Here is a 55068-nt window from a genome sequence, read left to right as displayed (position 1 = left end):
AGGCCGGGCAGCGCCCGTCCCGCCCCCCACGGGGCGGGCGCTTCGCTTCCCACCCCGCCGGGCCGGGCGCCGCCCTCGGTGGTGGACGCGGGGTTTCAAACTCTATGCGATTTGGTGTCCGGTTCAATTAAGGCCGTAGACTGGATTGAAATGGAAGGTGCCAGGGACGTTTTGGCGCCTTCCCGGCACCGCTCTGCGCAGGCTGTGCAGGGGGGCTCGGAGCAACCGGATCAGAACACCGACCAGTCCATCTCGCGGGCCAGCAGCTCCATCGCTTCGGTGCCAAGTTTGGAGTTGCCGTTGTGGTCCAGCCCTGGCGACCAGACCGCGATGCTGGCTTTGCCCGGCACGATGGCCAGAATGCCGCCGCCGACCCCGCTCTTGGCGGGCAGGCCGACGCGGTAGGCGAACTCTCCCGACCCGTCGTAATGGCCGCAGGTCAGCATCAGCGCATTGAGCCGCCGCACCCTGCCTTGCGACACCAGTGCCGGTTTCGCACCGCCGCCAATCAGGAAGCGGCCTGCCTTGGCCAGCTGCACCGTGGTCACTTCGGTGGCACATTGGTGGAAATAGGTGCCCAGTGTTTTCTCCGGCGTGTTCTTCAGGTTGCCGAAGGAGGCAAGGAAATTGGCAAGGGCAAAGTTGCGGTGCCCGTGGCGGGTTTCCGAGCTGGCCACCGCCTTGTTGATGTGGATGTCCTCGTCCCCTGCGGCGGCGCGGAAGAAGGCCAGGATTTCCGCCAGTGCCTCTTTGGGGGCGCGGCCGGCCAGCAGCTCATCCGTGGTGACGATAGCGCCTGCGTTGACGAAGGGGTTGCGGGGGCGGCCGCGCTCATGCTCCAGCTGGACGATGGAGTTGAAGGCGGTGCCCGAGGGCTCGCGCCCGACACGGCTCCACAGCTGGTCGCCAGAGCGGCCAAGCGCGATGGCGAGCGTGAACACCTTGGTGATGCTTTGGGCGGAAAACCGGGTCAGCGCATCGCCCGCGTGGAACAGGCCGCCTTCGGCAGTGGCCACCGCGATGGCGAACTGGTTGGGATCAACCTGCCCCAGCTCGGGTATGTAGCTGGCGACGGCGCCGCGGTCGGTGCGGCCCTGCATCTCAGCACTGATCCGGTCGAGCAAAACCTGCATATCCGCAGCCACGGGGCGATCCTTCCTTCTTGATTTGCGCGGAATCTCCGGCATGGGCCGGGGCTTGTCAATCTGACGGCTCTGGCAAAGGCTGAGCGGATCGGATAGCGGTTCTGGCAATAGGTCTATGGGAGGGCAGGCGATGATCCCGGTCAAAGGATATGAGGGCGCAAAGGTTGCTGTGCTGGGGCTGGGGCGCTCAGGCCTGACAACCGCACGGGCCCTGCGGGCAGGCGATGCAGTGCCGCTGTGCTGGGACGACAATCCGGCTGCGCGCGAGGCGGCGGAGGCGGAAGGTTTTGACTGCCGCGATCTGCACAAAGCCGGTGCCTTTGATGATGTGGCGGCGCTGATCACGTCGCCCGGCATACCGCATCTCTATCCCAAGCCGAACCCTGTGATCCGTGCCGCGATCAAGAACGGCGTGCCGGTGGACAATGACATCGGGCTGTTCTTCCGCTCCTTTGCCGATGCCGAATGGCAGATGTTTGAGCAGCCGCCCAAGGTGGTGGCGGTGACCGGTTCCAACGGCAAATCGACCACGGTGGCGCTGCTGCACCACATCTTGCAAGAGGCGGGGCGAGAGAGCCAGCTGGCGGGCAATATCGGCCGCGGTGTGCTGGACATTGATCCGCCCGGTGAGGGCGGCGTGGTTGTGCTGGAGCTGTCGAGCTACCAGACAGAGCTGGCCCGCGCGCTGACGCCGGATGTGGCGGTGTTCACCAACCTCAGCCCCGATCATCTGGACCGGCACGGCGGCATGGGTGGCTACTTTGCTGCCAAACGCCGCCTGTTTGCCGAGGGCGGGCCGGACCGCGCCGTTATTGGCATCGACGAGGATGAGGGGCTGTTCCTGGCAGGCCAGCTGTCGGAAGGAATGGGCGACGACCGGGTGATCCGCATTTCCGCCGCGCGCAAGCTGACCGGGCCGGGCTGGCAGGTCTTTGCCCGCAAAGGCTTCCTGAGCGAATACCGCAAGGGGCGGCAGGCGGCCTCGATCGACCTGCGGGAGATGATGGGCCTGCCGGGCGCGCATAACCACCAGAACGCCTGCGCGGCCTATGCGGCGGCGCGCACCCTGGGGCTGGCGCCGCAGCTGATCGGCGAGGCGATGGCCAGCTTCCCCGGCCTGCCGCACCGCAGCCAGACCATCGCTGAGGCAGATGGCGTGCGCTATGTGAATGACAGCAAGGCCACCAACCTGGACAGCGCGCTGAAGGCGCTGAGCGCCTTCAGGAACATTCGCTGGATCTGCGGCGGGCTGGAGAAGGACGGCGGGCTGGACGCCCTGAAGGGGCAGACCGGCAATGTTCAAAAGGCCTATGTGATTGGCCGCGAGGCGGCAGGGTTCGCGCTGCAGCTGGATGTGGAGGCCGAAGTCTGCACCACCATGGCCGCAGCGGTGGAGCGCGCCATGGCGGAGGCGCAGGCTGGCGATACGGTGCTGCTGGCGCCGGCCGCCGCAAGCTTTGACCAGTACGACAACTTCGAGCAGCGCGGCGATGATTTCGTGGCCGAGGTGAAGAAACGGCTGGGATGAGCCGCAGGAGGAGACAGGCATGACTGCAGGCGCTGCGACCGGCAATACCGTGATGCTGGCCTTTCAGGTCATTCCGCGGCTGCGAGAGGGTAACAATTTCGAGGCGGTGGACGCGGCGATTGCCGTGGTGAAATCCGCAGGCGTGCCGTTTCAGGTGGGGGCGATGGAAACCACCATGAAGGGGGAGCTGGATCACCTGCTGGAGATCGTCAAAGCTGCGGAGAAAGCCTGCCTGGAGTTCGGTGCGGTGGAGGTGATCACCAATATCAAGATCCACACCACCACGCCCGAGGCGCATGACACCTTCTGCACCTACACCCGTGGAGTGACCCCGAACAACAAGGTGTTCATCGAGGAATGAGCGAAGCGGCCGGCGGCAGGACGGCCTGGCTGATTTCCAGGGCCAGTCTCACAGGCCGGCTCATAGGCCGATGTCCCGCAGCAGATGCTCTGGCAGGTGGTTAAGCCGCCTGCGGGCCAGCTGCTGGCCGGCAGCCTGGCTGGCGGAGGCGTCCTCGCGCGGGTGCGAGACAAAAACTCTGCTGATAACGTGCCAGAGGCTCATCTGTGAAAGCATTTCAGACATGGGGTCAATCCTTGTTCTGTGTGAACAAGATGTGGCTGCTTGCCGCTTCAATGACCAATTGAATCTCAGCGGTTCTGGTATAAGCTGTCTTGATGGATCGACCTGTAAATCCCCTGCCGCCGCTGCCGGCGGTGCGCGTCTTTGAAGCCGCGGCCCGGCTGGGCAGTTTCAGCCGCGCGGCGGAGGAGCTTGCGATGACGCAGGCAGCGGTCAGCTATCAGATCAAGCTGCTGGAAGACCGGGCGGGCCAGCCCCTGTTCCGGCGCTTGCCGCGCGGGGTGGCGCCAACCGCGGCGGGAGAGGCCCTGCAGCGCCACGCCAGTGAGGCGCTGGACCTGTTGCGCCAAGGATGGGCGGATCTGCGCGGCGGGGGCGAGGAGCTGGTGATCAGCACCCTCACCAGTTTTGCCGCCTTCATTCTGGCGCCGCGGCTGGGGCAGTTTCAGGTCGCGCACCCTGGTATCACCACCCGGGTCGACGTCAACCCGCGCGTCGCGGACCTGCTGGCAGGGGAGGCCACCGTGGCGATCCGCGCCGGGCGCGGCAGCTGGCCGGGGCTGGCGGCGGATCTCTTGATCCGCGGCAGCTATACGCCGCTGCTGACGCCTGCGCTGATGGAGGCCTATGGCCCCATAGTGCAGCCAGCTGACTTGCTGCGGGTGCCGCGGGTGGATGCCGGGGACCCGGCCTGGGCCCTGTGGTTCCGCGCTGCCGGCGTGGCGCCGCCAAAGCCGGCCGAACAGCACAGCCTGGGAACCCAGATGCTGGAAGTGCAGGCGGCCCTTGCGGGACAGGGCGCCTGTCTGCTGACACCGGCCTATGCCCGCGGCCTGATTGCCAGCGGCGCGCTGGTGCAGCCGTTCGATCTGGTGACGGAGGATGATATCTCTGTCTGGCTGGTCTACCCGGAGGCACGCCGCGACGCGCCGGCCATTTCCGCTTTCCGCAGCTGGCTGCTGGCGGAGGTGGCGGAGCTGGCCGGGTAAAGTCTGGCAGGTGAGGGCGGAGGGCTTCAGGCCCACCCAAGCGGAAAATCCCCAAACAGCAGGCCGGAGGCTCAATCCCCGGCGGCGGGCGGGTGGGCCATTTCCTCCGACAGAATCCTGAAATAGCCGGGCAGGGCATCTTGCAGCTGCTGCCGCCCTGCCGCTGTCAGCGCGGCTTCTTTGGACCTCTTGTCGGTCTGGCTGGCCGCAAGGCTGATCAGCCCGTCGTGCTGCAGGGATTGCAGGGTGCGTGTCATGACCGGTTTTGACACATCTATGCGGCTGGCAATCTCATTCGGCGCCAGCGACTGGCGTTCAGGTTCCCGGTCAATAACGATCAGCACCAGAAAGCGCAGCTGCGACAGGCCATGCGCGGCAAAATAGGCATCGAGCCTGCGGATCAGCAGGCTGGCGCGGCGCATCATCAAGAGCGCGCTGGTGATATGAGCAGGATCGGCGCCGTAGGTTTCGGCGTAAGTGGCGACCATCTGCTGCGATGGCAGTTCCTTGAGGAAGAACATGAGGGTCAGGCCAAGGCAGTCATCTTGTGGATTTCCACCGGCTTGGCCAGCCAGGCTTCGTATTTTGCGAAGACCGGGGTGATGTAATCCGCCGCGTAATGCGCTGCCAGGGCGTCGTCGCTGGCCCATTCTTCGTCAAGGTAAAAGCAAGTGCCATCGCGGCCTTCGAGCAAGCGGAACTTCAGGCAGCCGGCTTCAGCGCGGGTCGGCTCCAGAACATCCAGCAGGCTTTGCCGGACATCCTGCATGTGCTCGGGTTTCGGGGTGATCTTGGCGACGAGTTGAAAGGGGCTGGTCATCATAGGCTCCATTTATGTTATCATGGTAACTAAATGAGCGGTCCCGCGCCCAAAGTCAAGCCGGCGTCATCTGCCGGCGGCGATGGCAGTGCCCGCGGCATGGCCCGACGCCCAGGCCCATTGGAAGTTGTAGCCGCCGAGCCAGCCGGTCACATCCACTGCTTCGCCGATCGCATAAAGGCCGGGGGCGGCTTTGGCTTCCATGGTCTTGGAGGACAGGCCGTCGGTGCAGATGCCGCCCAAGGTGACTTCGGCGGTGCGGTAGCCCTCGGTGCCCGCGGGCAGCAGGCGCCAGCTTTGCAGCGCCTCGCAAAGGGCGGATAGCGCGGCGTCGGACTGGTCGGCGAGGCGGCCCTTGAGGTCCAGTTGCGGCTTCAGGAAATCCACCAGTTTGCCGGGCAGGTGGCGGGACAGCTCGGTGGTCAGGTCGCGGCGGCCCTCGGCCTGGCGCTGTTCGCGCAAAAGGTCATAGAGCGGAGTTTCCGGGATCAGGTTCACGGTGATCTCCTCGCCCTCGCGCCAGTAGGAGGAGAGCTGCAGGACGGAAGGGCCGGAGAGGCCGCGGTGGGTGAACAGCAGGGCCTCGTCAAAGCTGGTGCGCGCATTGCTGAGGCGAGCGGAAAGGGAGACGCCGGCCAGCGGCTGGAAACGGCCGTCGGGGAAGGTGAAGGGCACCAGGCCAGCGCGGGTCTCGGTGACCTCGAGCCCGAACTGGCGGGCGAGGTCATAGGCAAGGCCGGTGGCGCCCATCTTGGGGATCGACTTGCCGCCGGTGGCCAGCACCAGGTTGCGGCAGATGACGGTATGGGGTTTGCCCTCGCGCAGGAGCTGGACACGGTAGCCGTCCGCGGTCTGCTCCACCGTCTCGACGGAAGTGTGAAGCCACAGGTCCGCGCCAGCCTGCGCCATCTCCTGCGTTAGCATGGCGATGATCTGTTTGGAGGAGCCGTCGCAGAACAGCTGGCCCAGGGTCTTCTCGTGCCAGGCGATGCCATGGCGGTCCACCAGTTCGATGAAATCCCACTGGGTATAGCGCGCCAGCGCTGACTTGCAGAAATGCGGGTTGGCGGAGAGGTAGTTCTTGGCCTCCGCATACATGTTGGTGAAGTTGCAGCGGCCGCCGCCGGAGATGCGGATCTTCTCGCCCGGCGCCTTGGCGTGGTCGATCACCAAAGTGCTGCCGCCGGCGTGGGCCGCGCACATCATGCCAGCCGCGCCGGCGCCGAGAATCAGGGTGTTTATCCGCATGGCGCGCATCCACCACGGAACCGGCAGCGGCGCAAGAGGCAGGCCGGCGGGCGCGGTCCGGCGGATTGGCGCTGGCGCGCGGGCAGCTTCCTGCCTGTCAAGATGGCCCGCCGTGCGGGCGGTGGATTCTTGCCGAACTGTGTTCTTTTTCTGGCGCCGCGGCTCACGTTTCGTTACAGTTTCTGTGAGACCCCGAAAAATGGGGCGGAACGAGGCATATAGTGGCGGTATTCCCATGACTGAGATGGTCTATGGCGCGGTTCCCGTGCAGGCTGGTGAGCCGATTCTTCCCAAGTGGTGGCGGACGCTGGATAAATGGACGATGTCCTGCATCCTGATGCTGTTCGTGATCGGACTGCTGCTGGGGCTTGCCGCCTCAGTGCCGCTGGCAGAAAGGAACGGGTTCAGCAATTTCCACTATGTGCAGCGGCAGGCGGTTTTCGGCCTGACGGCGCTGATGGCGATGCTGATGACCTCAGTGATGTCGCCGGTGCTGGTGCGGCGGCTGGCGGTGGTCGGCTTTGCCGTGGCCTTTGTGGCGTTGGCCTTCCTGCCCATCTTTGGCACCGATTTCGGCAAGGGCGCGGTGCGCTGGTACTCGCTTGGCTTTGCCTCGCTGCAGCCGTCGGAGTTCCTGAAGCCCGGTTTCATCGTGGTCGCCGCCTGGATGATCGCCGCCAGCCAGCAGATCAACGGCCCGCCGGGCACGCTGATGTCCTTCGCGCTGTGCATGATGGTGGTGATGATGCTGGTTCTGCAGCCCGATTTCGGCCAGGCGAGCCTGATCCTGTTCGGCTGGGGGGTGATGTATTTCGTGGCGGGCGCGCCGATGCTGCTGCTTGTGTGCATGGCCGCCGTGGTCGTGATGGGCGGTGTCTTTGCCTACAACAGCTCTGAGCATTTTGCCCGCCGCATCGACGGCTTCCTGAACCCGGATGTCGATCCCACCACCCAGCTGGGCTATGCCACCAACGCCATCCGCGAGGGCGGGCTGTTCGGGGTCGGCGTCGGCGAGGGGCAGGTGAAATGGTCGCTGCCCGATGCCCATACCGACTTCATCGTCGCGGTCGCGGCAGAGGAATACGGGCTGGTGCTGGTGGCGGTGCTGATCGCGCTTTACGCCTCCATCGTGGTGCGGTCGCTGTTCCGGCTGATGCGCGAGCGCGATACTTTCATCCGCCTCGCGGGCACCGGCCTGGTGTGCATGTTCGGCGTTCAGGCGATGATCAACATGGGGGTTGCAGTGCGGCTCTTGCCCGCCAAAGGCATGACCTTGCCGTTTGTCAGCTATGGCGGATCTTCGCTGATTGCCACCGGGATCGCGGTGGGTATGCTCCTGGCCTTTACCCGGACACGCCCGCAGGGCGGGATTGCCGACTACCTGAACGGCCGCGGCCGCTGACGAGATAAGAAAAGAGACCAGCTGCGATGGCACAGAAAATGCTCTTGATGGCTGCCGGGGGAACCGGCGGCCATATGTTTCCTGCACAGGCGCTGGCCGAGATGATGCTGGCGCGCGGCTGGCGGGTGAAGCTGTCGACCGATGCGCGCGGCGCGCGCTACACCGCGTCCTTCCCCAGCGCGGTTGAAATCTCCCAGGTGTCCTCTGCCACCTTTGCCCGCGGCGGGCTGCTGGCCAAGGCGCTGGTGGCGCCGAAGATTGCCGGCGGCGTGCTGTCGATGGCGATGCAGATGCGCAGTGACCGCCCCGATGCGGTGATCGGCTTTGGCGGCTACCCGTCAATCCCGGCGCTGGGCGCGGCAACGCTGCTGAAGCTGCCGCGGATGATCCATGAGCAGAACGGCGTGCTGGGCCGCGTCAACCAGATCTTTGCGACCCGCGTTGCGGGCGTCGCCTGCGGCACCTGGCCGACCACGCTGCCCGACGGCGTCGCGCATGAGCATGTGGGCAACCCGGTGCGCAGTGCGGTGAAGGAACGGGCAGGCGCGGGCTATATTCCACCGGGGGATTACCCGATGTCGCTTTTGGTGATGGGTGGCAGTCAGGGCGCGCGCATCCTCTCTGACGTGGTGCCTGCTGCCGTCGCGGCGCTGCCGGAGGGCATCCGCCAGCATCTGCGGGTGTCGCATCAGGCGCGCGAGGAGGACCTGGAACGGGTCAATGCGTTTTATGCAGAGCACGGCATAAATGCCGATGTGCAGACCTTTTTCACCGATGTGCCCGCCCGCATGTCGGAGGCGCAGCTGGTGATCTCGCGCTCCGGCGCGTCTTCGGTTGCCGATATCTCGATCATCGGGCGGCCCTCAATCTTGATCCCCTTTGCCGCCGCCGCAGGCGACCATCAGAGCGCCAACGCCCGCGGGCTGGTTGATGCCAATGCTGCCGTGATGATTCCCGAAAGCGCCCTTGATATCCCGGTGCTGGCAGAGCATATGGGCGCGATTCTGAGTAACCCGCAGGCTGCCACCCAGATGGCAACCGCTGCACTGAGCGCCGGGGTTCCCGATGCCGCCGAACGTCTGGCGGCACTGGTGGAGCAACTGGCCGAGGAAGGATAAACGTTATGAACCCTGCAACCAAACTGCCTGGTGATGTCGGCCCGATCCATTTCGTGGGTATCGGAGGCATCGGCATGTCGGGCATCGCCGAGGTGCTCTTGAACCTCGGCTACATGGTGCAGGGCTCGGACCTGAAATCCTCCAAAATCACTCAGCGGCTGGAGAAGCTGGGCGCGCGGATCTTCGTGGGCCAGCAGGCAGAGAACCTGGAAGAGGCCGCGGTTGTGGTGATCTCCTCCGCGATCAAGCCAGGCAACCCGGAACTGGACGAGGCCCGCCTGCGCGGCCTGCCGGTGGTGCGCCGGGCCGACATGCTGGCGGAGTTGATGCGGCTCAAGTCCAACGTCGCCATTGCTGGCACCCATGGCAAGACCACCACCACCACCATGATGGCAGAGCTGATGGTGGCCGGCGGCTTCGACCCGACCATCGTCAACGGCGGCATCATTCACGCCTATGGCTCCAACGCGCGGATGGGGCAGGGCGAATGGATGGTGGTTGAGGCGGATGAGAGCGACGGCTCCTTCAACCGGCTGCCCGCAACCATTGCGGTCGTCACCAACATCGACCCTGAGCATATGGAGCATTGGGGCGACTTCGACACGCTGCGCGACGGCTTCCTGGAGTTTGTCTCCAACATCCCGTTCTACGGCGTTGCCGTCTGCTGCACCGACCACGCGGAGGTGCAGGCGCTGGTCGGCCGGATTTCCGACCGCCGGGTGGTGACTTATGGCTTCAATGCGCAAGCGGACGTGCGCGCCGTCAATCTGACCTACAAGGCGGGCGTTGCGCATTTCGACGTGGTGCTGCAGGCCGAGGAGCGGGTGATCGAGGGCTGCACCCTGCCGATGCCGGGGGACCACAATGTCTCCAACGCGCTGTCCGCGGTTGCCGTCGCCCGCCATCTGGGCATGAACAGCACCGAGATCCGCGAGGCGCTGGCAGCCTTTGGCGGGGTGAATCGCCGCTTTACCAAGGTCGGCGAAGTGAACGGCGTCACCATCATCGACGACTACGGCCACCACCCGGTGGAGATCGCCGCGGTGCTGAAAGCGGCGCGCCAGGCCAGCGAGGGCCGGGTGATCGCGGTGCACCAGCCGCACCGCTACTCGCGCCTGTCCAACCTGTTCGACGATTTCTGCGCCTGCTTCAATGAGGCTGACGTGGTGGCAATTGCCGAAGTGTTCTCTGCCGGGGAGGACCCGATCGAGGGCGCCAGCCGCGATGACCTGGTGGCAGGCCTGATCCGCCACGGCCACCGCCACGCCCGCGCCATCCTGAACGAGGAAGACCTGGAGCGCCTGGTGCGCGAGCAGGCGCGGCCCGGCGACATGGTTGTCTGCCTCGGCGCCGGCACCATCAGCACCTGGGCCAATGGCCTGCCGGAACGGCTGGGGCGCTAGGGGTATGACGCTGTCGCTGACCCTGGCCGCCGTCTGGGCGCTGGCTGCCAATGTGCTGGCGATGATCCCCAGCCGCGACAACCATTGGCGGCGCGCCTATGTGCTGATTGCGCTGGGCATTCCGCTGCTGGGCTATGTCACCTATGAGAACGGTCCCTGGTGGGGGCTGGTTGTTCTCTTGGCCGGGATGTCGGTGCTGCGCTGGCCGGTGCTGTATTTCGGGCGCTGGGTCAGGCGCACGCTGGGAATGTAAACCTCCGCAAAAAGGCCGCCGTTGGGGAAAGCTTAACCTTTTCTTCCGGATGGCCTGATAATCAGACGGGAATACCCAGTGTACCCTGTTTGACGCCAGCGCGTTTCCGCTGGCGGTGGAGGCCTCTTTTGGCTGCTGTTACTGTAATCTGGCTGCTGTTCGGTGCCGTATGGCTGGCGGCGTTTTATAATCTTGCCCGGGCCAGGCAGGCGGCTGCGGCCATTGTTGCCTCAGTAATCTGGCTTATGGTGCTGGTCCTGCTGGCTGGCCTGCTGTTGTTTGCGGCGGAGACTGGCCGCCAAACCGTGTTATCCCTTTATTTCATCGGCCACCTGGTCTACGGACTGTGCTCGCTTGCAGGATGGAATTTGGGACGGAAACGGCGATGGCGGCGCAAGGTGAAATCATTCTTCCGGCGGTGCGTGGCCGCCTTACCGGACAGAAACCGCTTGCGGAGCTGACCTGGCTGCGGGTCGGCGGACCGGCGGAGCATCTGTTTCAGCCCGCGGATATTGACGATCTGGCAGATTTCCTGCGCCAGCTGGAGCCGGGCGTGCCGGTGTTTCCGATGGGGGTCGGCTCCAACCTGATCGTGCGCGACGGCGGCATGCGGGCGGTGGTGATCCGGCTGGGCCGCGGCTTCAACAGCATCGAAACTGAGGGTGATACGGTGACCGCGGGCGCTGCGGCGCTGGACGCGCATGTGGCGAAGAAAGCCGCGGATGCGGGAACCGACCTCACCTTCCTGCGCACCATTCCCGGTTCCATCGGCGGTGCGGTGCGGATGAACGCGGGCTGCTATGGCAGCTACACCGCAGATGTGTTTGTGTCGGCCACCATCGTCACCCGCCAGGGCGAGGTCCGCGAGATCAGCGCGGAAGAGCTGGCTTTCCAATACCGCCAGACGGCGTTCCCGGAGGGGGCAGTGCTGGTTTCCGCTACCCTGCGCGGCCCCAAGGGCGACCCGGAGGAGCTGCACGCCCGGATGGCGGCGCAATTGCAAAAGCGGGACGAAACCCAGCCGACAAGGGACCGTTCGGCCGGCTCCACCTTCCGCAATCCGGCGGGGTTCTCCTCTACTGGCCGCGCCGATGATGTGCATGACCTGAAGGCCTGGAAAGTGATCGACAACGCAGGCATGCGCGGCGCGCGGCGCGGCGGCGCGCAGATGAGCGAGAAGCATTCCAACTTCCTGATCAACACCGGTGGCGCAACTGCCGCAGATTTGGAAGGGCTGGGCGAAGATGTGCGGAAAAAGGTTTACGAAGATTCCGGCATCACGCTAGAGTGGGAAATCATGCGGATAGGTGATCCGCTTCCCGAATAACCGGAAATCTTGAGCGCCGGCAAAGGCTTCTGCAATGGCAGCTTGAGCAGGAACAGGGTCTGACACAGATCCGGGGAGCGGAAATCTTAACCGTGGTAAAGGCACTGTTAACACGCCGGTAAGATTTTGGGCGTTACGGTGCCGCTAAGGCGGCAAAGCACCGCCGGTTTCAGGGGCGCCGAGCCCCGCAATAATCAGCCGGGATCAGCCCGGCGCAAAATGATAAGGCGGGCCTGCAAGGGGTCCCAAGAAACAGGGGCAAAAAGCCCCGCGTATATTGAGGCGTTTTGTGGTGAGTAAGTCGAGCAGGGCACTCCCGAAAGTCGCGGTGCTGATGGGCGGACCGTCAGCCGAACGCGAGGTATCGCTGTCCAGCGGCCGTGAATGCGCGGCCGCTTTGCGCGGTGAGGGGTTCGAGGTTGTTGAGGTGGATGCGGGCGCTGACCTGCACGCGCGCCTGTTGGACATCAAACCGGATGTGGTATTCAACGCCCTGCACGGGCGCTGGGGCGAGGATGGCTGCGTCCAGGGCGTGCTGGAATGGCTGCAGATCCCCTATACCCACTCCGGTGTGCTTGCCTCGGCGCTGGCGATGGACAAGCAGCGCTCCAAGGAGGTTTACCGCGCCGCCGGACTGCCGGTGGTCGAAAGCGGCCTGTTTGCCAAGAATGACGTGAGCGCAGGCCACGTGATGGCGCCGCCCTATGTGGTGAAGCCCAACAACGAGGGCTCCAGCGTTGGCATCTATATCGTGCACGAGGCGGCCAACGGCCCTCCGCAGCTGTCAGAGGAAATGCCGGCCGAGGTGATGGTTGAGACCTATGCGCCGGGACGCGAGCTGACCACCACAGTGGTCGGGGACCGGGCGCTGACCGTCACCGATATTTTGACCGACGGCTGGTATGACTATGACGCCAAGTACAAGCCCGGCGGCTCGCGCCACGTGCTGCCCGCCGATGTGCCGCAGGAAATCTTCGACCTGTGCCTGGAATACGCCCTGAAGGCGCATGAGGTGCTGGGCTGCCGCGGTGTCAGCCGCACCGATTTCCGCTGGGATGAGGCGCGCGGCGCCAGCGGCCTTGTGCTGCTTGAAACAAACACTCAGCCCGGCATGACGCCGACCTCGCTGGCGCCGGAACAGGCGGCCCACTGCGGCATGACCTTTGGCCAGCTCTGCGCCTGGATGGTGGAGGATGCCTCATGCAACCGCTGAAGGACAGGTTCCGGCGCAGCGGTGGTGAGGGACGGTGCGATCCGGCACCGTCGCGGCTGAAATACCGTTTGCAGCGCTGGATGCTGACGCCGGGCATCCGCTTTGGCCTGCGTTTCGGGGTGCCGTTCTGCCTGGTGTTTGCGGCGGGCAGCGCCTATCTGGCGGACGAGGCCCGGCGCGATACGCTGGTGGGGCTCTATAATGACGCCCGCGCCGCGATCCAGGAACGGCCGGAATTCATGGTCAAGGTGATGGCGGTCGATGGTGCTGGCGCCAGTGTGGCGCGCGACATCCGCGAAGTGGTGCCGCTGGACTTCCCGGTCAGCTCCTTCGATCTGGACCTGGAGCAGATCCGCGACGTGATCACCGGGCTGGACCCGGTCAAGACTGCCAGCGTCAGGATCCGCCCCGGCGGCATCCTGCAGGTTGACGTGGAGGAGCGCGAGCCGGCGCTGATCTGGCGCAGCCGCGAGGGGCTGGCGCTGCTGGACGAGCAGGGCATTCACGTGGCCGAGCTGGGCCGCCGCAGCCTGCACCCGGATCTGCCGCTGATCGCGGGCAAGGGGGCGGCCAAGCATGCGGCGCAGGCGCTGCGGCTGTTTGCGGCGGCAAAACCGCTGGGGCCGCGGTTGCGCGGACTGGTGCGTGTCGGCGAACGGCGCTGGGACGTGGTGCTGGACCGCAAGCAGCGCATCATGCTGCCCGCGCAGAACCCGGTCCGGGCGCTGGAGCGGGTGCTGGCGGTCAGTGAAGTACAGGATTTGCTGGAACGCGATGTGGCAGCGGTGGATATGCGTCTGGCTGGACGCCCCACCGTGCGGATGACCGAAAACTCAGTGGAAAACTGGTGGCGGATCCGGCAGTTGAACGGGGGCGGGCAGTAACATGACAGATCTTTATCAATCGCAAAGGGCGATGCGGCAGATGCGCCGTCAGGCGATGCAGCGCGGCGTGGTGGCCATTCTGGACGTGGGCAGTTCCAAAATCGCCTGCCTGGTGCTGCGCTTCGACGGCACCGGGCGGCTGAGCGAGGACGGCTCCATCGGCGCCCTGGCCGGGCAGTCGGGGTTCCGGGTGATCGGCGCTGCAACAACGCGGTCGCGCGGCGTGCAGTTCGGCGAGATCAACGCCATGCAGGAGACCGAGCGTGCGATCCGCACTGCGGTGCAGGCGGCGCAGAAGATGGCAGAGGTGCGGGTTGATCACGTGATCGCCTGTTTCTCCGGCGCCAATCCGCGCTCTTACGGGCTGGATGCCAGGCTGGATCTTGAGGGGCAGGTGGTCTCCGAGCATGAGGTGGCGCAGGTGCTGGCCTCCTGCGAGGTGCCGGAATACGGGGCGGGGCGCGAGGTGCTGCATGCGCAGCCCGTGAACTTCGCGCTCGACAACCGCTCCGGCCTGGGCGATCCGCGCGGCCAGATGGGGCAGACGCTGGCGGTCGACATGCACATGCTGACGGTGGACGCCATAGCGGTGCAGAACCTGGTGCGCTGCATCCAGCGCTGCGACCTGGAGCTGGCGGGGATCGCCTCCTCGGCTTATGCCTCCGGCTTCTCGGCGCTGGTCGAGGATGAGCAGGAGCTCGGCGCGGCCTGTATCGACATGGGCGGCGGCTCCACCTCGATCTCGATTTTCATGAAGAAGCATATGATCTATGCCGACGCGGTGCGTCTGGGTGGCGATCACATCACCAGTGACATCTCGATGGGGCTGGGGGTGCCGCTGGCCAATGCGGAGCGGATCAAGACCTTCAACGGCGGGGTGCATGCCACCGGCGCCGACGACCGCGAAATCATCGACATCGGCGGCGACACCGGCGACTGGGAGCACGACCGCCGCACCGTCAGCCGGGCAGAGCTGATCGGCATCATGCGCCCCCGCGTCGAGGAAATTCTGGAAGAGGTGCGGGCGCGGCTGGATGCAGCCGGGTTCGAATACCTGCCGAGCCAGCAGATCGTGCTGACCGGCGGCTCCAGCCAGATCATGGGGCTGGACGGGCTGGCAAGCCGCATCCTGGGCCAGCAGGTCCGCCTGGGCCGCCCGCTGCGCGTCCATGGCCTGCCGCAATCGGCAACCGGGCCGGGCTTTGCCTCTGCCGTCGGCCTGTGCCTGTTTGCCGCCCATCCGCAGGATGAATGGTGGGATTTCGAGATGCCCGCAGGCCGCCATCCGGCAGGCACCCTGGGCCGTGCCGTGCGCTGGTTCCGCGACAACTGGTAAAGCCGGGACGAAAGCCGCAAATCAATTCAGCCGGAACGGGCAAAGAGGGCGTGACAGCGCCCCGGTCACCCGTTAAGTTGTGCTTAACGTCCGCGGCAAACGCGGCGATTCAGCAGGCCGGGCAGTGGCCAGCCAAGTTTCGGAACCGACCTCCTCTGCAAAGCGATTTTGCGGCTGGAGAGGTTTTGTTGTGTGTGGCTTGTGCTCAATCCGCAATATCTGCTAGGGACGGCGAAATACCGCGGTTTTTGCCTTAGAATGAGGCCTTATTTTGTGGTTCGTCGTGCTTTTTAGGATGACGAAACACCCTCTCCGCGGTAGATTATGGTGAATAGGACAGGAATAAGCCCTTTGCGGGAAGGGCAGGTAACACAGGCGGTATGAGCATGACGTTGAACCTTTCGATGCCCGGGAATGAAGAGTTGAAGCCGAAGATCACCGTGTTCGGTGTCGGCGGCGCTGGCGGCAATGCCGTCAACAACATGATCGCCAAGGAATTGGATGGCGTCGAATTCGTCGTGGCCAATACCGATGCGCAGGCGCTGCAGCAGAGCGCTGCCAAAAGCCGCGTGCAGTTGGGCATCAAGGTCACCGAAGGTCTGGGCGCAGGCGCCCGTCCGCAGGTCGGCTCTGCCGCAGCTGAGGAAAGCATCGAACAGATCGTCGACCACCTGGCGGGTGCGCATATGTGCTTCATCACCGCGGGCATGGGCGGCGGCACCGGCACCGGCGCCGCGCCGATCATCGCGCAGGCCGCCCGTGAACTGGGTGTGCTGACCGTTGGTGTTGTCACCAAGCCGTTCCAGTTCGAGGGCCTGAAGCGGATGCGCCAGGCCGAGGCCGGTGTCGAAAGCCTGCAGAAGGTGGTCGACACGCTGATCATCATCCCGAACCAGAACCTGTTCCGCCTTGCCAACGAGAAGACCACCTTCACCGAGGCGTTCTCGATGGCGGATGACGTGCTGTACCAGGGCGTCAAAGGCGTGACCGACCTGATGGTCCGCCCGGGCCTGATCAACCTCGACTTTGCCGACGTCCGCGCCGTGATGGACGAGATGGGCAAGGCGATGATGGGCACCGGCGAGGGCGAGGGCGAGGACCGCGCGGTCCAGGCCGCCGAGAAGGCGATCGCCAACCCGCTGCTGGACGAAATCAGCCTCAAAGGCGCCAAGGGCGTGCTGATCAACATCACCGGTTCGCACGACCTGACCCTGTTTGAACTGGACGAGGCCGCCAACCGCATCCGTGAGGAAGTGGACCCGGATGCCAACATCATCGTCGGCTCGACCCTTGATACCGGCATGGAAGGCAAGATGCGGGTCTCCGTCGTCGCCACCGGCATCGACGCAACCGACGTCAACACCGACATGCCGGTACCGCGCCGCCCGATGTCGGCGCCGCTGCGCCAGACCGTCAGCGTCGAGGAAAACCGCGCCGCGCCGCTGGAGCTGGAAACTCCGGTTCAGCAGCCCACCGCCGCTGAGACCGCGCCTGAACCAGTGCAGGAAGCGCCTGCCGCCGCCGCTCTGGAAGAGCCGTCGCTGTTCGAAGAGCTGAACGTGCAGCAGGCTGCCGCTCAGGAGCAGGCAGAAGACGTGTTTGAAGAAGTTGAGCAGCTGGACGACGACGGCCTGCCGCCCCCCGCCTACCAGCCGCAGGTGCCGGAGTTCCGTCCGCAGGCAGATGTTGCAGAGGCTCCGCAAGCTGCCTTTGTCGCCCCCAAGGCGCCCGCGCCGGGCACCCCGTCGCCGCAAGCGCTGGAGCGTCTGCAGGCCGCCGCCCAGCGGGTGCAGCAGCCGCAGCAGCAACAGGCTCCGCAGGCCGTGCGTCCTGCAGCCCCTGCAGCCCAGGCGCCGCAGCAACAGCAGCAAACGCAGCAGCAGCAGCCGGAAGGGCAGCGCCGCTTTGGCCTGAATTCGCTGATCCACCGGATGACCGGCAGCAATGACGCCCCGGCCGCGAAACAGCAGCCGCAGGCGGTCCGCCAGCAACCCGCAATGCACGCGCACGCACCGGCAGCCCAGCCGCAGCAGGCACAGCAGCAGGCGGATCCGGATCAGGAACGCATCGAAATCCCCGCTTTCCTGCGCCGCCAGGCAAACTGAAGCATCACATATCGCGCTTGAAAAGCCGCCTTCGGGCGGCTTTTTATTTTTGTATTTCAAGCTCTTGCGGTGATCTGAGCGGTGTTTTGCCGACCTGTTACATCCATGTTTCAATCCGTTACAAAGATTGAGTTGTGCGTTTTTAAGCAAAACCTTAACTCTCATCCGCAACACGGCCCCCGAGGCCGGAAACAGTGGAATGAGGCGCAACGTGCAGAATACGCTCAAAGCATCGGTGGCATTCGAAGGGGTCGGCCTGCACTCCGGCAAACCCGCACGCATGGTCCTGATCCCGGCTCCGGCGGGGCACGGCATCGTGTTCAAGCGCACCGACATTGCATTGGGCAACACCGTGGTGCCGGCCCGCTGGGATCTGGTGGAGCGCAGCCCGCTCTGCACCCGGCTTGTCAATGGCTCCGGCGTCAGCGTTTCCACTGTTGAGCACATCATGGCCGCGCTCGCCGGCTGCGGCGTGCACAACGCACTGATCGAAATCGACGGCCCGGAAGTGCCGATCGTGGACGGCTCCTCGGCCCCGTTTGTGCGCGGCATCATGCAGCACGGCGTGCAGCGCCTGGGCGCACCGATCATGGCTTATGAAATTCTGAAGCCGGTAACGGTGGAGAAGGATGGCGCCCGCGCCACCCTGCTGCCCAGCGACCGGCTGACCATCGAATTCCACATCGACTTTGCCGAGGCCGCCATCGGCCGCCAGAGCAAGGTTCTGGACATGCGCAATGGCAGCTTTGCGCGTGAGCTGTGCGACAGCCGCACCTTCTGCCGCCAGGCAGATGTCGAAACAATGCAGGCCAACGGCCTCGCTCTCGGCGGCAAGCCGGGCGAAAACGCCGTTGTGTTTGATGGGGAACGTGTCGAGAGCGGCGCAGGTCTGCGCCACTCGGACGAGCCTGTACGCCACAAGATGCTGGATGCACTGGGGGATCTGGCACTGGCTGGGGGGCCGATCTTGGGGCGCTACGTTGGCGAGCGCGCGGGGCACGCGCTGACCAACACTTTGCTGCGGGCCTTGTTCGCGCAGCCGGATGCGGTCCGGGCCGTCGCCTGCGATGCAGCGATGACCGCACGGCTGCCGGGGCAGGGGCTGATCTGGTCGGAAATCCCGGCCGAGCAGCGCCGCGTGGCATAAGGCAGAAGACCAAACTACGAGCGGACAGACTGGCCCGGGACGTGAGTGTCCCGGGTCTTTTCCTGTGCGGCGGCGCGGTACGGGGCGGGAACGGCAGGGCAGCCTTGACCATGGACGGCTTTCTCTGCCATGTGAGTGCGGAAGTGTCGAAAGGCGTTTTGCGCGCCATTTGAATATGCTAGAGACGGCATAACCGGGGCATACACCCGTAAGGCAATGACGGTGAGGTGAGGCACAATGAACGGCATCAGGGCAGGAGCCAAGACCCTCGGCGCAGTCCTTTTGATGGCGGCCCTTGCAGGCTGCGGCGGCGACGGCGGCGCGGTGAAGCGCGGCGAGTCGGTCGAAGCCTTCCCGCCGGATCAGATTTATGAGCGGGCCGAGTTCGAACTGGCCAACCGCCGTCCCAAGGATGCGGTTTATTACTTTTCCGAGATCGAGCGCCTGTACCCCTATTCCGAATGGGCCAAGCAATCAGTGATCATGCAGGCCTTCTCCTATCATCAGGTCAAGGATTACGAGAACAGCCGCGCCGCCGCGCAGCGGTTCATCGACTTCTACCCGGCGGATGAAGACGCGGCCTATGCCCAGTATCTGCTGGCGCTCAGCTATTATGACCAGATCGATGAAGTGGGCCGTGACCAGGGGCTGACCTTCCAGGCGCTGCAGGCGCTGCGCACCGTGATCGAGGTCTACCCTGACAGTGAATATGCCAATTCGGCGATCCTGAAATTCGACCTGGCCTTTGACCACCTGGCGGGCAAGGAGATGGAGATCGGCCGCTATTACCTGCGCCGCGGCCATTACTCCTCTGCGATCAACCGCTTCCGGGTGGTGGTGGAGGACTTCCAGACCACCAGCCACACGCCGGAAGCGCTGCACCGTCTGGTCGAGTCCTACCTGTCGCTGGGCCTGACCGCCGAGGCGCAGACTGCGGCGGCCATTCTGGGCCATAACTTCCAGTCCACCGATTGGTACGAGGACAGCTACAAACTGCTGTCCGCAAATGGGCTCAAGCCCAAGGACCGCGGCAACAACTGGCTGAGCCAGATTTACCGCCAGACGATCAAGGGGCGGTGGCTGTAACGGCCGCCGCGGCAATGGGGCGGGGCAATGCTGCGCGCGCTTGATATCCGGGATATCCTGATCATTGATCATCTGGAGCTGAACTTTCAGCCCGGATTGAATGTGCTGACCGGCGAGACCGGGGCAGGAAAATCGATCCTGCTCGACAGTCTCGGCTTTGTTCTGGGCTGGCGCGGCCGTGCCGAACTGGTGCGCCAGGGGGCAAGCCAGGGCGAGGTTCTGGCGGAGTTCGAGCTGGGCGAAGGCCATCCCGCACATGCCATTCTGGAAGAGGCCGGGCTGCCGGGCGGCAATGAGCTGATCCTGCGCCGGGTGAACACCGCCGAGGGGCGCAAGACTGCCTGGGTCAACGACCGCCGCTGCTCGGGCGAGGTGCTGCGGGCGTTGTCGGAGACATTGGTGGAACTGCACGGCCAGCATGACGACCGCGGTTTGCTGAATCCGCGCGGCCATATGGCGCTGCTGGACCAATACGCCGGGGTGCAGGCGCTGCTGGCCTCTGTGCGCAGCGCCTGGGGCGATGCTGCCAAGGCGCGCAAGACGGTGGCGGCCACACGCGCCGCGCTGGAAGCGGTACGTGCCGAGGAAGAGTTCCTGCGCCACGCGGTGGGGGAGCTGGACAAATTGGACCCGCAGCCGGGCGAGGATGAGGCGCTGGATACCCGCCGCCGCCAGATGCAGGCGGCAGAGCGTATCCGCGGCGACATTGCCCGCGCCCACGCGCTGCTGAGCGAGGGTGCTGAGGCGGCAATGGGCGAGGCGCAGCGCTGGCTGGAAGGCGTCGCGGGGCAGGAGGCCGAGGGCGGGCTGGATGAGCCGCTGGCGGCGCTCAGCCGCGCGATGATTGAACTCGGCGATGCCCAGGACGGGGTTGAGCGGGTGCTGGACAGCCTTGATTTCAATCCCGGGGAGCTGGAAGATTGTGAGGAGCGCCTGTTCGCGATCCGTGGCCTGGCGCGCAAGCACGACGTGCAGCCGGATGAGCTGGCAGGCTACGCAGAAACCCTGCGCAGCAAGCTGGCGGCATTGGACGCGGGCGATCAGGATCTGGCCGACCAGGAGGCAGCATTGAAGGCCGCGGAGGCGGCCTATACCGAGGCCGCCAAGCAGCTGGGCGCAGTGCGCCGCCAAAGCGCTGCGGCGCTGGATAAGGCCGTGATGGCAGAACTGGCACCGCTCAAGATGGAACGCGCGGTGTTCGAGACCCGCATCACCACGGCAGAGCCGGGGCCGGAGGGCATGGACGCAGTGGCCTTTACCGTTGCCACCAACCCCGGCGCGCCGGCAGGCCCGCTGAACAAGATCGCCTCCGGCGGTGAGCTGAGCCGGTTCCTGCTGGCGCTGAAGGTTTGCCTGCGCGGCGAGGATTCCAGCAAGACGTTGATTTTCGACGAGATCGATCGCGGCGTCGGCGGTGCGACGGCCGATGCCGTGGGCCGGCGCCTGCGCAGCCTTGCCGGCGGCGGACAGGTGCTGGTGGTCACCCACTCGCCGCAGGTTGCAGCGCTTGGCGGCCATCACTGGCAGGTGCGCAAGCAGGTGGTCGACGGCATGACCCTGTCGCAGGTAGTGCCGCTGGCCGAGTCCGAGCGGGTGGATGAGCTTGCCCGGATGGTGTCCGGTGATACCATCACCGAGGAGGCCCGTGCCGCGGCCCGCGCGCTGCTGGCGGGATGACCCGCCGGCGCCATAGCCTGGGTGAGGGTTCTTTAACCGGACTGTGGCAGCTAGGGGCCACAGAAAACAAAAAGACCCGCTGACAGGTTATGGTGCAAGAAATCCGTTCGTCCCTTTCCGCAATTCTCCTGCAATGGCTGGCCGGCCTCAAGGACATCTGGCGGGTGCTGCGCCACCGCGGCCCCAGCCAGTTCCAGTTCTGGCTGATCGCGCTCCTGATCGGCATCGCCGCCGGTTTTGCCGCGCTGTTCTTCCGCAAGGGGATCGCGGCGCTGCAGGCCTGGGTCTATGGCGCGCCGGATGTCGACTACTTGCATTCCTACGCGCAGGATCTGCCCTGGTATGTGCTGGTCAGCATTGCTGCAGGCGGCGGGCTGGTGGTGGGGCTGATCCTCGACCGCTTCACTCCGGATGCCCGGGTGCGCTCGGTTGCCGATGTGATCGAAGGTGCTGCGCTGCATGACGGCCGGGTGGAGCACAAGGAGGGTCTGGCCTCGGCGCTGGCGTCCTTCATCACGCTCTCCACAGGCGGGTCCACGGGCCGGGAAGGGCCGGTGGTGCATCTGGCCGGGGTGATTTCCACCTGGGTCAGCAACCGGATCAACGCCGACGGCATCACCGGGCGCGACCTGTTGGGCTGTGCGGTGGCCGCGGGTGTCTCTGCCAGCTTCAACGCGCCGATTGCGGGCGCGCTGTTTGCGATGGAGGTGGTGCTGCGGCATTTCTCCGTCAACGCCTTTGCGCCGATCGTGGTGGCCTCGGTCGCGGGCACCGTGATCAACCGGCTGGAATACGGCGACGTGACCGAGTTTACCCTCAACACGCCCGGCGCGCTGCAGTTCTATGTGGAACTGCCCGCTTTTCTGATCCTTGGCCTGATCTGCGGCCTGGTGGCGGTGGCGCAGATGCGGGCGATCTTCTTTGCCGAGAAGGTGGGCAACACGGTGCAGCAGCGCCTGTCGCTGCCGCGCTGGCTGCGCCCGGCGGTGTCTGGTGCCATGCTGGGCGTCATCGCCGTCTGGTTCCCGCATATCATCGGTGTCGGCTATGAAACCACGGTTCTGGCGCTGACTGGCGGGCTGCTGCTGGGACAGGCAGTGATCTTCACCGTGGTCAAAACCGCCGCTGTGGCGATCACCATGGGCGGGCGCATGGGCGGCGGGGTGTTCTCGCCCTCGCTGATGATCGGTGCCCTGACCGGGCTGGCCTTCGGGCTGATTGCCACCTCGGTGCTGCCGGATGTGTCTGGCACCCACACGCTCTACGCCTTTGCCGGCATGGGGGCAGTGGCGGCCGCGGTGCTGGGCGCGCCGATTTCAACCACCCTCATTGTGTTTGAACTCACCGGCGACTGGCAGATTGGCCTGGCGGTGATGGTGTCGGTTTCCATGTCCACCGCGCTGGCCTCGCGGCTGGTGGACCGGTCCTTCTTCCTGACCCAGCTGGAGCGCCGCGACATTCACTGCGCCGCCGGGCCGCAGGCCTATCTGCTGGCGCTGATCCGCGCAGGCGCGGTGATGCGGCCGATGGGCGATAGCCGCTGCGCCAGCCCGGAGGACTGCCAGGCGCTGGTGGAGGAGGGGCTGTGCATCCGCGCGGCTGCCTCGCTGGAGGCGGCGATGCCGGTTTTCGACCGGGCCGATGTGCCCTATCTGCCTGTGGTGATGGAAGAGGACGGCAAGGAGCAGGTCATCGGTGCGCTCTATCATGTGGACGCGCTGAAGGCCTACAACCGCGCCCTGGCCGCCACCGCCGCCGAGGAGCACAGGTAGCGCAGGCAGAGCAGTTGCAGCGGCGCCAGTGCAAACCCGTGCCGGTTTAGGGGAAACTTTCCGCGTTGCTCCCCGGATATGTGAGATTTTGGATACAGGTTAAGGATTAATTAATCTGCGCATTGCTCTGCATCAAAGTCTGACTCAACAATACGTGAATAAGTCGCAAAAACACTCACATCGGCAGGCAACCAAAATGCGAAACTTCGAAACTGGCCCGCAAGAGGCTGGTGCGAAACACAAGGCGGACGAGCGGGAAAACGAACGGGCAGCACTGGAAGCGGCAATCAACTACGCAATCCAATGTGCGCGCGAAACGGATATTCTCGGTGCAGGCGACTCTTTGGAGCAAGCCAGGCTGAACCTCAGCCGGGCCGTCCTGACCTGATCCCCTTAGATTGTGCCGGACGGCAGACAGCCGCTGTTTTGGACAGCGGCAGGGCTTTGCCGGCCTAAGAACCCCCAAGTGAAAACACCGGCGCCAAGGCACCGGTGCTTGTTTTTTTAACTTATTGCCGTCTGGCAGGACGGCCGCAGCTGCGCGAAACTCCCGCAGTGAAGCCGGGCGGGCGGTTCAGACCTGTTCCACCTTGACGGAGTCGCTCAGCACAAAGGCCAGGTGGCCCTTGATCTCTGCAACTTCATCCTTGGGGTCCTCATAGCTCCAAGCGGCGTTTTCGGTCACCGAGGACTTGTTGGCGATCGAGAAATAGCTGGCGTCACCCTTGTGCGGGCAGTGGGTGGTCTTGCTGGTGCGGTCCAGGAACGCCATCGCAATGTCTTCGCGCGGGAAATAGATGACCGGATCCAGATCGCCCTCCGACAGCTCCAGTGCATTGGAGGTTTCCCCCAATACGGCGCCGCCTGAGCGGACAGTCCAGGTGCCTTCGGCCTTGCGGATACGGATAGTGGTCATGCGTGTTTTCCCATTCTCTTCGGTCTTGTCGTCTTGTGTTCAGCCTATGTAACACTGCCGTGTCACAAGGGGGCGGTTGCGGCATCAAGCCACGCCTTTGCGGCGGGGCTGAGCTGCGGGCCGATTTTTGCCAGAACCTCCTGGTGGTAGCTGTCGAGCCAGTCTTTCTCGTCTGCTGTCAGCATGGAGGCATTCACCAGCCGCCGGTCAACCGGGGCAAAGGTGAGCGTGCGCCAGCACAGCATGTCGCGCTCTGCGTCGCTGGTGTCAAGGGCCGGGGCGGTTTCAACAACCAGAAGGTTCTCGATCCGGATGCCAAAGGCACCCTCGCGGTAGTATCCCGGCTCATTGGACAGGATCATGCCGGGCTCAAACGGCACATGGCTGGTGCGCGCCAGCCGCTGCGGGCCTTCATGCACACTCAGGTAAGCTCCGACGCCGTGGCCAAGCCCGTGGTTGAAATCCTGCCCTGCCAGCCACAGCGGCATCCGCCCGATGCATTCGATGTCGCGGCCCGCCAGCCCCTTGGGCCAGCGCAGGCGGGACATGGCGATCATGCCCTGCAGCACGCGGGTAAAGGCCGCGCGCTCCTCCTCGCCCGGCGTGCCGATGGCGATGGTGCGGGTGATGTCGGTGGTGCCGTCCAGATACTGGCCGCCGCTGTCCATCACCAGCAGGTGGCCGTCCTCCAGCCGTGTGTCGGTCTCCTCAGTCACGCGGTAATGCATGACGGCGCCGTTCTCGCCGGTGCCTGCGATGGTTTCAAAGCTGATGTCGCGCAGGGCAGGGTCGGCACTGCGGAGGCTCTCCAGCTTCTTCACCACGTCGATTTCGGTGATGGTGCCGGGTGCCTGCGCATCCAGCCAGGCCAGCATCTCCACGATGGCGGCACCGTCGCGCAGGTGGGCGGCGGCGCTGCCCGCGATCTCGGCGGCGTTTTTGCGTGCCTTGGGCAGAGCGCAGGGGTCGCCTGCGGGCACCAGCCGTTCGCCCAGCTTGTCCGCCACGATCTGCGGCACGGTGCCGGAGTCGGCAGCGACTGACCCGTTGAGTGCTGCAGTGGCTTTGAGGAAGTCTTCCGGCGCATGCACGGTGACGGAGCTGTCAAAGTGGCCCTCAAGCCCGTCCAGCTTCTCCGCAGCCATGAACAGGTCCACCCGCGCGTCATCGTGCAGGATGGCAAAGCCATGCGCCACCGGGTTGCGGGCCACGTCGCTGCCGCGGATGTTCAACAGCCACATGATGCTGTCGGGCAGGGTGATGACCGCCGCCGCCTGGCCTGCCTCGCGCAGTCCCTTGGCCAGCCGCGCGCATTTGTCCGCCGCACTTTCGCCTGCGTAGTCCAGCGGGTGCGCGGCCACCGGGTTCATCGGCGGCGCGGGCTGGTCCGCCCAGATCCGGTCCACCAGGTTATCGCATTGAACCAGGGTGATGCCGCTGCCCTTCAGCTCCTTTTCCAGCGAGGTGATTTGTCCCGCAGCATGCAGCCAGGGATCAAAGCCCACCTTGCCGCCGCTGGGCAGCTGTTCTTTCAGCCAGTCCGCCAGCTGCACATCGGGCCAGGGCACGGGGGTATAGTCCGTGGCGACCTGCCGTTTCACCTGGGTGCGGTAGCGGCCGTCGATGAAGACGCCGGCAATCTCCCGCAGCACCGCGCAAAAGCCTGCGGAGCCGGTGAAGCCGGTGAGCCAGGAAAGGCGCTCATCATGCGGCGCCACGTATTCGCCCTGATGGGCATCGGCGCGCGGCACCAGGAATCCATCGAGACCTTCCGCCGCCAGTTCCTTGCGCAGGGCAGCCAGACGGGGCGGGCCTTGGTCCGGGCGGGCGGTCACATCGAAGGTCTGATACATCGGCGTCTCTCCTGCTAATGGGGCGGGGCGGCAGCAGGGGAAACCCTGAGTGCCGCAGCAAAGAAAAGGCGCGGGGCTGAGCAGCCGCGCGCCCCTTCTTGTCCCAAATACCCCTGCGGCTGGCAAGGGCGGCGGCAGAGAGATTTGCCGGGACCTGACGGAACAAGCGGGAAGGCTTGAATCGGGGGAGGCTCCCGCCCGGCCTTGGCGCATCCAAGATGCGCTGCGGCCCGTTGGGCCACGCGCCGGATGCAGGGCATCCGGCGCCGCCGCGCGCGTCAGCGCGCGGCCATGCCCAAGGCTGAGGACGGCATCTGCAGATGCAGGCCAAAGGCGCGGGAGCGCGCCCTTGCCTTTGTCCGCTACAGGATCAGCTGGCCCGTTTGATGCCCATTACCCGGGCGCGGGCGCGCGGGTCGCTGTCGAACAGGGCGGCCAGCTGTTCGGTCATGGCGCCGGCCAGCTGCTCAACATCGGTGATCGTCACCGCACGCTCATAATAGCGGGTCACGTCATGGCCGATGCCAATCGCCAGCAGCTCCACCTGCTTGCGCTTCTCCACCATCGCAATCACATCGCGCAGGTGCTTCTCCAGATAGTTCGCCGGGTTCACTGACAGCGTCGAATCATCCACCGGCGCGCCGTCGGAGATCACCATCAGGATCTTGCGGGCCTCGCGCCGCGCCACCATCCGCCGGTGCGCCCATTCCAGCGCCTCGCCGTCGATGTTTTCCTTCAAGAGGCCCTCTTTCATCATCAGGCCCAGATTGGCGCGGGTGCGGCGCATCGGGGCGTCGGCGCCCTTGTAGATGATGTGGCGCAGGTCGTTCAGGCGGCCGGGCTGCTGCGGGCGGCCGTCGTTCAGCCAGGCCTCGCGCGCCATGCCGCCTTTCCAGGCGCGGGTGGTGAAGCCGAGGACTTCAACCTTCACGTTGCAGCGCTCCAGCGTGCGGGCCAGCACGTCGGCGCAGATCGCCGCGATGGAAATCGGGCGGCCGCGCATCGAGCCGGAGTTGTCGAGCAGCAGCGTCACCACAGTGTCGCGGAACTCGGTGTCCTTTTCGACCTTGAAGCTGAGCGGCGTGGTCGGGTTGGCAACCACCCGCGCCAGGCGGCCGGCATCCAGGATGCCTTCCTCGCGGTCAAACTCCCAGGAGCGGTTCTGCTGCGCCTGCAGGCGGCGCTGCAGCTTGTTCGCCAAACGGCTGACGGCGCCCTTCAGCGGCTCCAGCTGCTGGTCGAGATAGGCGCGCAGGCGCTCCAGCTCGGCAGGCTCGGCCAGTTCCTCGGCGTTGATTTCCTCATCATGGGCATCCAGGAACACCTTGTAGTCCGGGTCGGCGTCAGAGACCGGCGGCGGGGCAGGCGGCTCCAGCGGCGCCTCGCCATCGGGCATCTCGGTGTCCTCGGCCAGATCATCGTCGGCCATTTCGTCCATCGAGACCTGGGCTTGGCTCTCGTCCTGCTGCTGCTCCTGGCTCTGCTCAGGAGAGGCGTCGGCCTGCTCCTCCTCGCTATCGTCCTGGCCGGTGCTGTCCGGGTCCTGCTGCTCTTCGGCGTTGTCCTCGGCCTCGTCATTGGCCTCGTCGTCCAGCTCATCCGGGTCGTCGCCCAACTGGTCGCCATAGCCCAGATCAGAGATTACCTGCCGTGCCAGCTTGGCAAAGGCGGCCTGGTCGGCAATGGTTTCGTCCAGGTTCTCCAGCGTGCCGCCGGCCTGGGATTCGATGAACCCGCGCCACAGCTCCATGATGTTGCCCGCGCCTTCGGGCAACTCGCGGCCGGTCGCCAGATGGCGCACCAGATAGCCCGCGGCGGCGGCCAGCGGCGCCTCGGAGGAGGACTTCATCTGGTCATAGCCGCGGCGGATCGACTCGTTGCGGATCTTGACGTCGATGTTCGACGCGGTGCCGGGCATATGCCGCGCGCCCATCGCCTCGCAGCGGGCGGTTTCCATCGCCTCATAGAGGTCGCGGGCCATTTCGCCCTGCGGCACATATTTGGCGTGGGTAGCGTCGTCGTGGAACTTGTGGCGCAGCGCCAGCGCATCCGCGGTGCCACGGGCCAGCAGCACCTCCTCGCGGGTCATCCGGCGGGAGACCTGCGGCAGCCGCATCGAGTCGCCCGACAGCCCCGAGGGGTCGACGGTATAGCTGACCGACAGTTCCGGGTCGTCGGCCATCACCTTGGTGGCTTCGGCCAGCGCCTTCTTGAACGGATCGGCTGGGTTGTCGTTCGGCTTTTTCATGGTCGCACCTTTTCCGCCAGTCAGCATCGCCCTTGCCTGATTGAAAGTCCAGCGAGTGTGCTGCGGAAAGGGCAGCGGCCGGCCCGGCGGGGTGGGCGAGAAGCGCCCGCCCCGTGGGGGGCGGGTCGGGCGCTGCCCGGCCTGCGGCCGGGCGGCATTTTACCAGTTAGCCCAGCGAAACGCTCGCGGCGCTCTCCGGCAGCTCCTCGTCAAAGCAGCGCTGGTAGAACTCGGCCACGGTCTGGCGCTCCAGCTCGTCGCATTTGTTCAGGAACGACAGGCGGAAAGCATAACCCACATTGCGGAAGATCTCGGCGTTCTGGGCCCAGTTGATCACCGTCCGCGGCGACATCACGGTCGACAGGTCGCCGTTCATGAAGGCGGTGCGGGTGAGGTCGGCAACGGTCACCATCTGGGAGATCTTCTTGCGGCCCTCGGCGGTGTTGTAATGCGGCGCCTTGGACAGGACGATGGCGCTCTCGGCGTCATGGCTCAGGTAGTTCAGGGTCGAGACCAGCGACCAGCGGTCCATCTGTGCCTGGTTGATCTGCTGGGTGCCATGATAAAGCCCGGTGGTATCGCCGAGGCCGACGGTGTTTGCGGTGGCAAACAGGCGGAAGAACGGGTTCGGAGTGATGATCTCGTTCTGGTCCAAGAGGGTCAGCTTGCCGTCATGCTCCAGCACCCGCTGGATCACAAACATCACGTCGGCGCGGCCCGCGTCGTATTCGTCGAACACGATCGCAACCGGGTTGCGCAGCGCCCAGGGCAGGATGCCCTCGTGGAACTCAGTGACCTGCTTGCCGTCGCGCAGTTTGATCGCGTCCTTGCCAATGAGGTCGATCCGGGAGATGTGGCTGTCCAGGTTCACACGGACAGAGGGCCAGTTCAGCCGCGCCGCAACCTGTTCGATATGGGTCGATTTACCGGTGCCGTGGTAGCCCTGGATCATCACCCGGCGGTTGTGGCTGAAGCCCGCCAGAATCGCCAGCGTGGTTTCCGGGTCGAACTTGTAGGTGTGGTCCATCGCCGGAACGCGCTCTGAGCTGTCGGCAAAGCCCTTGACCGTCATGTCAGTGTCGATCCCGAACACATCGCGCACCGAAATCGTTTCGGTCGGTTTCGCATCCATATCCACAAATCCGTCGGTCATCGCAGTCGGTCCTTATCCCTCTTCCCTGCTGTCAGGGGCCAATTCGCGGGATTGGTGCCTGATCTGGCCGCCAAGGGCAAGGGAAAGTCGCGCCGGAAGCCAGCTGAACGTGCGATTGATCCGCAACTGGACGGGCCAGAGCGGGCCGGCCAGGCAGTTCAGCGCTGCAGGGGAAATTCAAAGCGCCCCCAGCCGGGCAGCAGGGGGCGCGTTTTGCCGGTTATGTCGCGCTTTTGGGGGGACAGCTGCGCCCGGCATGCCCCTGCGTAACCGGTCAGGGCGGTATGCGTCAAAGAAATAAAATTTCTATCATAAACTTTCGGCAAAAGACCGCCCATCGCAACCTATGGCGCGGCAATGAAAAAAGGGCGGCTGCTGCCGCCCCGGTTTCCGGAAATCCACCCCCGGCTCACTTGAAGCTGCGGCTGTCCTTGATCTGGTCCCAGGCCCAGCGGACCTCCTGCAGCTGTTCTTCCTGGCTGCGGTCGCCGCCGTTCATGTCCGGGTGCAGCACCTTGATCAGCTTCTTGTAGGCCTTGCGGATGTCGGCCTTGGACCAGTCGTCCTTGGCCTCCAGGATCTCGATGGCGCGGCGCTCGGTGGGTGGCAGGCGGCGGCCTGCCTTGGCCGCGCGGCCCGGGTTCTGGGTCGCATTGGCGCCCAGCACCTGATGCGGGTCCTCGATGCCCAGCCGTGCCCAGGCGCGCGCCTCCGGGTCGCCCAGCGGCTTGGTCTCGCGCTCCCAGACCTTGTCCTTGGAGCGCTGCGCATTCATCTCTGCCTCGGTGGTGCCTTCAAAGAAGTTCCACTGGTTGTTGTACTCGCGCACATGCTCCTGGCAGAACCAGAAGAAGTCATCCAGCACATCCGGTGCTTTGGGCGCGCGGAACTTGCCGGCCTCCTCGCAGCCGTCCTTGTCGCACACGCGCTGGGACGTCTCGGACGCTCCGCTGGCAGCGCGCCGCCCGCGCGGGTTCTTCTTCTTGGCGGAGCGGACGGACATATCGAAGCCAAAGGGATCGGATTTGCTCATGGGGCGCACCTTCTAGACGCATCTGTTCGACTCGGAGGCAGCAGTTTAGTCTAAGGGGCGCCAGATTGAAGGGGGCGCAGGCAAAAAAGATGGGGATGAGCGGAAAATGAGCGTTCAGCAGGAAATGGAAGCGGCGCTGCAGGCGGCCTTTGCGCCAACCGCACTGGAAGTGGTCAACGAAAGCCACAAACACGCGGGCCACGCGGGCGATGACGGCTCCGGCGAGAGCCATTTTGCGGTGCGAATCCGTGCCGGGGCCTTTCAGGGCATGAACCGGGTGCAGCAGCACCGCGCGGTGCATAAGGCGCTGGGGGACATCGTGCCGCGCATCCACGCGCTGGCGCTGGATATCGGCGCCTGAGACCAAAGAGCGGCGGGCAATCTGCCCGCCCTGTGAAGCAAGGCGCCAAACGGGTGGGCAATCTGCCCGCCATTCCAATGCTTTACTTGTCGTTGCCGTCTTTAAGGCCGGCCCGCGCCTTCAATGCCGCGGTCATGCCGGAGACTGGGCTCAGCTCCTCAACGCCGTCATCAGCCTGCATCTTTGCGGCACCGGGGCCAGGCACCTGTTCCGCTTCCGGCGGTGCCTCAGGGTCGCCTGCAGCCGCCGTCAGTCGAGGTGTTTCCGGTTCGCTGTGACGGAATTCCACCGACGGTGCGGCAGGCTCCTTGCGGGTGCTCGCGGCCTTCTCAGCAGGCTTGTCCGTCGCCAGCGCGCGGCGGAACACCATCACGTTGCGCCAGTTGGTGGCAGAGCCCATCATGCCGGAGCGCTCCTCGCTCGGCAGCAGCTCGGCGCGCTGGAACTCCCAGCCCTCGGCGGCCATCTCATTGAGCAGGATCTCGATCGAATTGGCAAAGCGCGCCTCCGGTGTCTTCACGCCCTTGGCCTTGGTGCCCTTGGCCGGGGCGGGGACAACCTTGTATTCAAATGCTTGCATGAAAGTCTCCTGTCTCAGGCCGCAGGTTTAGCGGAATGGGGGGAGCGGTCAAGGGGCAGGGCGTTTGGGCAATGCGCGGTCCTTCGCCGTTTTCCGGCGCGGAAAACGGCCCGGAAAACACGTGTTTTCCGAGCCGGAATTTTCGCAGAATTCCGGTTTCTGGGCTGTTTCAGCCCTCTGACGTCGCCATCTGCACCAGGGTCAGACAGACCTCCGTGGCTTTGGCCATGTCCTGCACCGAAATCCACTCCAGCGGCCCGTGCACATTCTGCATGCCGGTGAAGATATTGGGTGTCGGCACCCCGAATTCAGTCAGGCGCGATCCATCTGTGCCGCCGCGGATCGGGGCAGAGATCGGTTCGATCCCATGCGCGCGGCAGGCCGCCAGCGCCAGCTCCACCGGCGTCATGTCATTTTCCAGCCAATAGCGCATGTTGCGGTATTGCGGGAAAAACTCACAGGTGATTTCCGCCCGCGGCTCAGTGGCTTGCACCGCCTCGCAGACACTGCGCAGCAGGGTGCCCTTGGCGGCCAGCCCGTCCAGTTCAAAGTCACGCAGGATCAGCTTGATCTCCATCTCCGAAGACCCGCCGTTCATGTCGGTGATGTGGATGAACCCTTCGCGGCCCGCGGTGGTTTCCGGGGTCATGGTGGCCTGCGGCAGGGTCTGCACGATCTTCGCCGCCAGATGCGCGGCGTTGACCATCTTTTCCTTGGCCCAGCCGGGGTGGATCGACACGCCCTTCACCGTCACCACCGCTCGGTCGGCAGAGAAGCTCTCATAGACGATCTCGCCTGCGTCGCCGCCATCCAGCGTATAGGCAAATTCCACGCCCAGGTCCTTGGGCAGCTGCTCGCCGACGCCGCGGCCGATTTCCTCGTCCGGGGTGAAGGCGAGGCGGATCTTCGGATGCTGGATCTCCGGGTTTGCCAGCAAATGCCGGGCCAAGGTCATCACAATGGCAACGCCCGCCTTGTCGTCTGCGCCCAGCAAGGTGAGGCCGGAGGCGGTGATCAGATCATCGCCCTGTTTGGAGGCCAGATAAGGGGATTTCTGCGGCGACAACACCAGGTCCGGATTGTCGGGGAAGGTGATATCACCGCCGTCATACCCTTTGATCACCCGCGGCTTGACGCCGGTGGCATTGAACTGGGGCGCGGTATCCACATGGGCGAGCAGTCCGATGGCCGGCCCCGGCGCTGTGGCGGGAATGGTCGCCAGCACCACGCCGTAATCCGTCAGCGTCACGTCTGCGGCTCCCATCTCCTGCAGCTCCGCCACCAGCAGGTTCAGCATGCCGAACTGGATTTCAGTGCTGGGAGTGGCGGCGGATGTCTCGTCGCTCTGGCTGTCTATGGCGGCGTAGCGGACCAGACGGTCCTCAAGTTCCTGATCGAAATTGGGCTGCATGAAACCTCCGGGATTTTGGCGGGAGGAAAGCCCTTGGCGCGGCGAAGGTCAAGTCGGGGAATTCCGCTGCAGTGGCGGGGAAAGGCACCGCCCGGTGCACAGGGGGTGTACAGGGGGTGCACGCAGGACACCCCCGTTTCCGGCACGAAAAAGGGCGCCGCTTGGGGCGCCCTTCCGGTATCGGATGTGCGGCGGATCAGCCGCCCAGTTTCTTGGCGACCAGCTCGTTCACCGCCTTGGGGTTGGCCTTGCCGCCGGTGGCCTTCATCACCTGGCCGACAAACCATCCCGCCAGCTTCGGGTTCACCTTGGCCTTCTCCACCTGCGCCGGGTTGGCGGCGATGATTTCGTCCAAAGCAGTCTCGATGGCGCCGGTATCCGTCACCTGCTTCATGCCGCGTTCCTCGACGATCTGCGCCGGGTCGCCGCCTTCGGTATAGACGATCTCAAAGAGGTCCTTGGCGATCTTGCCGGAGATGGCGTCAGAGGCGATCAGGTCGATGATGCCGCCCAGCTGGGCCGGAGAGACCGGGGATTCGGTGATCGCGTGGTCTTCTTTCTTCAGGCGGCCGAACAGCTCGTTGATGACCCAGTTTGCAGCCAGCTTGCCGCTGCGGCCCTTGGCGGTTTCCTCAAAGAAGGCCGCCGATTCCACGTCTGCGGTCAGTACCGATGCGTCATAGTCTGAGAGGCCGAAGTCGTTGATGAACCGCGCCTTTTTCTCGTCCGGCAGCTCCGGCAGGTTGGCGGCGATATCATCAACCCAGGCCTGCTCGATTTCCAGCGGCAGCAGGTCGGGATCGGGGAAATAGCGGTAGTCATGCGCTTCTTCCTTGGAGCGCATGGAGCGGGTTTCGCCCTTGTCCGGATCATACAGGCGGGTTTCCTGCTCGACCTTGCCGCCACCCTCGATGATGGCGATCTGGCGGCGCGCCTCGACTTCGATTGCCTGCTGGATAAAGCGCATGGAGTTCATGTTCTTGATCTCGCAGCGGGTGCCGAGGTGGCTGAAGTCCTGGGTTTCCTGGTACTTCTCATACTGGCCCGGCAGGCAGACCGAGACGTTCACGTCGGCGCGCAGGTTGCCGTTCTGCATGTTGCCGTCGCAGGTGCCCAAGTACTGCATGATCTGGCGCAGCTTGGCGATATAGGCCGCCGCTTCCTCCGGTCCCCGGATGTCGGGGCGGGAGACGATCTCCATCAGGCAGACGCCGGTGCGGTTGAGGTCGACAAAGGACATGTTGGGGTCCATGTCGTGGATCGACTTGCCCGCGTCCTGCTCCATGTGGATACGCTCCACCCGCACGTTGCGCGCGGTGCCGTCACCCAGTTCCACCAGCACTTCGCCTTCGCCTACAATGGGATGATAAAGCTGGGAAATCTGGTAGCCCTGCGGCAGGTCGGGGTAGAAGTAGTTCTTGCGGTCAAAGGCGGACCACAGGTTGATATCGGCCTTCAGCCCCAGCCCGGTGCGCACGGCCTGTTCGACGCAGTATTCGTTGATCACCGGCAGCATGCCGGGCATCGCCGCGTCCACAAAGGCCACGTTGGAGTTCGGCTCGGCGCCGAACTTGGTGGAGGCACCGGAGAACAGCTTGGCATTGGAGCTGACCTGGGCGTGCACCTCCATGCCGATGACCAGTTCCCAGTCATGCTTGGCGCCCGCGATCACCTTGGGCTTGGGGAGTTCATATGTCAGGTCGAGCATGGTTTTCCGCCGTATCCGAATGTCAGTTGCAGTGGCATGGTGCGATGTTTCACCGGCACAATGTCATTTTCAGTTGCACAGCGTTCTAGGCCCGGCGGCGCGCAGGGGCAAGAGGGCAGGTGACGGAGAAAATTCTGCGCGGTGCGGATAGCCCTTATTTTGCACGGGCTGCAAGCCCGGGCAGCGCCCGTCCGCCCCCACGGGCGGGCGCTTCGCGTCCACCCTCGGACGGTCGCTGCCCTTCGCAATGGTTCGCTTGGGGCAGATTCAGCCTCTTGGCGGGGTGCATCAGGAGGGCTAGAACTGGCAGCCCGAGCAGTTCAACAGGAGGCCGCCTTGGACACATCCGCCCGCATCAGCCAGACCATTGCCACGGAAATCGGCGCCGCCGCCAAGCAGGTGAGCGCCGCGGTTGCGCTGCTGGATGAAGGCGCCACGGTCCCCTTTGTCGCACGCTACCGGAAGGAGGCAACCGGCGGGCTGGATGACACCCAGTTGCGCACCCTGGCGGAACGGCTGGCGTACTTGCGGGAGTTGGAAGCGCGCCGGGCCGCCATCCTTGAGTCGATCAAGGGGCAGGACAAGCTGACCGATGATCTGGCGGCCTCGATCGCCAAAGCGGAGACCAAGGCGCAGCTGGAAGATATCTATCTGCCTTACAAGCCCAAGCGGCGCACCAAAGCGATGATCGCCAAGGAAAACGGGCTGGAGCCGCTGGCAGATGCCATCCTGGGCGACCGCAGTGCCGATCCGGAGAAGCTGGCGGAAGGGTATATCACCGAGGCCGTGGCCACGGTGAAGGACGCGCTGAACGGCGCGCGGGATATCCTGACCGAGCGGCTGACGGAAAACGCTTCCCTGCTGGGGCGGCTGCGGGAGTTCCTGCAGCGGGAGGCGGTGCTGACCGCTAAGGTGATTGAGGGCAAGGAGCAGGAGGGCGCCAAGTTCTCTGACTATTTTGCGCATTCCGAGCGCTGGGCGGATGTGCCCTCGCACCGGGCGCTGGCGATGCTGCGCGGCTCAAACGAAGGCGTGCTGACGCTGGACGTGGGACCGGAGCCGGAAGAGGGCGTGGCCCGGGCGGAAGGAATGGTCGCGGCGGAGCTGGGCGCGGGCGGTAATGGCCCAGGCGACAAGTGGCTGCGCAAGGTCGCGGGCTGGACCTGGCGGGTGAAACTGAGCCTCTCGATGATGCTGGAGCTGATGGGCGATCTGCGCGGCCGCGCGCAGGAAGACGCCATTCAGGTTTTTGCCCGCAACCTCAAGGACCTGCTGTTTGCAGCTCCGGCCGGTGCGCGGCCGACCCTCGGGCTGGACCCGGGTATCCGCACCGGCGTCAAGGCGGCGGTGGTTGATGCAACCGGCAAGCTGGTGGCGACAGAGACCTTGTACCCGTTCCAGCCGAAGAACGATCTGCGCGGGGCGCAGGTGTCGATTGTGAAACTGATCGCCGAACATGGCGTGGAGCTGATCGCCATCGGCAATGGCACCGCCAGCCGCGAGACCGAGCGGATGGTGGCCGAAGTGCTGAAACATCTGCCTGCCAAGATCAAGGCGCCGACCAAGGTTGTGGTGAGCGAGGCCGGCGCTTCGGTCTATTCCGCCTCCGAACTGGCAGCGCGGGAGTTTCCCGGTCTGGATGTGAGCTTGCGCGGCGCGGTGTCGATTGCCCGGCGCCTGCAGGACCCGCTGGCGGAACTGGTGAAGATCGAACCCAAGAGCATCGGTGTCGGCCAGTACCAGCACGATGTGGACCAGCACAAACTGTCGAAGTCGCTGGAGGCAGTGATCGAGGACGTGGTGAACGCAGTTGGCGTCGACCTCAACATGGCGTCGGCGCCGCTGCTCTCTCATGTCTCGGGCCTTGGCCCCGGCCTGGCGGAGGCGATTGTGGCGCACCGCGACATGAACGGCGCATTCAGCTCGCGCAAGGAACTGCTGAAGGTGGCGCGGCTTGGCCCCAAGGCGTTTGAGCAATGCGCGGGCTTCCTGCGCATCCGCGACGGCAAGGAGCCGCTGGATGCGTCCTCGGTCCACCCCGAAAGTTACGGTGTGGCGCGCAAGATCGTCGCTGCCTGCGGGCGCGATATCCGCCAGATCATGGGCGACGGCGCATCGCTCAAGTCCCTGCGGGCGGAGGATTTTACCGGCGGGGACGTCGGCCTGCCCACCGTGCGCGACATTTTCCAGGAACTGGAAAAACCGGGCCGCGACCCGCGCCCGTCTTTCGTCACGGCCTCTTTCAAGGACGGGGTGGAGGAGATTACCGACCTGAAGCCTGGCATGGTGCTGGAGGGCACAGTGACCAATGTCGCGGCCTTTGGCGCATTCGTCGACATTGGCGTGCATCAGGATGGTCTGGTGCATGTGAGCCAGCTGGCCGACCGGTTTGTGAAGGACCCGCATGAGGTGGTGAAGACCGGCCAGGTGGTCAAGGTCACGGTCACCGAGGTGGATGTGCCGCGCAAGCGGATCGGGCTGACGATGAAGAAGGACGGGGGCGCCTCAGCCAAGGAGGAGCGGAACGCCCGCGGCCCGGCCAAGGGCGCGGGACCGCGCCGTGGCGGCAAGCCGGGCGGGCATCAGGGAGGCGGCAAGGGCAGGACGCCTGCCGCACCCAAGGGCGGCCAGAGCCGTGATCAGGGTTCCGGCCAAGGCACAGGGGCGCTGGGCGCGGCATTGATGGATGCCTTCAAGAAGAAATGATGGAACGGGGCCGCGGCCCCGTTTTTCTATTTAAAACAAAAGCTTCAAGCTGAAGTGAGCTGCAGGCCTTGTTCTGTAAAGGCAACCTGCTGGCCGTTTTCGATTTCCTCACGGAACTGGGCGGCAATTGCTTGCAGCGCGCCGGCGTGACCGCGGGCGGCGAAGCGGCTGACCGAGCGGATGCGGGTGCTGTTGTCGAAGCCTTCCTCTGCGTGGGCCCAGACCAGCGGGTGCAATTCGCTCAGGTGATCGCGGATCAGCCAGTTTGCGGCCTCAGCGATCTTCAGCCTCTGCCTGTCACCCTGCGGGTCCCGGTCCGGCCCCTTGGGCAGGGCAACGGTGCAATAGGCGGTCAGCAGGTTGATCATCTCCTGCGAGGGGTTGGCCCGCACGATGTCGCGCAGCCCGTCCAGAAAGAACTGGGTGTCGACGCGGGCGCAAGCCTGATCGTCGATGGAGATGGCGTCAAAATAGACCCAAGCGTAGCCGCCTGCGCCCCAGGTCTGTTCGGTGCGGGCAGCGGTGCGGCGGGCTTCCAGCTCCAGCGCGGCATAGGAGCCTGAAGCGCCGGGCAGCATCTGTGTGCCAAGCGCGCGCATGTGGCGGTGGTTGCCGGGGGCCAGATCAATCAGCGCGCTGTAGGCGTCTGCCACCTGCATGGTGCCGCTGCGGCGGCCGGCATAGAGCGCGCATTGCGCCGCCAGCAGGAACGGGCTGTTCTGGCTGGCCTGCGCAATCGGGTCCAGCAGGGCCGCGGCACGGTCGAAGTGAGCGGCGCAGCGGCGCTGGTTCGGGGGGGGCGTATCCTGCCCGCCGGTACCGCGCCAGGCCCAGCCGATATCGATATGGGCCAGCGCCACCAGGGCTGTCAGATACGGATCGTGGCGGTTCTCTGCCCGCAGCGCCTCAAACGCCATCAGGCCACGGATCAGGGCGCGGCTGCCGGCGTTTTGGCTTTCGGCCAGGGCATGTTCGGTTGCGGTCACCACATCGGCGCGGGCGCCATAGGCGATGAGATCGGCCAGCGGCAGGCCGCATCGGGCGGCGGCGCGGGTCTCGTCAGCGTCGCGGATCTGCTGCGACAGATCTTCCCACAGCTCCTGGCGGGCCAGGAATTGGCCGCGGTCCTGGGCCGCGATGCACTCGGGGTCGCCGTGTTCGCTGCGGACCGGGATGGACAGGCTGTCTTCGAGCCGCCGTGCCGGATTCTGACCGGCAGCGGCAGGGGCTGGTGAAGGGGCTGGGACCTGGCGCGCAGCAGGCCGGGACCGGCTGGATACCAGGCCTGATATGCGGGACAGAAGATCCCGTGCCTGTCGAGACTGTGTGAGCATTTGTGCTTCCTGATACGTGGCAGCTTATCGTTGTTCACAGTTTCGTCAGGCAATGGGGCGCAAAGATGGCGGCACTGAGGAAGTTAACGCGCTTGGGCGGTTAACCGCGCAAGGCTGTTTAAAATCCAAAATGGTTTTGCCGCGCGATTGACGGAGGGCTTTCAGAACGCCGTGAAATGGTGGCGTTCCGTGCGGATGCCGCGCTTCTGAAATTCTGCATCGGCCTCGGCGTGCGGCGGGGTGGCCTCCTGCGGCAGGCGGATTCGCTTTCCGTTGCGCAGGACCAGCGTCGCGCGCACCGAGAAGTCCCAGCGGGTGTCGAACCGCACGTGGTCTATCTCATCCAGCTGCGCCTGTCCGGTCAGCTTGCCGGTGAACCACTCAATCCGGTCTTGGGAAATATTCAGCCCGGACAGCGGGTTGCGGATCAGGTCCGCAATGGCAGGCAGAACGGGAAGTGCCAGAAGGATCACCAGCCACAGGGCGGCGTCCAGCACCAGCCACAGCACCAGAAGGGCAGCCAGCCAGCCGCCCGTTGCAATAATGGCCGCCCGGGAGCGGCCCCGGCGGGAGAAGCTATAGTCCTCCGCCGGGACTGGTGTGACAGGCGTTTCAGGCATCCAGGATCCGGGTCACCATTTCATTGGTGTCACGGCTGAGGCCTTCTGTATCCGCAATACGTGTCAGCTGGGCGCGGATCATCGACTGGCGCCCTGCATCATAGCGCTTCCAGGTCTGGAACGCTGCGCACATGCGGGCAGTGGTCTGCGGGTTCAGCCTGTCCAGCGCGATCAGGTTGTCGGCCAGCAACTGATAACCCTCGCCGCTGGAATGGTGGAAGCCCGCGTGATTGCCGGCCAGCGCCCCCATCACCGCACGGAAGCGGTTTGGGTTCTTCATGTCGAACAGCGGGTGTTTGGTAAGCGCCGCAGCGGTTGCAGCTGTCTTCTCCGGCGCGGCGCAGGCGATCTGCAGGGCAAACCACTTGTCCATCACCAGCCGGTCGTCCTGCCATTGATCAAAGAACGCCTGGCTTTGCGTTTCGCCGTTCTCCGCCTTCATCAGGGCAGCCAGCGCGGCAGACTGCTGGGTCATGTTGTCGGCAGAGGCATACTGGCGCGCGGCCCGTTCGCCGCCGTCGAGCCGGGTCAGCAGCGACAGGATGCGGCCATTCAGGGCGCGTTTGCCGGCGCTTTCGGCATCCGGGGAATAGGGGCCTTCGACGGTGGTGGCTGCATAGAGCCGGGGCAGGCTGGTTTCCAGTTGCTGCGCCAGGGTCTGGGCGAAGGTCTCCGCCGCGTCGTAGATCTTCTGCGGATCGGGGGTATAGCCGCGCTCATGCAGGGTTTGGGCAATGTCCGACTGGCTGGGCGGCGACAGCACCAGGGCGCGGAACGCCGGATCCTGATCGTCGTCGCGCACCAGTTTTTCCAGCGCGTCGAGATAGGCGGCTTCGGGCGCGGCCCCGTCCAGCACCATCGCCACGCGGGTTTCTTTGGCCAGCGCATTGCCGGCCTCCCAGCGGTTGAACGGGTCGGTGTCGTGGGCCAGCAAAAAGGCGCGTTCGGCGTTGGTGGTCTCGCGCTCCAGGATCACCGGGGCGGAGAATTCACGCAGGATAGAAGGAACCGGCTTGGAGGCGAGGCCGCCGAAGGTGAAGCTCTGCTTGGCTTCGGTCAGTTCCAGCACCTCAGTTGCGCGCACCTCGTCGCCGTTGGGGGACAACAGGCCCACAGCCATCGGAATGACCCGCGGCGCCTTGTCCGGCTGGCCCGGCGTCGGCGGCGCCGATTGCTCAAACGTCAGGGTATAGGTGCCGTCGGCGTAGTCTTCCGTGACCTTGACCCGCGGAGTGCCCGCCTGGCTGTACCACAGTTTGAACTGGCTGAGGTCGCGACCGGTGGCATCCTCGAACACTTTCAGCCAGTCCTCGATGGTGCAGGCTTGGCCGTCGTGGCGCTCGAAATAGAGCTTCAGAGCCTTGTAGTAGTTGTCATCGCCCACCAGCCGCTTCAGCATGCCAATCACCTCGGCGCCTTTTTCATAGACGGTCGCGGTGTAGAAGTTGTTGATCTCCTGGAAGGCTTCCGGGCGCGGCGGATGGGCGAGGGGGCCGTTGTCCTCGGGGAACTGGCGGGCGCGGAGCGTAATCACGTCGTCGATCCGTTTCACCGGCTCAGAGCGCATGTCGGCAGTGAACTGCGCGTCGCGGAAAACGGTCAGCCCTTCTTTCAGGCACAGCTGGAACCAGTCGCGGCAGGTGATGCGGTTGCCGGTCCAGTTGTGGAAATACTCATGGGCGATGATCGCCTCGATGCGTTCGAAATTGGCATCCGTGGAGGTTTCGGGCGAGGCCAGAACGCAGGAGGAGTTGAAGATGTTCAGCCCTTTGTTCTCCATCGCGCCCATGTTGAAGTCGTCGACGGCGACGATGTTGAACAGCTCCAGGTCATATTCCAGGCCGTAGACGTCCTCGTCCCATTTCATCGACTTCTTCAGCGCCTCCATGCCAAAGGCGCATTTGCCTTCGTCGCCGGGGCGGACCCAGATGTTCAGCTCCACCTCCTTGCCGGATTTGGTAGTGAAGCTGCCGGGATGGTTCACCAGATCGCCGGCCACCAGCGCAAACAGATAAGCCGGTTTCGGCCAGGGGTCGTGCCATTCGGCCCAGCCTTCGCCCTGGCCCATGGGATTGCCGTTTGACAGCATCACCGGCTCGTCGCCCTCAATCCGCACGGTGAAGGTGGACATCACGTCGGGGCGGTCGGGGTAATAGGTGATCTTGCGGAAGCCCTCGGCCTCGCATTGGGTGCAGTACATGCGGTTGGACATGTAGAGGCCTTCCAGCGCGGTATTGCCGGCTGGGTTGATCTCCACCTCGGCTTCCCAGGTGAAGGGGGCGCTGGGCACATCGCATTTCAGGCCACCCTCGACCAGTTCCGGGGTCACCGCCTGGCCGTCGATTTTGGCCGAGATCAGCTGCAAATCCTCGCCGTGCAGGAAGAAGGTCTTATTTGCCGCGTCCGGTTTCGGGGCAAAGCGTATTTTGCTCAGGACGCGGGTGGTTTCCGGTGCCAGGCGGAAGGTCAGGTGAACGCTTTCGACGTCAAACCCAAAGGGCGTGTAGTCTTTCAGGTAGAAGGTCTGGGGCGTGTCTTTGGCCATTCTCGTTCTCCTCTGCACTGCTTCTTTTCAGGTGTAGAGGATAGGGGCGGGACTGCAAGCGGATTGGCGGTTGAGATGCGGCTTCCGGAAAATCCGCAGCACTTTCTTGAAAATCAAGAAATTGAGTTCGGTTTCACAAGGCGCCTGTTTTGTTGCCGATCGGAAACCTCTATCCTAGACAGGTGTCAGCATACAGTGGTGTACCGCCGGAAGGAGCAGAGCATGAACCGGGTCGAAAAACAGGGAATTCAGGTTGCGCCGGAGCTGGCGGAGTTCATCGAGAAACAGGCGCTTCCAGGCAGCGGGATCGAGGTGGATGCTTTCTGGAAAGGCCTGGCGGAACTTGTGAACACCTTTGGACCGGAAAACCGGGCGCTGCTGGCCAAGCGGGAAGAGATCCAGGCCAAAATCGACGCCTGGCATATCGCCAACCGCGACAAGCCGCATGACCACGACGCCTACAAGGCGTTTCTGACAGAGATCGGCTACCTGCTGCCGGAGGGTGGCGATTTTGAGATCGAAACCCAGAACGTGGACCCGGAGATTGCCAAGGTGCCGGGGCCGCAGCTGGTGGTGCCGATCACCAATGCCCGATACGCGCTGAACGCGGCCAATGCGCGCTGGGGCAGCCTTTATGACGGGTTCTATGGCACTGACGCGATGGGCACTCCGGCCCCCAAGGGCGGCTATGACAAGGGCCGCGGCGCGCGGGTTGTGGCGCGGGCGCGGGTGTTCCTGGATGAGGCATTTCCGATCAATGGCGCCAGCCACGCCGACGTGCGCCGCTATCACGTGCAGGATGGCCAACTGCTGATCGACGACCTGCCGCTGGCGCAGCCGGAGAAATTTGCAGGCTACCGCGGCAACCCCAAGGCGCCCGAAGCCGTGCTGCTGCGCAACAATGGCCTGCATGTGGAACTGGTGTTTGACCGCGCCCACGCCATCGGCGCCCGCGATCAGGCCGGTCTGGCCGATGTGCGGCTGGAAAGCGCGATGTCGGCGATCATGGACTGCGAGGATTCGGTCGCCTGCGTCGATGCCGCGGACAAGGTGCAGGCCTATTCAAATTGGCTGGGCCTGATGAAGGGCGATCTGGAGGCGGAACTGGAGAAGGGCGGCAAGACTATCACCCGCCGCCTGAACCCGGACTTCGGCTATACCGCACCGGACGGCTCTGCCATGTCGGTGAAAGGCCGCGCCCTGTTGTGGGTGCGTAATGTCGGCCACCTGATGACCAACCCGGCGGTGCTGGATCAGGACGGAAACGAGGCATACGAGGGCCTGCTGGACGCGCTGATCACCGTGATGATCGCCAAACACGACCTGAAGCGCGAGGGCGGCAACTCTGCCCATGGCTCTGTCTACGTGGTGAAACCCAAGATGCACGGGCCGGAGGAAGTGGCGTTCACTGACCGCATCTTCGGCAAGGTCGAGGATATCCTGGGCCTGCCGCGCCACACCGTGAAAATCGGCATCATGGATGAGGAGCGCCGCACCTCGGTGAACCTCAAGGAATGCATCCGTGCCGCCAAGCACCGGGTGGCCTTCATCAACACCGGCTTCCTCGACCGCACCGGTGACGAGATCCACACCTCGATGGAGGCGGGGCCGTTCAGCCGCAAGGATTTCATCAAGCGCAAGGGCTGGATCGGCGCCTATGAGAACCTGAACGTCGACATTGGCCTGGAATGCGGGTTGTCCGGCAAGGCGCAGATCGGCAAGGGCATGTGGGCGATGCCCGACATGATGGCGGCGATGCTGGAGCAGAAGATCGAGCATCCGAAATCCGGCGCCAATTGCGCCTGGGTGCCGAGCCCGACTGCCGCCACACTTCACGCGCTGCATTACCACAAGGTGGATGTGCTGGCGGTGCAGGCCAAGCTGAAAGAGGGCGGCCGCCGCGCCCATGTGGACGGTATCCTGGAAATCCCGCTGGCCACCTACCGCAAATGGACCCCGCGCCAGATTGCCCGCGAAGTGGACAACAACGCGCAAGGCATCCTGGGCTATGTGGTGCGCTGGGTGGATCAGGGCGTCGGCTGCTCCAAGGTGCCGGACATCAATGATGTCGGCCTGATGGAGGACCGCGCCACCTGCCGGATTTCGGCGCAGCACATCGCCAATTGGCTGCACCATGGCGTCGTCTCGGAAGAGGAGGTGATGGGCTCTTTGCGCAAGATGGCCAAGGTGGTGGATGAGCAGAACCGCGGCGACAATACCTACCGCGCGATGGCACCGGGGTATGACACCATCGCCTTCAACGCGGCCTGCGATTTGGTCTTCAAGGGGCGGGTGCAGCCCTCCGGCTATACCGAGCCGGTGCTGCACGCCCGGCGGCTGGAGTTGAAGGCCCAGGAAGCCGCGGCCTGACCGCGGCAAACTGACCGGATGAAACAGTTTCCCCGCAAAAAGGGGTAGTCAAAAGGGGCCTTTTGGCCTCCTTTTCTGTTCCGTAACGTCAGGAGAGGAGGCTGAACTGATGGCTGGGATTTCACTGGAGCAGGCGCGCACCATCATCCGCGTGGCGCTGGAGAAGGGGCATGAGCTGAACCTGAAACCGCTGTCGGTAGTGGTGCTGGACGCTGGCGGCCATGTGCAGGCATTTGAGCGTGAAGACGGCGCCGCGCCGGGCCGCTTTCCGATTGCGCACGGTAAGGCCTATGGCTCGGTGATGCTGGGAATGGCCGGCAGCGCCCAGATGGCGCGGGCAGAGGCGCAGTCCTATTTTATGGCAGCGGTGAACGGCGTTTACGGCGGCCAGGTGGTGCCGGTGCCCGGCGGTGTGCTGGTGCGCGGTGCCGATGGTGCAGTGATCGGAGCGGTCGGCGTGACCGGCGATACCTCGGACAACGACGCCATTGCGGCTGTGGCGGGCATCGAAGCTGCGGGCCTCAAGGGCGAAATCTGAAAAAGTGCCCCTCCCGCAGGGACGGGAGGGGCTGCTCTGCAAGCGGTCTTACTGCCCTAAACTAAGGGCAGGAGGGGAAGGCCGCTATTAGGGCAGGATTACGGTGTCGATCACATGGATGACGCCGTTTGCGGTTTCGATATCTGCGGTGGTGACCGAGGCGTCATTGATCTTGACGCCGCCGTTCAGGGACACCGTGATTTCCTTGCCCATCACGGTTTCCGCTTTCATTCCATCGCTCAGATCCGACGACATCACTTTGCCCGGCACCACGTGGTAGGTGAGGATCTGGGTCAGCTGCTCGCGGTTCTCCGGCTTGAGCAGGTTTTCGACCGTGCCTTCGGGCAGGGCGGCAAAGGCTTCATCGGTGGGCGCGAACACCGTGAACGGCCCGTCGCCCTTGAGCGTGCCCACCAGGTCTGCGGCGGTCAGCGCGGCGGCCAGGGTTTCAAAACTGCCGGCTTCAACTGCAGTGTCGACAATGTCCTTGGATGCGGCAGGCGCGGCGGCAGGCAGGGCCAGGCCGATGGCGATTGCGAGAGCTGTCAGGGAAGGGCGGTTAAACATCTTGGATGATCCTTTCTGTCACTGGCAGGAGCGGAAAGCCCCTTGGTGAATGCAGCATTTCATGCAAGAATTTTGCATACAGTGCACATTTGTGTGATGTGCATGATTTTTGCATGATGTTAAAATCAAGAGCGCAAGTTTGCTCTGGAGGTGAAACCGTGAACCGGACAGCGCTGTCAGACACCCTGCAGGACGGGCTGGAGGCCTACCGAATCGGTCCGAAAGTACGGGCCCTGCGCCTGGCCAAGGACATGGGGCTGGCGCAGCTGGGCGAGCATACCGGCCTTTCGGCAGCCATGCTCTCGCGGATCGAGCGCGGGCAGGTGTTCCCGACACTGGCAACGCTGCTGCGCATCGCCTTGGTGTTTGGCGTCGGACTGGATCATTTCTTTGGACCCGGAGAGGAAGAGCCGGTGTTTGAGGTGGTGCGGGCGCGCGACCGCCTGAAACTGGGGGACAAGACCGACGGGCCGGTGTCCTACCTGTTTGAAAGCCTGGACTTCCCGGTCTCAAAAAGCCGGTTTCAGGCCTATCTGGCGGAGTTTCCGGCAACGGCGATGCAAAGCAAGCCGCACAGCCATGAAGGCGCGGAGATGCTTTATGTCATCGAGGGCAGCCTGCAACTGTCCATTCATGGCAAAACTGAAGTTCTGCAGAAGGGCGACTCGGTCTATTTCGATGCGGGTTTCGAACACAGCTACCGGGCTGCAGACGGCCAGAGATGCAAGGTGATCACCGTCGTGTCCGGCGGCAATGCGGCAGGCCAGGAGGGCAGCTGAGGCGGAGGCGTGTGCGCATGTGAACAATCTGTTGCGCCGCAGGAACTGTTGAACCCGGGCAGTGGCAGAGCTAGGTTTTTCTCTAGGACAAGGATTTACAGGCAGATCATGGCGCGACCCAAAGTAGGCATCATCGGCAATTCATATCTGCTGAACGATCAGTACCCCGTGCATGCGGGCGGGACGATGAATTCCGAGGCAATCGCCGAGGTGGCGGGCTGCATGCCGCTGATGATCCCCTCGGACCCGCGGTTCGTTACGGTGGCGGAACTGCTGGATACGTTCGACGGTTTTCTGCTGACCGGCGGGCGGCCCAACGTGCATCCCAACGAATACGGCGAGGCCGAGACAGAGGCGCATGGCGCCTTTGACCGGGCACGCGACGCGATCACCCTGCCGCTGGTGCGTGCCTGCGTGGAGCGCGGCCAGCCGTTCTTGGGTATCTGCCGAGGTTTCCAGGAGGTGAACGTGGCGATGGGTGGCACATTGCACCCGGAAATCCGCGACTTGCCGGGGCGGATGAACCACCGGATGCCGCCGGACGGCACGCTGGAAGAAAAATTCGCCCTGCGCCACACAGTCAAATTCAGCTCCGGCGGGGTGTTTCACCGCCTGTTCGGTGCTGAGGAAGTGATGACCAACACCCTGCACGGCCAGGGCATCAAGCGTCCCGGCGCGCGGGTTGTCATCGACGGCCACGCGCCTGATGGCACGCCGGAAGCGGTCTATATCAAGGACGCGCCGGGGTTCACCCTGTCGGTGCAATGGCATCCGGAGTGGGAGGCGGCGGCGGACCCGGTTTCGCGGCCGCTGTTCGAAGCCTTTGGCGCTGCAGTGCAAGCCTGGGCCGCAGGCGGCCCGCAGGCTGGTCTTCAGAAGACGGCATAGGGTTCTTTCATGACACAAGATGGTGCAGGCGGCGCGGCCTCGGGGCAGCGGGCGTTCACTGTCAGGCGCGGCAGGGCTGAAGATGCAGCCGCACTGGCGGATGTATTCCATTCAGCGGTGCATGGCCTTGCCAGCCGCCATTATACTCCGGAGCAGATTGCCGCCTGGTGTCCGGAGGTTCCGCCGGTGGAGCTGTTCCGGCAGCGGGTTTGCGATGGCCGCAAGCTGTGGGTGGCCGCGGACAAGGCGGATGTTGCTGCGGCCTTCATCGACCTGGAGGCAGACGGCCATATCGACATGCTGTTCTGCCATCCGCGGGCTGCGGGGCAGGGCGTTGCAGCAGCCTTGTACGGGCAGTTGGAGGCCGCAGCGCAAAGGCAAAGGCTGGTGCAGTTATACGTGAATGCCAGCGAGGCCGCGCGCGGGTTCTTTGAGCGGCAGGGGTTTGCCGTTGAACGGCGGCGTGAGGTGGAGCGCCGCGGTGTGACGCTCCACAACTACCGCATGGTGAAACCGCTCGCCTGAGAATTTGCGGCCCGCCCCGGCAGGGCAGGCCGCGCAGGTGTCAGATCAGCAGATCGAAGTCATGCATCAGCGGCAGCCGCCGGGCGCGTTTGCCGGTGAGGTCAAAGAGCGCATTGGCCAGCGCCGGAGCCGCTGGCGGGGTGCCGGGCTCGCCTGCGCCGCTGATATGCGATTGCTCTTCCAGAATGCGCACCTCCACTTCAGGCATCGTGTGCATGCGGATGGCGTCGTAGTCGGGGAAATTCCCTTGCTCCGCCGCACCTTCGGCAAAGGTGATCTCGCCGAACATGGCAGCTGACAGCCCATAGGCCATGCCGCCGAACATCTGTGCTTCCAGGTTCTGCGGATCCAGCGCAATGCCCAGGTCGGCGGCGATCCAGGCCTTCCTGAGGCGGATCAGACCGCCTTCCGCCGTCACCTCGATCACCTGTGCCACGGGCGTGCCGAAGCTATAGGTCATGGCAACGCCCCGGCCCACGCCGTCAGGCGTCTTGCCGGTCCAGCCGGACATCTCCTTGACCGCTTCCAGCACCTTGGCTGCAGGTGCCCATTCCTGGCGTGTGAGGGCCAGCCGGAATTCCAGCGGATCGGCTCCGGCCGCATGGGCCATCTCGTCCATGAAGCTTTCCATGAAGAAGCCGTTGAAGGACGCCCCGACAGACCGCCAGGCGCCGATCGGGACCTGCAGGTCCGCGGCGTGGCCGCGGATGCGGTAGTTGGGGATGCCGTAGGGCTGGTTGAAGGCGCCGTCGACAAGTGTTGTGTCGGGACCCGCAGGTGTCATGCCGAACCAGCGGCTCATCAGCTGCGGGGTCAGCGCTTGGCTGGCGATCTGACCGTCCAGCAGGACCGCGCTGCCGTCCTTCACCGCGCCCCGCATCCGGGCCATGGCACCGGGGCGGTAGAAATCATGGGTCATGTCTTCTTCCCGGCTCCAGGTGAGCTGTACCGGGGTGCCCGGCATCTGCCGCGCCAGCTTGGCGGCATAGACCGAGAAGTCCATCTCGCCGCGCCGCCCGAAGCCGCCGCCCATCAGAGAGGTGTTCACTTCGACCTGTTCAGGGTCGATCCCCAACGCATCGGCGCAGTGGTTGCGGGTGAGAAGCGGCCCCTGGTTGCCGCTCCAGAGCTGCAGTTTGCTGCCGTCGTAGAGTGCGGTGGCGTTCAGCGGCTCCATCGTCGCGTGGGCCAGGAAGGGCACCTCGTATTCGGCGGAGACTTCCTGCGCCCCTTGGGGAAGTGCGGAGACATCGCCATCGTCGCGCAGGGTGGAGTTCGGCTCAGCGTCAAAGGCCGCGCGGATGGCGTCCTGAATTTCCGCTTGCGTGTCCGGAATGGGGGCAGGCCCCCAGTCTGCGGCGACCGCCTCGGCGGCCTGGATGGCGAGCCATGTGTTGTTTGCAACCACGGCAAAGGCATTGCCCAGGTCCACAACTTGTTCGACGCCCGGCATCTGCAGCGCTTCGCTGGCATCAAAGCCGTTCATTGTGCCGCCAAGGTGGGGGTTCGCCTTGAGGGCCGCGAACTTCATCCCCGGCAGGCGGACGTCGATGCCGAACTTAGCGGTGCCGGTGGCCTTGCCGGGCATGTCCACACGCGGCTGCGCCTTGCCCAGCAACTTCCATTCGCTGCGGTGGCGCAGCTGGGCTTCGACCGGTTCCAGCCCGGCGGCCTCAGCAGCCAGATCGGTATAGGCAATCTCGATGTTGGCGGGGGCAATCACTTTGCCGTCCCTGGTCGACAGCTGGCTGCTGGCAATGCCCAGCCGGTTGGCGGCGGCAAGCTTCAGCGTTTCCCGGGCAGAGGCGCCCGCGGCCCGCATCCGCTCATATCCGTCCTTCATGGAGGACGAACCGCCAGTGACCTGCATATCCATCAGCTTGCCCGCATGGCCAAGCGCCTCGCCCAGCGAATGTATGAACCGCGACTTGTCGTAGCCTTTGGATGGGATCACTTCCCCCAGCAAGGCGGAGTTGTAATAGGCGGTGGCGGCAGGGCCGTGGATGACCTCCACCTGATCCAGCGTCACGTCCAGCTCTTCGGCGATCAATGCGGCCCAGGTGGTGTGCACGCCCTGGCCCATCTCGGCGCGTGGGGCAATCAGGGTGATCTTTTCGTTTGAGATCATCACAAACGGGTTGAAGGCCGCTTCGCCTTCCGCCGGTTTCAACGGGTTCGGGGCAGGGCGGCTGACATAGTAGGCGCCGAAAGCAACGCCGCCGACAATAGCGGCAGAGCCGATCAGGAAGCTGCGGCGGGCAATTTTCTTGAAACTGGCCATAGGTTACGCCTCCTGCATCTTCTGGGCGGCAGAATGGATGGCTGCGCGGATGCGCGGGTAGGTGCCGCAGCGGCACAGGTTGCCCTGCATCGCCTCGTCAATCTCCGCGTCCGAGGGGGCCGGGTTCTCTGCCAGCAGGCTCGCCGCCTGCATGATCTGGCCGGACTGGCAATAGCCGCACTGGGCTACCTGATGCTCCACCCAGGCCTGCTGGATTGCCGCCATCGCGTCCGGCGTGCCAAGGCCCTCGATCGTGGTCACCTCTCCCCACACGTCCGAAAGCGCCACCTGGCAGGAGCGTACTGCCTCGCCGTCAATATGCACGGTGCAGGCGCCGCAGGCAGCCACGCCGCAGCCGAACTTGGTGCCGGTGAGGCCGACCTCATCCCGCAGAACCCAGAGGAGGGGCACATCATCAGGCAGATTCACCTGATGGGTTTTTCCATTGATGCGCAGGTCTGTTGGCATGGCGGGACTCCGTTGCTGTGCTTCTGACAAAAATAACGAGTTTTGTCAGGGTGTCAATTGACATTTTTAACAAACAATGTCAGAAGCGGAAACATGAACATGGCAGGCATTGATCCGAAACAGCAGGCAATCCTCGAGGCCGCCTGGATGGCGTTCTCAACTTACGGATTCCGCAAGACCTCGATGGATGACATCGCCAAGGGCGCGGGCATGTCTCGGCCTGCGCTGTATCTGCATTTCAAGAACAAGGACGCGATTTTCCGGGCGCTGGTGGCCGCCTATTACGGCAACGCGGCTGCCGGGGTGCGGGCGGCGCTGGCGGAACCGGGGCCGCTGCCGGAGCGGCTGCTGGCGGCCTTCCAGGGCCAGGCCGGGGAGGGCGTGCAAATGATGATGTCCTCACCGCACGGGATGGAGCTGTTCGAGATCACCAAAAGCGTTGCGGGCGAAGTGATCGCCGAGGGCGAGGCTGCCCTCAGCGGGATCTATGCGGATTGGCTGAAGCAGGAGGCTGCGGCCGGGCGGGCGGTGCTGAGCGGCGAGGCGTCGGTGATTGCCCGGACCCTCTGCGCCTCATTGAAGGGGATCAAGCAAACTGCCGCGGATTACGAGGCTTACCAGGACGGGGTGCGCCAGCTGGCGGCCCTTGCCGGGGCGGGGCTGACGCCGCGGTGAGGCGGGCCGGAGTATCCGACCCGCCGAAGTTTCAAAGCTCGGTGCGCAGGTGCCACAGCTCGGGGAACAGCTCCACCTCCAGCATCCGTTTCAGATAGCTGACGCCGCCAGTGCCGCCGGTGCCGCGCTTGAAGCCGATGACGCGCTCCACCGTGGTCACATGGTTGAAACGCCAACGGCGGAAGTAGTCCTCGAAATCCACCAGTTTTTCGGCCAGCTCATAGAGCTCCCAATGGGTTTCCGTGTCGCGGTAGACCTCGGTCCAGGCGGCCTGCACCGCTTCATGCGGGTGATAGGCCTCCGACACATCCCGGTTCACCACCTCGTCCGGCAGTGCAAAGCTCTGCCCCAGCGCCTTCAGCGCCACATCATAAAGCGACGGCTGCTTCAGTTCCGCCTCCAGCAGCGCCAGAATGTCCGGGCGGTGGGCGTGCGGGCGCAGCATCGCCTTGTTGCGGTTGCCGAGCATGAATTCGATCTGCCGGTATTGATGGGACTGAAAGCCGGAGCTTTGGCCCAGCTCATCCCGGAACGCAGTATAGTCCGAGGGTGTCATGGTGCGCAGAACATCCCAAGCGGAATTGAGCTGCTCAAAGATGCGCGCCACCCGCGCCAGCATCTTGAACGCCTGCCGCGCCTGACCGCCCAGCAGCCGCTCGCGGGCGGCGCTCAGCTCGTGAATGGCCAGCCGCATCCACAGTTCTGACGTCTGGTGCTGAATGATGAACAGCATTTCGTCATGGGTATTGGTCCATGTCTTCTGCGCGTTCAGCAGCATGTCGAGCGACAGGTAATCGCCATAGGACATGCGCCCGTCAAAGGACATCTGGGCGCCGTCTTCGGCGGGATCATAGGGTTGTGTCATCGGATCATTCCTTTTCCTAAATGCAGTATATGTCAGGGAAAGGAATGCGTCCTCCGGTTCAGGGTGCCGCATTGAGCCAGGCGGCGCCACAGCGCGACCCAGCCCGCCGGGCGGCAGAGCGGCAGATGGTATGCGCGGCGCAGGCGCATCAGGTGACCGCGTGGCGGACCATGTATTCCGGCCGGTCCCACAGGGCGTTGGTCATGACATCCGTGATGATCTCAGCCGCCGTGCGCACGTCACCCTCGTCGATATACAGCGGGGTGAAGCCGAACCGCATGATATCCGGCGCCCGGAAATCGCCGATCACGCCGCGGGCGATCAGCGCCTGCATCGCGGCATAGCCCTCGTCGAACTTGAACGACACCTGGCTGCCGCGGAACGCAGGGTCACGGGGTGAGGCCAGCTCCAGCTGCGGGCAGCTTTCCTCAACCAGGGCAATGAACAGGTCGCACAACTCAATGGACTTGGCGCGCACCGCGTCCATCTCCGCCATGTCCCAGATATCCATCGCCGCCTCCAGCGCGGTCAACTGCAGGATCGGCGGGGTGCCGACGCGCATCCGGTCGATGCCTTGGCCCGGGCGGTAGTCGAGGTCGAAAGCAAAGGGTGCCTCATGCCCCAGCCAGCCCGACAGCGCCGGGCGGGCGGTCTCCGCGTGGCGCGGCGAGACATAGATGAAGGCCGGCGCGCCAGGGCCGCCATTAAGGTACTTGTAGGTGCAGCCAACCGCAAAATCCGCCTGGCACCCGGCCAGATCCACCGGAACGGCACCGGCAGAATGGGCCAGATCCCAGACCGTCAGAACGCCATGGGCATGGGCCTTTTCAGTCAGCGCCTTCATGTCGTGCTTGCGGCCGGTGCGGTAATCCACCTCGGTGATCATCAGCACCGCGATCTCATCGGTAATGGCATCTTCAACCGCTTCCGGGTCCACCACCCGCAGCTCATAGTCCGGCCCCAGCGACTTCAGCAGCCCGCTGGCCATATAGAGGTCGGTTGGGAAGTTGCCGTTGTCCGACAGCACCACCTTGCGGCCCGGGTTCAGCTCCAGCGCCGAGGCAACCGCCTGGTAGACCTTGATCGACAGCGTGTCGCCCATCACCACATGGCCCGGCTCCGCCCCGATCAGCCGCCCGATCCGGTCTCCCAGCGCCTTGGGCTTGTCCATCCATCCAGCCTTGTTCCAGCCGGTGATCAGCATCTGGCCCCATTCGTCCTGCATCATCGCCCCGACGCGGTCTTTGGCAGCGCGGGGCAGGGGGCCGAGCGAGTTGCCATCCAGATAGATCACACCTTCGGGCAGGTCGAACATCGCCTTGGTTGCGGCAAAATCGGTCATGGAGGGCCTCGCGTCTGATGGGTATTTTAAGCTTGAAGCTTTTCCGGTTTGCTATCCTATCCGGGCCGCTCTGTCCAGTACCTAGCCGCTGGCGGGCTGCGGATCCGGTATTCCGAACTCGGCGCGTTTCTTCTTTGACAGCTTTGCAGTGACCATCTGATAGGACAGTGTGATTTGATCTTTCAGTTCCGCATCCGTCAGCCCGTTTTCATCAAACTGCTGCAGCCATTTCATGCCCCGCGACGCCAGATAGGGCGCCGGTCGGACCCCGGGGCGCTCTTGCAGCACCTCATAGGCGATGTCGCCGGCCTTGAAGGTGAAGGCATCCCTGCCATCGGCCCAGCCGCAGACGGCGAACAGCTTGCCGCCCGCCTTCCAGACGTCTGCGTTGCCCCATTGAACCACATGTTCGGCTGCAGGAAAGGTGGCGCAGAACTCATTGAAATCCTTGCGGTCCATCACATCTGCCCGCCCGAGATTTCGATGCACTGGCCGTTGACCGATCCGGACCCGGGCCCGCAGAGCCACAGGGCGGCGGCGGCCACTTCCTCCGGCTCGATCAGCCGCTTGTGGCGGTTGGCATTGACCATCACGTCCAGTGCCTCCACCGCGCTCATACCGGCGCGCTGGGCGATGGAGGTGATGTTGCGCTCCACAATCGGGGTGTCCACGTAGCCGGGGCACAGCGCGTTGAAAGTGAAGGGAGTGCCCAGGTAATCCTCGCTGAGGGCGCGGGTCAGCCCGACCAGCCCGTGTTTGCTGGCGGTGTAGCAGGCGCCGCCCTTCAGCCCGCGCAGGCCCGCGACAGATGAGACGGTAATAACCCGCCCCCAATCGGTCTGCCGCATTGACGTGAAGCACTCGCGGATGGTCAGGAAGGCACCGTCCAGGTTGGTTGCCATCATGTTGCGCCAGAACGCCATCGAGGTCTTGTGCAGCGCCGCGCCTTCGGCAACGCCGGCATTGGCGACGCAGATCTGGACCGGGCCGCGGGCCTCCACCGCCACGTTCACTTTGGCCGCCACATCCTCTTCGTCGCGCACGTCCATTACCAGCGGATGCAGCCCTTCTGTTGCAGCATCCTCCAGCACTTCCTGCCTGCGTCCGGTAATGGTGACCTGCGCCCCCTCCGACGCCAAGGCCCTGGCAATTGCCAGCCCGATCCCGGTGCCGCCGCCGGTCACCAGCGCGTGTTTGCCTTGCAAAGTCATGATATCCGGCCTCCCTGTTTTCCGGTCAGCCTATCGTGGGGCGGCCATCTGGCAAGACCGTCGTGCCGTCACGGCCGCTTTGGGGGACGAAATACGTGTTTCTGAGGCGGCCGCGCAGGCAACCGGGCTGCGGATGCCAAACAGTACACGAAGAAATACATAGGCATCCGGACGAAACTATGCAGGATCATGCCGCAAGCGGGAACGGATTCGCCGTTTTCGCGGCATGTGGGGCAAATTGTCCTTTTCTTTCAATCCCGGCCAAAGCGGGCTGGACGAGCAGGCCGGTTAAAGGAAGGTTGCCCGCGATGCGTGGTGTTTCAAACAGATGTCTGCAAGAGGGCAGAGCGTGATGCGGTGGCTGGATGTGCCGCCGGTCTGGCTGGCTGTCTTTGTTGCCGCGGCTTGGCTGCAAGCGGACCATTTTGCTCTGGGTCTTTCCTTTGGCGGCGCCTGGGCGGAATTTCTGGCGGGCATCCTGACCGGCGGCGGCATCCTGCTGGCGCTGCTGGCGATCACCGAAATGCGGCGCCAGAAAACCACCGTGATCCCGCACCAGACACCCAGCCGGCTGGTGCAATCGGGCATCTTCAGCCGCAGCCGCAACCCGATCTACCTGGGCGATGTGCTGATCCTGGCGGGGCTCATCCTGTGGTTCGATGCGGTGCTGTCGCTGCCACTGATCCCGGTCTTCCTGTGGCTGCTGGAAAAGCGGTTTGTCATTCCGGAGGAAAACCGGATGCGGCGCGAATTCCGGGCGGACTGGGCCCGGTACGAGCAAAAGGTGCGCCGTTGGGTGTGACGTCAATGCGGCAATGCGGCATGACTTCGCGGCATTGCGGCAAAATCCTTGCGCAACAAAATTGCGCAATGTAGAGAGAATTATTCTGATCTGAACCCGGGCGTTGCTGGCACGGGCGAGACGAGGGGGACCAAGAAGGTGAAACTAGGTACACCAAAAGAAACATTCCCAGGCGAGAACCGTGTTGCGATGACGCCGGAGTCTGCGGTTCAGCTGCAGAAGCTGGGGTATGAGTGCGCGATTGAGGCCGGGG

At 64.5% G+C, this 55068-nt stretch carries 51 protein-coding genes; 28 read left to right on the top strand and 23 right to left on the bottom strand.

Annotation, left to right across the window (positions count from 1 at the left end; translation table 11 throughout):
• Nucleotides 1-230 precede the first annotated feature (230 nt).
• A complete protein-coding gene (locus RA21_RS20530) occupies nucleotides 231-1145 on the bottom strand; it encodes a glutaminase (RefSeq protein ID WP_039152251.1) in 915 nt (304 codons plus the stop codon).
• Between the two features lie 130 nt (nucleotides 1146-1275).
• Here RA21_RS20530 and murD point away from each other — a divergent pair, with 130 nt between their 5' ends.
• Nucleotides 1276-2673, top strand: coding sequence for a UDP-N-acetylmuramoyl-L-alanine--D-glutamate ligase (murD, locus tag RA21_RS20525; protein ID WP_039152235.1), 1398 nt, complete (start codon nucleotides 1276-1278; stop codon nucleotides 2671-2673).
• A gap of 19 nt (nucleotides 2674-2692) precedes the next feature.
• Nucleotides 2693-3034, top strand: a complete 342-nt coding sequence (locus RA21_RS20520) for a thiamine-binding protein (protein ID WP_019298303.1) — start codon at nucleotides 2693-2695, stop codon at nucleotides 3032-3034.
• Between the two features lie 60 nt (nucleotides 3035-3094).
• Here RA21_RS20520 and RA21_RS22720 read toward each other — a convergent pair whose 3' ends face one another.
• Nucleotides 3095-3259 (bottom strand): DUF1127 domain-containing protein, encoded by a 165-nt coding sequence (locus tag RA21_RS22720; RefSeq protein ID WP_152610601.1) that lies wholly within the window; start codon nucleotides 3257-3259, stop codon nucleotides 3095-3097.
• 92 nt (nucleotides 3260-3351) lie between these two features.
• On the opposite strand from RA21_RS22720, the gene RA21_RS20515 reads away from it, so the two are divergent.
• Nucleotides 3352-4245 (top strand): LysR substrate-binding domain-containing protein, encoded by an 894-nt coding sequence (locus RA21_RS20515; RefSeq protein ID WP_039152234.1) that lies wholly within the window; start codon nucleotides 3352-3354, stop codon nucleotides 4243-4245.
• Between the two features lie 71 nt (nucleotides 4246-4316).
• On the opposite strand, the gene RA21_RS20510 is transcribed toward RA21_RS20515, so the two are convergent.
• The 3 genes from RA21_RS20510 to RA21_RS20500 form a co-directional block, all read right to left on the bottom strand.
• Nucleotides 4317-4766 (bottom strand): MarR family winged helix-turn-helix transcriptional regulator, encoded by a 450-nt coding sequence (locus RA21_RS20510; protein WP_039152232.1) that lies wholly within the window; start codon nucleotides 4764-4766, stop codon nucleotides 4317-4319.
• A gap of 5 nt (nucleotides 4767-4771) precedes the next feature.
• Nucleotides 4772-5065 carry a putative quinol monooxygenase gene (locus tag RA21_RS20505; protein WP_039152250.1) on the bottom strand — a complete coding sequence of 98 codons (294 nt, stop codon included), beginning with the start codon at nucleotides 5063-5065 and terminating at the stop codon, nucleotides 4772-4774.
• A 66-nt stretch (nucleotides 5066-5131) separates the two neighbouring features.
• Complete coding sequence (locus RA21_RS20500) at nucleotides 5132-6313, bottom strand: NAD(P)/FAD-dependent oxidoreductase (RefSeq protein WP_039152247.1); 1182 nt, start codon at nucleotides 6311-6313, stop codon at nucleotides 5132-5134.
• Nucleotides 6314-6548: 235 nt separating this feature from the next.
• Between RA21_RS20500 and ftsW the strand changes: the two genes are divergently transcribed.
• From ftsW to RA21_RS20430, 15 genes are all read left to right on the top strand, one after another.
• Complete coding sequence (ftsW, locus tag RA21_RS20495; protein ID WP_029205045.1) at nucleotides 6549-7715, top strand: putative lipid II flippase FtsW; 1167 nt, start codon at nucleotides 6549-6551, stop codon at nucleotides 7713-7715.
• A 26-nt stretch (nucleotides 7716-7741) separates the two neighbouring features.
• A complete protein-coding gene (locus RA21_RS20490) occupies nucleotides 7742-8833 on the top strand; it encodes a UDP-N-acetylglucosamine--N-acetylmuramyl-(pentapeptide) pyrophosphoryl-undecaprenol N-acetylglucosamine transferase (protein ID WP_039152230.1) in 1092 nt (363 codons plus the stop codon).
• A gap of 5 nt (nucleotides 8834-8838) precedes the next feature.
• Nucleotides 8839-10236 (top strand): UDP-N-acetylmuramate--L-alanine ligase, encoded by a 1398-nt coding sequence (murC, locus tag RA21_RS20485; RefSeq protein WP_039152227.1) that lies wholly within the window; start codon nucleotides 8839-8841, stop codon nucleotides 10234-10236.
• 4 nt (nucleotides 10237-10240) lie between these two features.
• Entirely contained in the window at nucleotides 10241-10489 is a 249-nt protein-coding gene (locus tag RA21_RS20480; RefSeq protein WP_019298294.1) for a DUF2484 family protein, read from the top strand.
• A 128-nt stretch (nucleotides 10490-10617) separates the two neighbouring features.
• Nucleotides 10618-10950 (top strand): hypothetical protein, encoded by a 333-nt coding sequence (locus RA21_RS22930; protein WP_152614071.1) that lies wholly within the window; start codon nucleotides 10618-10620, stop codon nucleotides 10948-10950.
• Nucleotides 10875-11816: a UDP-N-acetylmuramate dehydrogenase gene (gene murB, locus RA21_RS20475; RefSeq protein ID WP_019298293.1), complete on the top strand. Its 942-nt coding sequence runs from the start codon at nucleotides 10875-10877 to the stop codon at nucleotides 11814-11816. The genes RA21_RS22930 and murB overlap by 76 nt, the downstream gene beginning before the upstream one ends.
• 334 nt (nucleotides 11817-12150) lie before the next feature.
• On the top strand, nucleotides 12151-13029 hold the full coding sequence (locus RA21_RS20470; protein ID WP_241483535.1) for a D-alanine--D-alanine ligase: 879 nt from the start codon (nucleotides 12151-12153) through the stop codon (nucleotides 13027-13029).
• On the top strand, nucleotides 13017-13913 hold the full coding sequence (locus RA21_RS20465) for a cell division protein FtsQ/DivIB (RefSeq protein ID WP_019298291.1): 897 nt from the start codon (nucleotides 13017-13019) through the stop codon (nucleotides 13911-13913). The genes RA21_RS20470 and RA21_RS20465 overlap by 13 nt, the downstream gene beginning before the upstream one ends.
• Before the next feature lies 1 nt (nucleotide 13914).
• Nucleotides 13915-15249, top strand: coding sequence for a cell division protein FtsA (gene ftsA, locus RA21_RS20460; protein WP_039152224.1), 1335 nt, complete (start codon nucleotides 13915-13917; stop codon nucleotides 15247-15249).
• A gap of 386 nt (nucleotides 15250-15635) precedes the next feature.
• Nucleotides 15636-17354, top strand: coding sequence for a cell division protein FtsZ (ftsZ, locus tag RA21_RS20455; RefSeq protein WP_039152244.1), 1719 nt, complete (start codon nucleotides 15636-15638; stop codon nucleotides 17352-17354).
• 199 nt (nucleotides 17355-17553) lie between these two features.
• A complete protein-coding gene (lpxC, locus tag RA21_RS20450) occupies nucleotides 17554-18501 on the top strand; it encodes a UDP-3-O-acyl-N-acetylglucosamine deacetylase (RefSeq protein WP_019298288.1) in 948 nt (315 codons plus the stop codon).
• A 237-nt stretch (nucleotides 18502-18738) separates the two neighbouring features.
• Nucleotides 18739-19587, top strand: a complete 849-nt coding sequence (locus tag RA21_RS20445; RefSeq protein WP_019298287.1) for an outer membrane protein assembly factor BamD — start codon at nucleotides 18739-18741, stop codon at nucleotides 19585-19587.
• Between the two features lie 27 nt (nucleotides 19588-19614).
• Entirely contained in the window at nucleotides 19615-21264 is a 1650-nt protein-coding gene (gene recN, locus RA21_RS20440) for a DNA repair protein RecN (protein ID WP_039152223.1), read from the top strand.
• Nucleotides 21265-21353: 89 nt separating this feature from the next.
• Nucleotides 21354-23036, top strand: a complete 1683-nt coding sequence (locus RA21_RS20435; protein WP_039152221.1) for a chloride channel protein — start codon at nucleotides 21354-21356, stop codon at nucleotides 23034-23036.
• Between the two features lie 196 nt (nucleotides 23037-23232).
• Nucleotides 23233-23424 (top strand): hypothetical protein, encoded by a 192-nt coding sequence (locus RA21_RS20430; protein WP_039152219.1) that lies wholly within the window; start codon nucleotides 23233-23235, stop codon nucleotides 23422-23424.
• A gap of 186 nt (nucleotides 23425-23610) precedes the next feature.
• Here the strand turns inward: RA21_RS20430 and RA21_RS20425 are convergent, their stop codons facing one another.
• The 5 genes from RA21_RS20425 to RA21_RS20400 form a co-directional block, all read right to left on the bottom strand.
• Complete coding sequence (locus tag RA21_RS20425) at nucleotides 23611-23952, bottom strand: DUF427 domain-containing protein (protein WP_019298283.1); 342 nt, start codon at nucleotides 23950-23952, stop codon at nucleotides 23611-23613.
• 62 nt (nucleotides 23953-24014) lie between these two features.
• On the bottom strand, nucleotides 24015-25805 hold the full coding sequence (locus RA21_RS20420) for an aminopeptidase P family protein (RefSeq protein ID WP_039152217.1): 1791 nt from the start codon (nucleotides 25803-25805) through the stop codon (nucleotides 24015-24017).
• A 370-nt stretch (nucleotides 25806-26175) separates the two neighbouring features.
• A complete protein-coding gene (gene cobT / locus RA21_RS20415; protein ID WP_019298281.1) occupies nucleotides 26176-28053 on the bottom strand; it encodes a cobaltochelatase subunit CobT in 1878 nt (625 codons plus the stop codon).
• Between the two features lie 166 nt (nucleotides 28054-28219).
• Nucleotides 28220-29206, bottom strand: coding sequence for a cobaltochelatase subunit CobS (gene cobS, locus RA21_RS20410; protein ID WP_019298280.1), 987 nt, complete (start codon nucleotides 29204-29206; stop codon nucleotides 28220-28222).
• 409 nt (nucleotides 29207-29615) lie between these two features.
• On the bottom strand, nucleotides 29616-30239 hold the full coding sequence (locus RA21_RS20400) for a DnaJ domain-containing protein (RefSeq protein ID WP_039152212.1): 624 nt from the start codon (nucleotides 30237-30239) through the stop codon (nucleotides 29616-29618).
• 106 nt (nucleotides 30240-30345) lie between these two features.
• Here RA21_RS20400 and RA21_RS20395 point away from each other — a divergent pair, with 106 nt between their 5' ends.
• Nucleotides 30346-30600: a BolA family protein gene (locus RA21_RS20395; RefSeq protein WP_039152211.1), complete on the top strand. Its 255-nt coding sequence runs from the start codon at nucleotides 30346-30348 to the stop codon at nucleotides 30598-30600.
• Nucleotides 30601-30682: 82 nt separating this feature from the next.
• On the opposite strand, the gene RA21_RS20390 is transcribed toward RA21_RS20395, so the two are convergent.
• The 3 genes from RA21_RS20390 to gatB form a co-directional block, all read right to left on the bottom strand.
• Nucleotides 30683-31180 (bottom strand): DUF4177 domain-containing protein, encoded by a 498-nt coding sequence (locus tag RA21_RS20390; protein ID WP_039152209.1) that lies wholly within the window; start codon nucleotides 31178-31180, stop codon nucleotides 30683-30685.
• Between the two features lie 169 nt (nucleotides 31181-31349).
• Complete coding sequence (pepT, locus tag RA21_RS20385) at nucleotides 31350-32591, bottom strand: peptidase T (protein ID WP_039152207.1); 1242 nt, start codon at nucleotides 32589-32591, stop codon at nucleotides 31350-31352.
• Between the two features lie 196 nt (nucleotides 32592-32787).
• Nucleotides 32788-34299: an Asp-tRNA(Asn)/Glu-tRNA(Gln) amidotransferase subunit GatB gene (gatB, locus tag RA21_RS20380; RefSeq protein WP_039152206.1), complete on the bottom strand. Its 1512-nt coding sequence runs from the start codon at nucleotides 34297-34299 to the stop codon at nucleotides 32788-32790.
• 336 nt (nucleotides 34300-34635) lie between these two features.
• Between gatB and RA21_RS20375 the strand changes: the two genes are divergently transcribed.
• The gene (locus RA21_RS20375) at nucleotides 34636-37005 is read left to right on the top strand and encodes a Tex family protein (protein ID WP_039152204.1); all 2370 of its coding nucleotides are present in this window, start codon (nucleotides 34636-34638) and stop codon (nucleotides 37003-37005) included.
• Between the two features lie 44 nt (nucleotides 37006-37049).
• Here RA21_RS20375 and RA21_RS20370 read toward each other — a convergent pair whose 3' ends face one another.
• From RA21_RS20370 to pepN, 3 genes are all read right to left on the bottom strand, one after another.
• On the bottom strand, nucleotides 37050-38339 hold the full coding sequence (locus RA21_RS20370) for a hypothetical protein (protein WP_039152202.1): 1290 nt from the start codon (nucleotides 38337-38339) through the stop codon (nucleotides 37050-37052).
• A 161-nt stretch (nucleotides 38340-38500) separates the two neighbouring features.
• A complete protein-coding gene (locus tag RA21_RS20365) occupies nucleotides 38501-38959 on the bottom strand; it encodes a hypothetical protein (protein ID WP_039152200.1) in 459 nt (152 codons plus the stop codon).
• Nucleotides 38952-41504 (bottom strand): aminopeptidase N, encoded by a 2553-nt coding sequence (gene pepN, locus RA21_RS20360; RefSeq protein WP_039152198.1) that lies wholly within the window; start codon nucleotides 41502-41504, stop codon nucleotides 38952-38954. The genes RA21_RS20365 and pepN overlap by 8 nt, the downstream gene beginning before the upstream one ends.
• A gap of 222 nt (nucleotides 41505-41726) precedes the next feature.
• Between pepN and RA21_RS20355 the strand changes: the two genes are divergently transcribed.
• Nucleotides 41727-43874, top strand: coding sequence for a malate synthase G (locus tag RA21_RS20355; protein WP_039152241.1), 2148 nt, complete (start codon nucleotides 41727-41729; stop codon nucleotides 43872-43874).
• A 109-nt stretch (nucleotides 43875-43983) separates the two neighbouring features.
• A complete protein-coding gene (locus tag RA21_RS20350) occupies nucleotides 43984-44412 on the top strand; it encodes a GlcG/HbpS family heme-binding protein (RefSeq protein ID WP_039152196.1) in 429 nt (142 codons plus the stop codon).
• Nucleotides 44413-44499: 87 nt separating this feature from the next.
• Here the strand turns inward: RA21_RS20350 and RA21_RS20345 are convergent, their stop codons facing one another.
• Nucleotides 44500-44979 (bottom strand): fasciclin domain-containing protein, encoded by a 480-nt coding sequence (locus RA21_RS20345; protein ID WP_019296835.1) that lies wholly within the window; start codon nucleotides 44977-44979, stop codon nucleotides 44500-44502.
• Between the two features lie 158 nt (nucleotides 44980-45137).
• Here RA21_RS20345 and RA21_RS20340 point away from each other — a divergent pair, with 158 nt between their 5' ends.
• From RA21_RS20340 to RA21_RS20330, 3 genes are all read left to right on the top strand, one after another.
• Nucleotides 45138-45758 carry a helix-turn-helix domain-containing protein gene (locus tag RA21_RS20340; protein WP_152610600.1) on the top strand — a complete coding sequence of 207 codons (621 nt, stop codon included), beginning with the start codon at nucleotides 45138-45140 and terminating at the stop codon, nucleotides 45756-45758.
• A 108-nt stretch (nucleotides 45759-45866) separates the two neighbouring features.
• Nucleotides 45867-46646: a gamma-glutamyl-gamma-aminobutyrate hydrolase family protein gene (locus RA21_RS20335; protein ID WP_019296833.1), complete on the top strand. Its 780-nt coding sequence runs from the start codon at nucleotides 45867-45869 to the stop codon at nucleotides 46644-46646.
• A 9-nt stretch (nucleotides 46647-46655) separates the two neighbouring features.
• Nucleotides 46656-47171, top strand: coding sequence for a GNAT family N-acetyltransferase (locus tag RA21_RS20330; RefSeq protein ID WP_039152194.1), 516 nt, complete (start codon nucleotides 46656-46658; stop codon nucleotides 47169-47171).
• Nucleotides 47172-47211: 40 nt separating this feature from the next.
• Here the strand turns inward: RA21_RS20330 and RA21_RS20325 are convergent, their stop codons facing one another.
• Nucleotides 47212-49452 (bottom strand): xanthine dehydrogenase family protein molybdopterin-binding subunit, encoded by a 2241-nt coding sequence (locus RA21_RS20325; protein ID WP_039152192.1) that lies wholly within the window; start codon nucleotides 49450-49452, stop codon nucleotides 47212-47214.
• Between the two features lie 3 nt (nucleotides 49453-49455).
• Complete coding sequence (locus RA21_RS20320) at nucleotides 49456-49920, bottom strand: (2Fe-2S)-binding protein (protein WP_019296830.1); 465 nt, start codon at nucleotides 49918-49920, stop codon at nucleotides 49456-49458.
• Between the two features lie 93 nt (nucleotides 49921-50013).
• Here RA21_RS20320 and RA21_RS20315 point away from each other — a divergent pair, with 93 nt between their 5' ends.
• Nucleotides 50014-50595 (top strand): TetR/AcrR family transcriptional regulator, encoded by a 582-nt coding sequence (locus RA21_RS20315; RefSeq protein WP_039152190.1) that lies wholly within the window; start codon nucleotides 50014-50016, stop codon nucleotides 50593-50595.
• Nucleotides 50596-50626: 31 nt separating this feature from the next.
• Here RA21_RS20315 and kynA read toward each other — a convergent pair whose 3' ends face one another.
• The 4 genes from kynA to RA21_RS20295 form a co-directional block, all read right to left on the bottom strand.
• The gene (kynA, locus tag RA21_RS20310) at nucleotides 50627-51460 is read right to left on the bottom strand and encodes a tryptophan 2,3-dioxygenase (protein ID WP_039152189.1); all 834 of its coding nucleotides are present in this window, start codon (nucleotides 51458-51460) and stop codon (nucleotides 50627-50629) included.
• A gap of 148 nt (nucleotides 51461-51608) precedes the next feature.
• Nucleotides 51609-52802: a kynureninase gene (gene kynU / locus RA21_RS20305; protein ID WP_039152187.1), complete on the bottom strand. Its 1194-nt coding sequence runs from the start codon at nucleotides 52800-52802 to the stop codon at nucleotides 51609-51611.
• 81 nt (nucleotides 52803-52883) lie between these two features.
• A complete protein-coding gene (locus RA21_RS20300; protein ID WP_039152185.1) occupies nucleotides 52884-53261 on the bottom strand; it encodes an MmcQ/YjbR family DNA-binding protein in 378 nt (125 codons plus the stop codon).
• On the bottom strand, nucleotides 53261-54013 hold the full coding sequence (locus RA21_RS20295; protein ID WP_039152183.1) for an SDR family NAD(P)-dependent oxidoreductase: 753 nt from the start codon (nucleotides 54011-54013) through the stop codon (nucleotides 53261-53263). The genes RA21_RS20300 and RA21_RS20295 overlap by 1 nt, the downstream gene beginning before the upstream one ends.
• A gap of 352 nt (nucleotides 54014-54365) precedes the next feature.
• Here RA21_RS20295 and RA21_RS20290 point away from each other — a divergent pair, with 352 nt between their 5' ends.
• Both RA21_RS20290 and RA21_RS23275 read left to right on the top strand, forming a co-directional pair.
• On the top strand, nucleotides 54366-54815 hold the full coding sequence (locus RA21_RS20290) for a methyltransferase family protein (protein WP_039152181.1): 450 nt from the start codon (nucleotides 54366-54368) through the stop codon (nucleotides 54813-54815).
• Nucleotides 54816-54905: 90 nt separating this feature from the next.
• On the top strand, nucleotides 54906-55068 hold a 163-nt coding region (locus tag RA21_RS23275), incomplete at its 3' end, for a hypothetical protein (RefSeq protein WP_446720201.1).

Source organism: Leisingera sp. ANG-DT, assembly GCF_000813785.1.
Classification (GTDB): domain Bacteria; phylum Pseudomonadota; class Alphaproteobacteria; order Rhodobacterales; family Rhodobacteraceae; genus Leisingera.
Note: the sequence above shows the minus strand (reverse complement) of the source record. Positions and strands in the feature narration are given on the sequence as shown.

Excerpts from the sequence above, each read along its gene's own strand:
- RA21_RS20435 (WP_039152221.1), top strand. The coding sequence starts at position 21,354 with ATGGTGCAAGAAATCCGTTCGTCCCTTTCCGCAATTCTCCTGCAATGG.
- RA21_RS20445 (WP_019298287.1), top strand. The coding sequence starts at position 18,739 with ATGAACGGCATCAGGGCAGGAGCCAAGACCCTCGGCGCAGTCCTTTTG.
- RA21_RS20480 (WP_019298294.1), top strand. The coding sequence starts at position 10,241 with ATGACGCTGTCGCTGACCCTGGCCGCCGTCTGGGCGCTGGCTGCCAAT.
- RA21_RS20425 (WP_019298283.1), bottom strand. The coding sequence starts at position 23,952 with ATGACCACTATCCGTATCCGCAAGGCCGAAGGCACCTGGACTGTCCGC.
- lpxC (WP_019298288.1), top strand. The coding sequence starts at position 17,554 with ATGAGGCGCAACGTGCAGAATACGCTCAAAGCATCGGTGGCATTCGAA.
- RA21_RS20315 (WP_039152190.1), top strand. The coding sequence starts at position 50,014 with ATGAACATGGCAGGCATTGATCCGAAACAGCAGGCAATCCTCGAGGCC.
- recN (WP_039152223.1), top strand. The coding sequence starts at position 19,615 with ATGCTGCGCGCGCTTGATATCCGGGATATCCTGATCATTGATCATCTG.
- RA21_RS20520 (WP_019298303.1), top strand. The coding sequence starts at position 2,693 with ATGACTGCAGGCGCTGCGACCGGCAATACCGTGATGCTGGCCTTTCAG.
- cobT (WP_019298281.1), bottom strand. The coding sequence starts at position 28,053 with ATGAAAAAGCCGAACGACAACCCAGCCGATCCGTTCAAGAAGGCGCTG.
- RA21_RS20295 (WP_039152183.1), bottom strand. The coding sequence starts at position 54,013 with ATGACTTTGCAAGGCAAACACGCGCTGGTGACCGGCGGCGGCACCGGG.
- RA21_RS20430 (WP_039152219.1), top strand. The coding sequence starts at position 23,233 with ATGCGAAACTTCGAAACTGGCCCGCAAGAGGCTGGTGCGAAACACAAG.
- RA21_RS20335 (WP_019296833.1), top strand. The coding sequence starts at position 45,867 with ATGGCGCGACCCAAAGTAGGCATCATCGGCAATTCATATCTGCTGAAC.
- murB (WP_019298293.1), top strand. The coding sequence starts at position 10,875 with ATGGCGGCGCAAGGTGAAATCATTCTTCCGGCGGTGCGTGGCCGCCTT.
- murD (WP_039152235.1), top strand. The coding sequence starts at position 1,276 with ATGATCCCGGTCAAAGGATATGAGGGCGCAAAGGTTGCTGTGCTGGGG.
- RA21_RS20390 (WP_039152209.1), bottom strand. The coding sequence starts at position 31,180 with ATGCAAGCATTTGAATACAAGGTTGTCCCCGCCCCGGCCAAGGGCACC.
- RA21_RS20345 (WP_019296835.1), bottom strand. The coding sequence starts at position 44,979 with ATGTTTAACCGCCCTTCCCTGACAGCTCTCGCAATCGCCATCGGCCTG.
- cobS (WP_019298280.1), bottom strand. The coding sequence starts at position 29,206 with ATGACCGACGGATTTGTGGATATGGATGCGAAACCGACCGAAACGATT.
- RA21_RS20420 (WP_039152217.1), bottom strand. The coding sequence starts at position 25,805 with ATGTATCAGACCTTCGATGTGACCGCCCGCCCGGACCAAGGCCCGCCC.
- ftsZ (WP_039152244.1), top strand. The coding sequence starts at position 15,636 with ATGACGTTGAACCTTTCGATGCCCGGGAATGAAGAGTTGAAGCCGAAG.
- RA21_RS20395 (WP_039152211.1), top strand. The coding sequence starts at position 30,346 with ATGAGCGTTCAGCAGGAAATGGAAGCGGCGCTGCAGGCGGCCTTTGCG.
- RA21_RS20325 (WP_039152192.1), bottom strand. The coding sequence starts at position 49,452 with ATGGCCAGTTTCAAGAAAATTGCCCGCCGCAGCTTCCTGATCGGCTCT.
- RA21_RS20355 (WP_039152241.1), top strand. The coding sequence starts at position 41,727 with ATGAACCGGGTCGAAAAACAGGGAATTCAGGTTGCGCCGGAGCTGGCG.
- RA21_RS20365 (WP_039152200.1), bottom strand. The coding sequence starts at position 38,959 with ATGCCTGAAACGCCTGTCACACCAGTCCCGGCGGAGGACTATAGCTTC.
- pepN (WP_039152198.1), bottom strand. The coding sequence starts at position 41,504 with ATGGCCAAAGACACGCCCCAGACCTTCTACCTGAAAGACTACACGCCC.
- RA21_RS20505 (WP_039152250.1), bottom strand. The coding sequence starts at position 5,065 with ATGACCAGCCCCTTTCAACTCGTCGCCAAGATCACCCCGAAACCCGAG.
- kynU (WP_039152187.1), bottom strand. The coding sequence starts at position 52,802 with ATGACCGATTTTGCCGCAACCAAGGCGATGTTCGACCTGCCCGAAGGT.
- RA21_RS20500 (WP_039152247.1), bottom strand. The coding sequence starts at position 6,313 with ATGCGGATAAACACCCTGATTCTCGGCGCCGGCGCGGCTGGCATGATG.
- RA21_RS20300 (WP_039152185.1), bottom strand. The coding sequence starts at position 53,261 with ATGGACCGCAAGGATTTCAATGAGTTCTGCGCCACCTTTCCTGCAGCC.
- RA21_RS20515 (WP_039152234.1), top strand. The coding sequence starts at position 3,352 with ATGGATCGACCTGTAAATCCCCTGCCGCCGCTGCCGGCGGTGCGCGTC.
- RA21_RS20350 (WP_039152196.1), top strand. The coding sequence starts at position 43,984 with ATGGCTGGGATTTCACTGGAGCAGGCGCGCACCATCATCCGCGTGGCG.
- RA21_RS20490 (WP_039152230.1), top strand. The coding sequence starts at position 7,742 with ATGGCACAGAAAATGCTCTTGATGGCTGCCGGGGGAACCGGCGGCCAT.
- gatB (WP_039152206.1), bottom strand. The coding sequence starts at position 34,299 with ATGCTCGACCTGACATATGAACTCCCCAAGCCCAAGGTGATCGCGGGC.
- RA21_RS20510 (WP_039152232.1), bottom strand. The coding sequence starts at position 4,766 with ATGTTCTTCCTCAAGGAACTGCCATCGCAGCAGATGGTCGCCACTTAC.
- RA21_RS20400 (WP_039152212.1), bottom strand. The coding sequence starts at position 30,239 with ATGAGCAAATCCGATCCCTTTGGCTTCGATATGTCCGTCCGCTCCGCC.
- kynA (WP_039152189.1), bottom strand. The coding sequence starts at position 51,460 with ATGACACAACCCTATGATCCCGCCGAAGACGGCGCCCAGATGTCCTTT.
- pepT (WP_039152207.1), bottom strand. The coding sequence starts at position 32,591 with ATGCAGCCCAATTTCGATCAGGAACTTGAGGACCGTCTGGTCCGCTAC.
- RA21_RS20370 (WP_039152202.1), bottom strand. The coding sequence starts at position 38,339 with ATGCTCACACAGTCTCGACAGGCACGGGATCTTCTGTCCCGCATATCA.
- ftsA (WP_039152224.1), top strand. The coding sequence starts at position 13,915 with ATGACAGATCTTTATCAATCGCAAAGGGCGATGCGGCAGATGCGCCGT.
- RA21_RS20465 (WP_019298291.1), top strand. The coding sequence starts at position 13,017 with ATGCAACCGCTGAAGGACAGGTTCCGGCGCAGCGGTGGTGAGGGACGG.
- ftsW (WP_029205045.1), top strand. The coding sequence starts at position 6,549 with ATGACTGAGATGGTCTATGGCGCGGTTCCCGTGCAGGCTGGTGAGCCG.
- RA21_RS20320 (WP_019296830.1), bottom strand. The coding sequence starts at position 49,920 with ATGCCAACAGACCTGCGCATCAATGGAAAAACCCATCAGGTGAATCTG.
- RA21_RS20290 (WP_039152181.1), top strand. The coding sequence starts at position 54,366 with ATGCGGTGGCTGGATGTGCCGCCGGTCTGGCTGGCTGTCTTTGTTGCC.
- RA21_RS20330 (WP_039152194.1), top strand. The coding sequence starts at position 46,656 with ATGACACAAGATGGTGCAGGCGGCGCGGCCTCGGGGCAGCGGGCGTTC.
- murC (WP_039152227.1), top strand. The coding sequence starts at position 8,839 with ATGAACCCTGCAACCAAACTGCCTGGTGATGTCGGCCCGATCCATTTC.
- RA21_RS22720 (WP_152610601.1), bottom strand. The coding sequence starts at position 3,259 with ATGTCTGAAATGCTTTCACAGATGAGCCTCTGGCACGTTATCAGCAGA.
- RA21_RS20470 (WP_241483535.1), top strand. The coding sequence starts at position 12,151 with ATGGGCGGACCGTCAGCCGAACGCGAGGTATCGCTGTCCAGCGGCCGT.